The 57,671-nt window shown below is 73.2% G+C and carries 46 protein-coding genes and 2 pseudogenes (1 of these 48 running past the window's edge); 27 read left to right on the top strand and 21 right to left on the bottom strand.

Annotated features, from left to right (window positions below):
* The 5 genes and pseudogenes from ABZ449_RS23735 to ABZ449_RS23755 all read right to left on the bottom strand — a co-directional run.
* Positions 1–283: pseudogene (locus ABZ449_RS23735) on the bottom strand (hypothetical protein); the annotation flags it as partial.
* Positions 280–1,002 carry an RNA polymerase sigma factor SigM gene (gene sigM, locus ABZ449_RS23740; RefSeq protein ID WP_360349379.1) on the bottom strand — a complete coding sequence of 241 codons (723 nt, stop codon included), beginning with the start codon at positions 1,000–1,002 and terminating at the stop codon, positions 280–282. The gene sigM and the pseudogene ABZ449_RS23735, both read right to left, overlap by 4 nt.
* Before the next feature lie 54 nt (positions 1,003–1,056).
* Complete coding sequence (locus tag ABZ449_RS23745; protein ID WP_360349231.1) at positions 1,057–3,042, bottom strand: serine/threonine protein kinase; 1,986 nt, start codon at positions 3,040–3,042, stop codon at positions 1,057–1,059.
* Positions 3,043–3,367: 325 nt separating this feature from the next.
* Positions 3,368–5,851 (bottom strand): murein biosynthesis integral membrane protein MurJ, encoded by a 2,484-nt coding sequence (gene murJ / locus ABZ449_RS23750; protein ID WP_360349234.1) that lies wholly within the window; start codon positions 5,849–5,851, stop codon positions 3,368–3,370.
* Positions 5,852–5,909: 58 nt separating this feature from the next.
* Entirely contained in the window at positions 5,910–8,483 is a 2,574-nt protein-coding gene (locus ABZ449_RS23755; RefSeq protein WP_360349237.1) for a DUF6049 family protein, read from the bottom strand.
* A 362-nt stretch (positions 8,484–8,845) separates the two neighbouring features.
* On the opposite strand from ABZ449_RS23755, the gene ABZ449_RS23760 reads away from it, so the two are divergent.
* Positions 8,846–10,270 (top strand): CCA tRNA nucleotidyltransferase, encoded by a 1,425-nt coding sequence (locus ABZ449_RS23760; RefSeq protein ID WP_360349382.1) that lies wholly within the window; start codon positions 8,846–8,848, stop codon positions 10,268–10,270.
* A gap of 141 nt (positions 10,271–10,411) precedes the next feature.
* Here ABZ449_RS23760 and ABZ449_RS23765 read toward each other — a convergent pair whose 3' ends face one another.
* From ABZ449_RS23765 to ABZ449_RS23785, 5 genes are all read right to left on the bottom strand, one after another.
* Positions 10,412–11,446, bottom strand: a complete 1,035-nt coding sequence (locus ABZ449_RS23765; RefSeq protein WP_360349240.1) for a hypothetical protein — start codon at positions 11,444–11,446, stop codon at positions 10,412–10,414.
* 61 nt (positions 11,447–11,507) lie between these two features.
* Complete coding sequence (locus ABZ449_RS23770) at positions 11,508–12,200, bottom strand: hypothetical protein (protein WP_360349243.1); 693 nt, start codon at positions 12,198–12,200, stop codon at positions 11,508–11,510.
* A gap of 109 nt (positions 12,201–12,309) precedes the next feature.
* Positions 12,310–13,632, bottom strand: a complete 1,323-nt coding sequence (locus ABZ449_RS23775; protein WP_360349246.1) for an MFS transporter — start codon at positions 13,630–13,632, stop codon at positions 12,310–12,312.
* A 206-nt stretch (positions 13,633–13,838) separates the two neighbouring features.
* Positions 13,839–14,921, bottom strand: coding sequence for an inositol-3-phosphate synthase (locus ABZ449_RS23780; protein WP_360349249.1), 1,083 nt, complete (start codon positions 14,919–14,921; stop codon positions 13,839–13,841).
* Between the two features lie 126 nt (positions 14,922–15,047).
* A complete protein-coding gene (locus tag ABZ449_RS23785) occupies positions 15,048–15,746 on the bottom strand; it encodes a helix-turn-helix transcriptional regulator (RefSeq protein WP_360349252.1) in 699 nt (232 codons plus the stop codon).
* Positions 15,747–16,265: 519 nt separating this feature from the next.
* Here ABZ449_RS23785 and ABZ449_RS23790 point away from each other — a divergent pair.
* Positions 16,266–18,740, top strand: coding sequence for a transglycosylase domain-containing protein (locus ABZ449_RS23790; protein WP_360349254.1), 2,475 nt, complete (start codon positions 16,266–16,268; stop codon positions 18,738–18,740).
* Between the two features lie 215 nt (positions 18,741–18,955).
* Entirely contained in the window at positions 18,956–20,533 is a 1,578-nt protein-coding gene (locus tag ABZ449_RS23795; RefSeq protein ID WP_360349257.1) for a glycosyltransferase 87 family protein, read from the top strand.
* Between the two features lies 1 nt (position 20,534).
* On the opposite strand, the gene ABZ449_RS23800 is transcribed toward ABZ449_RS23795, so the two are convergent.
* The 3 genes from ABZ449_RS23800 to ABZ449_RS23810 all read right to left on the bottom strand — a co-directional run bounded on the left by ABZ449_RS23800 (position 20,535) and on the right by ABZ449_RS23810 (position 23,232).
* A complete protein-coding gene (locus ABZ449_RS23800; protein ID WP_360349260.1) occupies positions 20,535–21,569 on the bottom strand; it encodes an alanine racemase in 1,035 nt (344 codons plus the stop codon).
* Positions 21,570–21,582: 13 nt separating this feature from the next.
* Positions 21,583–22,701 (bottom strand): peptidoglycan bridge formation glycyltransferase FemA/FemB family protein, encoded by a 1,119-nt coding sequence (locus tag ABZ449_RS23805; RefSeq protein ID WP_360349262.1) that lies wholly within the window; start codon positions 22,699–22,701, stop codon positions 21,583–21,585.
* Between the two features lie 231 nt (positions 22,702–22,932).
* Complete coding sequence (locus ABZ449_RS23810; RefSeq protein ID WP_360349265.1) at positions 22,933–23,232, bottom strand: hypothetical protein; 300 nt, start codon at positions 23,230–23,232, stop codon at positions 22,933–22,935.
* A gap of 321 nt (positions 23,233–23,553) precedes the next feature.
* Here ABZ449_RS23810 and rpsF point away from each other — a divergent pair, with 321 nt between their 5' ends.
* From rpsF to rplI, 4 genes are all read left to right on the top strand, one after another.
* On the top strand, positions 23,554–23,844 hold the full coding sequence (gene rpsF, locus ABZ449_RS23815) for a 30S ribosomal protein S6 (RefSeq protein WP_188298654.1): 291 nt from the start codon (positions 23,554–23,556) through the stop codon (positions 23,842–23,844).
* Between the two features lie 96 nt (positions 23,845–23,940).
* The gene (locus ABZ449_RS23820) at positions 23,941–24,546 is read left to right on the top strand and encodes a single-stranded DNA-binding protein (RefSeq protein ID WP_360349268.1); all 606 of its coding nucleotides are present in this window, start codon (positions 23,941–23,943) and stop codon (positions 24,544–24,546) included.
* 79 nt (positions 24,547–24,625) lie between these two features.
* Entirely contained in the window at positions 24,626–24,862 is a 237-nt protein-coding gene (gene rpsR / locus ABZ449_RS23825; RefSeq protein WP_030059640.1) for a 30S ribosomal protein S18, read from the top strand.
* 17 nt (positions 24,863–24,879) lie between these two features.
* Complete coding sequence (gene rplI, locus ABZ449_RS23830; protein WP_360349271.1) at positions 24,880–25,329, top strand: 50S ribosomal protein L9; 450 nt, start codon at positions 24,880–24,882, stop codon at positions 25,327–25,329.
* A 141-nt stretch (positions 25,330–25,470) separates the two neighbouring features.
* On the opposite strand, the gene ABZ449_RS23835 is transcribed toward rplI, so the two are convergent.
* The gene (locus ABZ449_RS23835) at positions 25,471–26,811 is read right to left on the bottom strand and encodes an MATE family efflux transporter (protein WP_360349274.1); all 1,341 of its coding nucleotides are present in this window, start codon (positions 26,809–26,811) and stop codon (positions 25,471–25,473) included.
* A gap of 577 nt (positions 26,812–27,388) precedes the next feature.
* Here ABZ449_RS23835 and dnaB point away from each other — a divergent pair.
* Positions 27,389–28,879, top strand: a complete 1,491-nt coding sequence (gene dnaB / locus ABZ449_RS23840; RefSeq protein ID WP_360349385.1) for a replicative DNA helicase — start codon at positions 27,389–27,391, stop codon at positions 28,877–28,879.
* 13 nt (positions 28,880–28,892) lie between these two features.
* Here the strand turns inward: dnaB and manA are convergent, their stop codons facing one another.
* On the bottom strand, positions 28,893–30,149 hold the full coding sequence (gene manA, locus ABZ449_RS23845; RefSeq protein ID WP_360349276.1) for a mannose-6-phosphate isomerase, class I: 1,257 nt from the start codon (positions 30,147–30,149) through the stop codon (positions 28,893–28,895).
* 322 nt (positions 30,150–30,471) lie between these two features.
* Here manA and ABZ449_RS23850 point away from each other — a divergent pair, with 322 nt between their 5' ends.
* Positions 30,472–31,239, top strand: coding sequence for a polyprenol monophosphomannose synthase (locus ABZ449_RS23850; RefSeq protein ID WP_360349279.1), 768 nt, complete (start codon positions 30,472–30,474; stop codon positions 31,237–31,239).
* Between the two features lie 135 nt (positions 31,240–31,374).
* Here ABZ449_RS23850 and ABZ449_RS23855 read toward each other — a convergent pair whose 3' ends face one another.
* Complete coding sequence (locus ABZ449_RS23855) at positions 31,375–31,779, bottom strand: helix-turn-helix domain-containing protein (protein ID WP_360349282.1); 405 nt, start codon at positions 31,777–31,779, stop codon at positions 31,375–31,377.
* Between the two features lie 107 nt (positions 31,780–31,886).
* Between ABZ449_RS23855 and ABZ449_RS23860 the strand changes: the two genes are divergently transcribed.
* The 10 genes and pseudogenes from ABZ449_RS23860 to ABZ449_RS23905 all read left to right on the top strand — a co-directional run bounded on the left by ABZ449_RS23860 (position 31,887) and on the right by ABZ449_RS23905 (position 43,465).
* Entirely contained in the window at positions 31,887–32,534 is a 648-nt protein-coding gene (locus tag ABZ449_RS23860; protein WP_360349285.1) for an NAD(P)H-dependent oxidoreductase, read from the top strand.
* 109 nt (positions 32,535–32,643) lie between these two features.
* Complete coding sequence (locus tag ABZ449_RS23865; RefSeq protein ID WP_360349288.1) at positions 32,644–33,681, top strand: MBL fold metallo-hydrolase; 1,038 nt, start codon at positions 32,644–32,646, stop codon at positions 33,679–33,681.
* Positions 33,682–33,697: 16 nt separating this feature from the next.
* Positions 33,698–34,639, top strand: a pseudogene (locus ABZ449_RS23870) (NTP transferase domain-containing protein).
* The gene (locus tag ABZ449_RS23875; protein ID WP_360349292.1) at positions 34,636–35,844 is read left to right on the top strand and encodes a molybdopterin molybdotransferase MoeA; all 1,209 of its coding nucleotides are present in this window, start codon (positions 34,636–34,638) and stop codon (positions 35,842–35,844) included. Before ABZ449_RS23870 ends, ABZ449_RS23875 begins: the two are co-directional and overlap by 4 nt.
* Positions 35,845–35,896: 52 nt before the next feature.
* Positions 35,897–36,958: an NAD-binding protein gene (locus ABZ449_RS23880; protein WP_360349295.1), complete on the top strand. Its 1,062-nt coding sequence runs from the start codon at positions 35,897–35,899 to the stop codon at positions 36,956–36,958.
* 42 nt (positions 36,959–37,000) lie between these two features.
* Positions 37,001–37,978, top strand: coding sequence for an NAD(P)H-quinone oxidoreductase (locus tag ABZ449_RS23885; RefSeq protein WP_360349297.1), 978 nt, complete (start codon positions 37,001–37,003; stop codon positions 37,976–37,978).
* Between the two features lie 269 nt (positions 37,979–38,247).
* Positions 38,248–38,934 carry a hypothetical protein gene (locus ABZ449_RS23890; protein ID WP_360349300.1) on the top strand — a complete coding sequence of 229 codons (687 nt, stop codon included), beginning with the start codon at positions 38,248–38,250 and terminating at the stop codon, positions 38,932–38,934.
* Positions 38,935–39,179: 245 nt separating this feature from the next.
* Entirely contained in the window at positions 39,180–39,794 is a 615-nt protein-coding gene (locus ABZ449_RS23895; protein WP_360349303.1) for a bacterial proteasome activator family protein, read from the top strand.
* Positions 39,795–40,137: 343 nt separating this feature from the next.
* Positions 40,138–41,640: a protein kinase gene (locus ABZ449_RS23900; RefSeq protein ID WP_360349305.1), complete on the top strand. Its 1,503-nt coding sequence runs from the start codon at positions 40,138–40,140 to the stop codon at positions 41,638–41,640.
* Between the two features lie 112 nt (positions 41,641–41,752).
* Entirely contained in the window at positions 41,753–43,465 is a 1,713-nt protein-coding gene (locus ABZ449_RS23905) for a protein kinase (protein ID WP_360349308.1), read from the top strand.
* A 69-nt stretch (positions 43,466–43,534) separates the two neighbouring features.
* On the opposite strand, the gene ABZ449_RS23910 is transcribed toward ABZ449_RS23905, so the two are convergent.
* Both ABZ449_RS23910 and ABZ449_RS23915 read right to left on the bottom strand, forming a co-directional pair.
* A complete protein-coding gene (locus tag ABZ449_RS23910) occupies positions 43,535–44,635 on the bottom strand; it encodes a phosphotransferase (RefSeq protein ID WP_360349311.1) in 1,101 nt (366 codons plus the stop codon).
* Positions 44,636–44,700: 65 nt separating this feature from the next.
* The gene (locus ABZ449_RS23915; RefSeq protein ID WP_360349313.1) at positions 44,701–45,360 is read right to left on the bottom strand and encodes a response regulator transcription factor; all 660 of its coding nucleotides are present in this window, start codon (positions 45,358–45,360) and stop codon (positions 44,701–44,703) included.
* Positions 45,361–45,786: 426 nt separating this feature from the next.
* Here ABZ449_RS23915 and pdhA point away from each other — a divergent pair, with 426 nt between their 5' ends.
* From pdhA to ABZ449_RS23930, 3 genes are read left to right on the top strand one after another with little or no spacing between them, the layout of a single operon-like run.
* Positions 45,787–46,953, top strand: coding sequence for a pyruvate dehydrogenase (acetyl-transferring) E1 component subunit alpha (pdhA, locus tag ABZ449_RS23920; RefSeq protein WP_360349316.1), 1,167 nt, complete (start codon positions 45,787–45,789; stop codon positions 46,951–46,953).
* Positions 46,950–47,927, top strand: coding sequence for an alpha-ketoacid dehydrogenase subunit beta (locus tag ABZ449_RS23925; RefSeq protein WP_360349388.1), 978 nt, complete (start codon positions 46,950–46,952; stop codon positions 47,925–47,927). The genes pdhA and ABZ449_RS23925 overlap by 4 nt, the downstream gene beginning before the upstream one ends.
* A gap of 15 nt (positions 47,928–47,942) precedes the next feature.
* Positions 47,943–49,424, top strand: a complete 1,482-nt coding sequence (locus tag ABZ449_RS23930) for a dihydrolipoamide acetyltransferase family protein (protein ID WP_360349319.1) — start codon at positions 47,943–47,945, stop codon at positions 49,422–49,424.
* 80 nt (positions 49,425–49,504) lie between these two features.
* Here ABZ449_RS23930 and ABZ449_RS23935 read toward each other — a convergent pair whose 3' ends face one another.
* The gene (locus ABZ449_RS23935; RefSeq protein WP_360349321.1) at positions 49,505–50,503 is read right to left on the bottom strand and encodes an LAETG motif-containing sortase-dependent surface protein; all 999 of its coding nucleotides are present in this window, start codon (positions 50,501–50,503) and stop codon (positions 49,505–49,507) included.
* 364 nt (positions 50,504–50,867) lie between these two features.
* Between ABZ449_RS23935 and ABZ449_RS23940 the strand changes: the two genes are divergently transcribed.
* The gene (locus ABZ449_RS23940; RefSeq protein WP_360349324.1) at positions 50,868–52,100 is read left to right on the top strand and encodes a M64 family metallopeptidase; all 1,233 of its coding nucleotides are present in this window, start codon (positions 50,868–50,870) and stop codon (positions 52,098–52,100) included.
* A gap of 173 nt (positions 52,101–52,273) precedes the next feature.
* On the top strand, positions 52,274–53,527 hold the full coding sequence (locus ABZ449_RS23945; protein WP_360349325.1) for an MFS transporter: 1,254 nt from the start codon (positions 52,274–52,276) through the stop codon (positions 53,525–53,527).
* A 145-nt stretch (positions 53,528–53,672) separates the two neighbouring features.
* Here the strand turns inward: ABZ449_RS23945 and ABZ449_RS23950 are convergent, their stop codons facing one another.
* Entirely contained in the window at positions 53,673–54,494 is an 822-nt protein-coding gene (locus ABZ449_RS23950; protein ID WP_360349328.1) for a maleylpyruvate isomerase family mycothiol-dependent enzyme, read from the bottom strand.
* Between the two features lie 173 nt (positions 54,495–54,667).
* Here ABZ449_RS23950 and ABZ449_RS23955 point away from each other — a divergent pair, with 173 nt between their 5' ends.
* The 3 genes from ABZ449_RS23955 (at position 54,668) to ABZ449_RS23965 (ending at position 57,412) form a co-directional block, all read left to right on the top strand.
* On the top strand, positions 54,668–55,465 hold the full coding sequence (locus tag ABZ449_RS23955) for a carbon-nitrogen family hydrolase (RefSeq protein WP_360349329.1): 798 nt from the start codon (positions 54,668–54,670) through the stop codon (positions 55,463–55,465).
* Positions 55,466–55,611: 146 nt separating this feature from the next.
* A complete protein-coding gene (locus ABZ449_RS23960; protein ID WP_360349332.1) occupies positions 55,612–56,649 on the top strand; it encodes a GntR family transcriptional regulator in 1,038 nt (345 codons plus the stop codon).
* Between the two features lie 115 nt (positions 56,650–56,764).
* Entirely contained in the window at positions 56,765–57,412 is a 648-nt protein-coding gene (locus tag ABZ449_RS23965; protein WP_360349335.1) for a hypothetical protein, read from the top strand.
* A gap of 19 nt (positions 57,413–57,431) precedes the next feature.
* Here the strand turns inward: ABZ449_RS23965 and ABZ449_RS23970 are convergent, their stop codons facing one another.
* Positions 57,432–57,671, bottom strand: partial view of an SLATT domain-containing protein gene (locus ABZ449_RS23970; protein ID WP_360349338.1) — the 3' end only. 546 nt of this gene lie beyond the right edge of the window; only the last 240 of its 786 coding nucleotides appear in the window; its start codon lies off the right edge, out of view; the stop codon is at positions 57,432–57,434.

Below are 57,671 nucleotides of genomic sequence, written 5' to 3' on the forward strand. Positions count from 1 at the left end.
CCTCGCGGTCGCTCCCGGCGGCCTCGGCGGCGGCCGCGGCCAGCGCCGCGTCCAGCCGGGCGGCGACGTCGGCCGGCATCGGCGGGGTCTCCACGTCGCCGAGCAGCGCCTGGACCTCGGCGAGGGCGGCGACGGTCTCCCGGCACTCCGCGCAGCCGTCCAGGTGCCGGCGCAGCGCCCCGACGGTGTCCGGGGCGTCGATCAGACCCTCGGCGAGGTCGGCCAGCTGCTCGACCGGGGGGTGGTCGTCGGCGGGGTCGGGGAAGGAGGGGTGGGCGTTCATCGGGTGCTCGCGTCTCCTTCCAGAACCGTCCGGCCGGTGCTCGGGCCCGTCCCTGTGACGGTGCCGGGGAGCTTCGGGTTCCCCGGGGCGCCCCGGCGCGGCGGGGCCGAGCCGCGGGCGGGCGGTGTTTCACGTGAAACATCCGGCTCGCGCAGGTGCCGGACCAGGGGGAGGAGCCGGGCCCGGCCGCGCGCGCAGCGGCTCTTCACGGTGCCGACCGGAACGCCCAGCAGCTCGGCCGCCTCGGCCACCGGGTAGCCCTGCATGTCGACCAGCACCAGGGCGGCCCGCTGCTCGGCGGGCAGCTCGGCGAGTGCCGCGGTCACCTCGCGGTGCAGCTCGGCCCGGACCACCGGGAAGTCGGCCGGCTCGGCGGTGCCGACCAGGGTGTCCAGCCGCTGGGGGTCGTCGTCGAGCGGGGTGGTGCGGCGGGTGGCGCCGCGCCGGGCGCGGTCCAGGCAGGCGTTCACCACGATCCGGTGCAGCCAGGTGGTGACCGCCGAGCGGCCCTGGAAGCCGGCGGCGGCGCGGAAGGCGGAGACCAGGGCGTCCTGGAGGGCGTCGGCGGCCTCCTCGCGGTCGCCCAGGGTGCGCAGGGCGACCGCCCAGAGCCGGTCGCGGTGGCGGTCCACCAGCAGGCCGAAGGCCGCCGGGTCGCCGGCGACGTGCCGGGCGAGCAGCGCCGCGTCGTCGTCCGTCCGCTCCGCGCCGTCCGTCACTGTCACCCCTCCCTCCCGGCCGCCGGTCCGTCCCGCGTCACCGCGGCCGTCGGATCAGCCGGAGACCTTCACCTCGGCGACGTGGCCGCGGTACTTGCCGTCGGGATCCTTCGTCAGTCCGGTCAGCCAGACCAAGACGTAGCGGGTGGTGACCGGGTTGTCCAGGGTGAAGTCCGCCGCGTTGCCGCTCTTCTTGCCGACCACGGTGTAGTCGGCGAGGGGGGCACGGGTCGGATTGGCCGCGGCCGAGGCGTTCGGCACCCGGAGCTCCGCCGTGTGGCCGCCCCCGGCGAACTGGACGTTCACCGAGCTGACGGGCTGCGGCGAGCCGAGGTCGAGGAGCAGACCGGTGCCCGCCTTGTAGAGGCTGGGGGAGAACTGGTCCTCGTACCACTGGGTGGTCCACTGGGTCTCGATCTTGCCGTCGATGGCGTTGGCCAGGCTGTCCTTGCCCTCGAGGCCCTCGCCCAGCGGGTTGTACGACAGCGCGTCCTTGACGGTGAGCGGCACCGGGTTGTGGGTGCTGGCCTGCGGGCTCGGCGCGGTGCTGGTGGCCGAGGGGAGCGGGGACGCGGTGGCCGGCCCGGTGTGGCGCAGGCTGTCGACGAACTGCCAGGAGGCGACGCCGATCGCCCCCAGCGCGACCGTCCAGGCCGTGGCCTTGACCACCCGGCGCAGCCGCCGCCTGGCGCGCCGGGAGGAGGCCGGGCGGGAGGAGGCGGGCAGCGGGGCGACGGTGGCGTCGGCGACCCGGGTCGGGTTGGGCGCGGTGGGCAGCGCGTGGGTGTTGTGCCGGGGCGGGGCCGGGAAGGCGGGCAGCTCCGGCTCGGGCTGGCGGATCCGGGGCATCTGCGCGATCGCCCGGACCAGCTCCTCCGGCGTGGTGATCGGCTGGGCATGGTGCGGCGGCTGGTCGAACAGGGCCCGCGCGGCGAGCTCGGACAGGCCCTTGTGGACGCCCGCGCGGACCTGGTCCGGCGCGGCGTTCTGGAGCCCCTTGGGCAGGCCCTGGAGGTCGTAGCGGTCCTCCGGGTACGGCCAGCGGTGGGTGAGTGCGGCGAACAGCAGTGCGCCGATCGCCCGGGTGTCCGCCCGCTGGGCTTCCTCGGCGCCCTCGGCGGGCAGCCCGCGCAGGGCGGCGTCCACCGCGATGCCGTTGATCCGGTACTGGCCGCTGTCGGTGCGCAGCACGCAGCGCGGGGTGAGCCGCAGGTGGGCCTGGCCGCGCCGGTGGGCGGCCGCGACGGCGTCGGCGACCTGGCGGACCATCTGGTACGCCTCGTGCGGCTCCATCGGGCCGTTCGCGAGCAGCTTGGCCAGGTCGGAGGAGTGCGGCAGCCACTCCCGGACGACGTAGACCAGCTCGCCCTCGTGGACGGCGTCCAGCACCTGGACGAAGCGCGGGTCGCCGAGCAGGGCGGCGGACTTGGCGGCCGCCACCACCTTGCGGGCCCGCTGGTGGCCGGAGGCCATCAGGTGGACGCCGACGGCCCGGCGCAGCTTCTCGTCGACGGCGCGCCAGCTGCTGAAGGTCTCCGTCTGGGAGATGCACTCCTCCAGCCGGTACCGGTGGCCGATCATGTCGCCGCTGCGGCGCTGCGGGGCGGGGAGGGTGCGCGGGAGGGTGGCGGTGTCGCGCGGGTCGACCGTGGGCTGGGGGTCGGTGGGGCGGCGCGCGGGGCGGGCGGGGTCGGCGGGCTTCTTCCGGGGGGAGCCGGCCGCCAGTTCGGCGCGGAGTTCCTGCACGGAGAGCGGGGCGGTGATCTCCGAGGTCTCCTCACCGGTCGCGGAGCCCGGCTCGGCGACCGGTGCGCCGTCCCCGGGCGCGTCCGCGTCCGCGGTCACGTCCCCGTCCCCGTCCTCGTCGGTGCGCCCGGGGGTGGCGGCAGCGGCGCCGGCGCCCTTGCGGGTGTCAGCGGAGGTGCTGTCGCCGGCGTCCTCCGAGCCCGCGAGCTCGTCGATCGCCGCGGCCAGCGCGGCCTCGTCCGTCGCCGCGTCAGCTGCTGACGTGTCGACGACCGCCTTGGTGCCATCAGCCACCGTGGTCCTGCCTCCCCTTGTGTCGCCCCGGCCTGAGAGAGTCGCTGGAGCCCGAGGGTCGGCGGCCCTGTGCTCCAGGACAATTGTGCCCACTCTTCTCCACCGGGTACGACCGCTGAGACGTCCGCTCGGTTGCACAGGGGTGGAGAGATGTGGTGCAGATCCGACACCTGGTCGCCATCCGGCGGTCGGGCGGACCCGAACCAACCGGTGCCCGAGCACTCGGCCGGACGAGCGGAGGAGCCTCTCGCTCCGGTTGACGCCCGGTCAGGGCGCCCGCTCGTCCGGCCGGTGATCGGACGGTGATCGGACGGTGGTCGGACGGTCAGCGGCCCAGCCGGCCGCGGACCATGCCCAGCATGGCGTTCAGCTCCTCGATCCGCAGGCGCTTCGCGATGAGCACGAAGACCGCCAGCTGGAGTCCGCCGGCCACGACCAGGGCCGCCACGCTGCCCGGCCAGCCGCCGAGCACCTGCTGGACCCCCAGGCTGGCGCCGAGGCCGACCAGGGCGGCCGGGACGCAGGCGGCGGCCAGCCGGCTGTACGTCCGGCCGATCCGCTTGGTGTCCAGTCCGCCGATCCGCTTCTTCAACTTCGGCAGCGCGACCATCACTCCGACGGCGTAGGCGAGGCCGTAGCCGAAGGCGAGGCCGATCACCGTCCACTCGGCGGGCAGCACCAGCCAGCACAGCAGGGCGAAGCCGGCCTGGCAGGCCGCCACCCAGACCGTGTTGGAGAACGGCGTGCGGGTGTCCTCGTAGGCGTAGAAGCCGCGCAGCATCACGTACTGGGCGGAGTACGGGATCAGGCCCAGGGCGAACGCGGAGAGCATCAGACCGACGTTGGTGGCGTCGTTCAGGACGGTGTCGTTGCCGCCGACCGCGTAGATCGCCCGGCCGATCACCGGGCCGAGGGACAGGAACAGGAAGGCCCCCGGGACGACCGCCACCGCGGTGGTCCGCAGACCGTAGGAGATGTCGTCGCGCACCGCGCCGGCGTCCTCGTCGGCCGCCGCCCGGGAGAGCCGGGGAAGCACCGCGCTCATGATCGAGACGGTGATCACGGCCTGCGGGAGCTGCCAGATCAGCAGCGCGTTGGAGAACGCGGCCAGGCCGACGCCGTTGTGGCCGGCCGCCGCCGCGGCGGCGCCCGCCTTGGTGGACAGCTGGGTGATCACCAGGTAGCCGGCCTGGTTGGCGAGCACGAAGAGGAACGTCCACTTGGCCAGCCGGGCGGCCTTGCCCAGGCCGTGGCCGCGCCAGTCGAAGCGGGGCCGGAAGCGGAACTCGGCGGCCCGCAGGTACGGGATCATCGCCAGCGACTGGACGCCCAGACCGATCAGGGTGCCGAGGCCCAGCAGCCGCACGCCCTCCGGGGAGATGCCCTCCGGGGTGACGTGGGTGGTGCCGAATCCGCCGTAGACCCAGATGTAGGCGGAGAAGGTGAAGATCACCACGATGTTGTTCAGGACCGGGGTCCACATCATCGCGCCGAAGCGGCCGCGGGCGTTGAGGATCTGGCCCATCACCACGTGGATGCCCATGAAGAAGATGGTCGGCAGGCAGTAGCGGGCCAGCGCCACCGTGGTGTCGGCGAGCTCCGGGGTGGCCATCATCGGGTGGGCGATCAGCTGCACCAGCACGGGTGCCCCGAGCACGGCCAGGAAGACCACGCCGCCGAGCCCGACCATCACCAGGGTGAGCAGCCGGCTGGCGTACGCGATGCCGCCGTCCTCGTCGTTCTTCATGCTGCGCACCAGCTGCGGCACGAAGACCGCGTTGAGCGCGCCGCCGCCGATCAGGATGTACAGCAGGGTCGGCAGGGTGTTCGCCGCGTTGTACGAGTCACCCATCACGCCGACGCCGATGGCGGCGGTGATCACCATGGTCCGGACGAAGCCGGTGCCGCGGGAGACCAGCGTGCCGGCCGCCATGATCGCGCTGGAGTTCAGCAGGCTGGCGACCTTGCCGCCACCGGCCGGCTTGGCGGGCTCGGCGGGCTCGGCGGCGGGCGCGGCCGCGTGCCGGGCCGCCTGCTCCTCGGTGCGGAGGTCCGCCAGCGGTTCGACCGCCGGGGGCACCGCGACGGCGGCCACCTGCATGGTGGCCTCCTCCTCGGAGAGCGGCGGGTCGAACTCGATCGGCGGCACGAAGTGGTGCTGCCCGCCCGGAGCGCCGCCGTGCTGCGGCTGCCCCGGGTAGCCGACCGGCGGCGGGTACGGCGCGGGGCCGGCCGGCGGGGCGGTCGGCTGGACCGGCTGCGGGGCCGGGGAGGGCTGCGGGACCGGCGGCTGGGCCGCGGCCTGCGCCGGGCGGCCGCCGAACAGGGCGTCCACCCCGACGTACTCGGTGGTCTCGGTGTCCCAGGCGGAGTGCGCCGGGCCCGGCTCCCACTGCGGCCGGGGCTGCTCGACGCCGCCCCAGTGGCCGCCCGCGGGCTGCGCCGGGGCCGGCTCCTGCGGCCAGGCGGCCTGCGCCGGGGCGTCCCAGCCGGGCTGCACCGGCGGCACCGGGGCCGAGAACTGCTCGGTGGCCTGGTACGGGGTCGTCGGCACCGGCGTCGGGTAGCCGCCGCCCTGCGGCGGCAGCTGCGGCGGCACGTCGTACGCGGCGGCCGGCGGCTGGGGCGCGGCGGGCCGACCGGCCCGCAGACCGTACGGGTCCTGGCCGTCCTGCGGGTACCCGTACGCGTCCGCCGCGTACGGGTCCTGGGCGTAGGTGTCGGCCACGTACCAGTCGCCGGACGGCGACTCGGCGCCCGGCCGGCTCTCACCGCGGCCCGGCGGCCGCTCCTCGCTGCGCCCGGTCATGTCACCTCTTCGCTGTCGTGGGGGGAGGCCGGCCCGGCGGTGCGGGGGGTCGGCGGTATCAAGGACCAACCTTCTCATCACTGGCGGCCCGATCCCGGCCATCCGGGCTGCTGCCGCGCGGTGTCTGCGCGGGACCGTCACCCGGGGCGTCGTCCGTCCCGCCCGCCCCGTCCGGTGCCGGGGCCCCGGCGGGATCCGCGGCCGTCCCCGGGGCGGCGTCCTCGGCCGGGCCCCGTGCGGCGTCCTCCGCCGGACCCTGCGCGGTGTCCTCCGCCGGGCTCTGCGCTCCCCCGGTGCCGCCCGCCGCCGGGGCGTCCCCGACCGGCTGGTCGCCGTCCTCGTGCGGCTGCCCGCCGCGCCGCTTGCGCTGGCGCACGAAGCGCAGCGCGGCCAGCAGCAGCAGGACGCCGGCGCCCGCGAAGATGTACAGCACCCCGTTGGTCACCGAGGTCACCTCGACCCTGAACTGCTGCGGCTCGCCGTACGGCCGGGAGTCGGGGCCGGTGGTCCACAGCTGGGCGGTCATCGCGACCGACCCGTTGTTGTGCGCCTCGGCGTTGAAGCGCAGGGTCACGCTCTGCGAGGGCGGGAGGACCAGCTCCTCCTCCTTGCTCACCCGCAGCCGGTTCGGCTGGGCCGAGGTGAGCACCAGCTTCAGGTTGGTGACCGTCTGGGTCAGGTCGTTGCGGACGCTGACCTGGAGCAGACCGGTGTCGCCGGCCAGGGTGACGACGTTCTTCTTCGGCACCTGGACGGCGCCGGTCAGCTCCTTCAGGTACTTCGTGACGCCGGTGCGGTAGGTGCTCCCGGCCGGCGGCAGGCTGCGCCACTCGGTGGACAGCGAGCGGACCATCGCGGCGCTGAACGGGCCGCGCACCCGCTGCGGCAGGGTGAGCACCCGCATCAGGGTGTCCAGGTCGTGCTGGATGTCGTCGGTACGGCTCAGGTCGGCCGCCGGCAGCTCCGAGGCGCGGGCCTGGGTCGGGTAGTCGGTGGGCGCCGGGACGGCGGTGTTGGCCTTCGGGTCGGCCGGGGACTGGGCCACCGCGTCCAGCTTGACCGAGGAGATCCACTTGCCGTCCGCCGTCTGCAGGGCGCCGGCCAGCGCCTTGGCTCCGGCGGCGCTCAGCTCGCGCGGGGGCAGGACCAGCAGTCCGCGCTGGTTCTGCGGCTGCTCGTGGGTGATCGCGAAGGTCTCGGCGAGGAAGCGCTGGGCGGTGTCGGTCTGCGCCTGCGGGCTGCTGAGGTCCCGGTCGAAGAGCGCGGAGACGGTCTCGTCGGCCACCACGGCGCTCTGGCCGCCGCCGATCGGGCGGACCGCGGTCGGGGTGTAGTTGAGCGAGTCCGACTCCGGCATGCTCGCGCCGTTGACCAGCACCAGCCCGCTGCCCGATTGCTGGGCGAGCGAGGCGATCTGCTGGTCGAGGTAGCCCTGGAACGGCCAGGCGACGTCCGAGCGGGTGTCCACCGCGAGCCGTCCCTCGACGGTCAGCCGGCCGGCGGTGGCCGCCTTGCTCAGCGCGGTGGTCATCCCGGCCAGGTCGGAGCCGTTGTGGGCGATCGAGGCGAGGTCCGGGTCCGCGTACGGCAGCGAGACCACCTGGGAGCCCGGCTTGGCGACGGCGGCCCGCAGCTTGTCCAGCCAGGCGACGGCGGCGGCCGAGGCGGGGACCTGGACGGTGTTCTCGTCCTTGGCCGACTTGCCCGACTCCTCGGTGCCCGGCTTCTGCACCCGGTAGGGCTTGGTCATCGCGAGCGCGGCGTCCAGCAGGTCCGGGTCGATCACCCAGGTGAGCCCGTTCAGCTTGGCGCCGGTGTCGACCAGCTCGTACAGCCGGCCGCCCGGGGCGAACTCGGCGGCCAGGCTGTCGTCGCGCAGCACCGACACGGGCTGGTCGTTGCTGTCGGTGGTGGTCTGGGCGGCCAGCACCGGCGCGTGCACCAGCGGCCAGATGGTGGCGACCTTCGTCGGCTGCGCCTCGGCGCCGCCCGGGTTGTACGGCAGGAAGGTCCGAGCGATGCCCAGGGCGCGGTCGCGCGGGTTGTCGGCGGTCCCGCCCCAGGCGTCCACCGCGAGCTCGTACGCGCCGCTCGCGGAGAGCCCGAGGTCGCTCACGGCGACGCTCAGGGTGTACGGCTGGCTCTGCCCCGGGTTCAGCTCCGGCAGGGCGTACTGCGGGCTGTCCAGCTCCACGCCGTCCTTGCCGTCCGGCGTGGAGCGGGCGGCCACGTTGGCCAGGTCGCTGCGCCGGTCCAGCGGCTTGCCGTAGTTCGGCTTGCGGACGGCCGCGTGGGCGCCCTTGACCGCCGACTTGCCGGCGTTGGTGACGCGTCCGGTGATCGTCACGGTGCCACCGGGGGTGGCCACCTGCGGGCTCAGCGTGTCGATGGTCATCACCACCGGGTACTCGGCCGTGGCGGAGGAGTCCCCGGCCGGCCGGACGTTGCCGCCCGCGGGCAGCGCACCGGCCGGGGTGGCCGTGAAGAAGGTCAGGGCGGCCGCGCAGGCGGCGGCCAGGCGCGCACCCGCGCGGCGCGCCCGGCGGGCCGGATGACGCCCCTCGGCGGGGCGCTCGGCCCGTCCAGGCTGTCGGTGCGCCCCCAGGCCCGAGTGCCGTGCCGGCTCACTCACTCGCTTCGCCCTCGCCGTTCTCGATCGTTCGCTGCTGATGCTGTCCGTCCGGCGGTCCGCCCGACGCTCTTCGCTTGACTCGTGGAACTCTTCGCCCGACTCCGTCGCCGCACCGCCGCCGCGGGATTCCGCGGGTGGCGGCGGCGCGCGACACCGCGTCCCCTGTCCGGTGTCCGAGACTCGTCCACCGGCATGGTAACGATGCTGCCTGCGGTGCAGTGTTGCGGGCTGTGGGGTGAGACGCCCAGAACGCGCGGGCGGTTGACCCGCCGGGGCACGTACCCTTGTGAGCCGTGTCCACTGCCAATGAGCCCACCGCGCGCACCGACCGTTCCAGCACCGCCGTCCAGGTCGTACCAGGCCTGAGCGAGGCCCAGACCCTCGGCCTCCAAGAGCTGCTGCGGGTGTCGCCGGTCGCCGACGAGATCGCCCGCCGGTTCCACGCGGCCGGTCACCGGCTGGCGCTGGTCGGCGGGTCCGTCCGGGACGCGCTGCTCGGCCGGCTCGGCAACGACCTGGACTTCACCACCGACGCCCGCCCGCAGCAGGTGCTCAAGCTGGTCAAGGGCTGGGCGGACGCGGTCTGGGACGTCGGCATCGCCTTCGGCACGGTCGGCGCCCGCAAGGACACCCCCGAGGGCTCCTTCCTGATCGAGATCACCACCTACCGCTCCGAGGCGTACGACCGCACCTCGCGCAAGCCCGAGGTCAGCTACGGCGACACCATCGAGGAGGACCTGGTCCGCCGGGACTTCACGGTCAACGCGATGGCCGTCGACCTGCCCGGCCGCGGCTTCGTCGACCCGCACCACGGCCTGGAGGACCTGGAGGCCCGGGTGCTGCGCACCCCCGCCACCCCCGAGGAGTCCTTCTCCGACGACCCGCTGCGGATGATGCGGGCCGCCCGCTTCGCCGCCCAGCTGGACTTCGAACCGGCGCCCGAGGTGGTCGCCGCGATGACCGCGATGGCCGAGCGGATCACCATCGTCTCCGCCGAGCGGGTCCAGGCCGAGCTGAACAAGCTGCTGCTGGCCAAGTACCCGGTGAAGGGCCTGCGGCTGCTGGTCGACACCGGCCTGTGCGGGTACGTGCTGCCCGAGCTGCCCGCGCTGCGGCTGGAGCGGGACGAGCACCACCGGCACAAGGACGTCTACGAGCACTCGCTGACCGTCCTGGAGCAGGCCATCGACCTGGAGCAGGACGGCCCGGACCTCACCCTGCGGCTCGCCGCGCTGCTGCACGACATCGGCAAGCCGCGCACCCGCCGCTTCGAGTCGGACGGCCGGGTCTCCTTCCACCACCACGAGGTGGTCGGCGCCAAGATGACCCGCAAGCGGATGCGGGAGCTCAAGTACTCCAAGGAGCTCACCGAGGAGGTCTCGCGCCTGGTCGAGCTGCACCTGCGCTTCCACGGCTACGGCGGCGGCGAGTGGACCGACTCGGCGGTGCGCCGCTACGTCACCGACGCCGGGCCGCTGCTGGAGCGCCTGCACAAGCTGACCCGCTCCGACTGCACCACCCGCAACAAGAAGAAGGCGGCCGCGCTCTCCCGCACCTACGACGGTCTGGAGACCCGGATCGGTGAGCTGAAGGCGCAGGAGGAGCTGGACGCCGTCCGCCCGGCGCTGGACGGCAACCAGATCATGGAGCTGCTCGGCCTCAAGCCCGGCCCGCAGGTCGGCAAGGCGTACAAGCACATGCTCGAACTCCGGCTGGAGCACGGCCCGTTGGAGCACGACGAGGCGGTCGGGGCGCTGCGGGCCTGGTGGGCCGAGCAGCAGGGCTGAGCAGCGGGGCCGAGCTGAGCCCGGCTCGGGAACCGGTTCCGGGTTCGGGTTCGGGTCCGGCTTCGGGTCCGGGTTCGGTTCCGGAAACGCGAGAGGGGTGGTCCCGGCCTGGCGCCGGGTCCACCCCTCGTCCGTACCGGGCTACTTGAGCTGCTTCAGGCAGAGCACGTAGTCCAGGGCCGGGAGGTTGGGGTGCTTGCTGGTGTACCAGCTGTCCGACTTCGGCTGCTTCTCGCAGACCTTCTCGTCGGAGGTGGCGAGGTACTTGTAGACGATCTTGTACTGCGCCTTGGTGTCGGTACAGGGCACCACGGTGATCTTCGGGTTGGTGTCGGTGGTCTCGCTGGTGCCGTTCGCGTTGCGCAGGCAGTCGCCGGGGTTGGCCGAGTCCACCTTGCTGTCCGAGTCGGTCGGGGTGGCGACCGGCGGGAGCGTCAGCGTCGGGACCGGCAGCGTGAAGGTCGGCGAGGGGATGACCGGGGTCGTGGAGGTCGGCCTCGGCAGCGGCGTGGGCGAGAAGGTCAGCGTGGTGGAGGTCGGCGTCGGGTAGGCGACCGGGTCGTTCTTCTTCGGGCCGAGCACCCCGCTCGCGGCCAGGGCCACGGTGACCGCCAGCGAGACCGGCACCAGCAGCATCGCGAGGTGCGGCCGGCTGGTCAGCGGGACGCCCGGGTTCAGCTGGGGGCCGTGGCTGCCCGGGACGGGCGGCGGCAGCTGCTTGAACTTGTTGTGCGGGCCGAGGTTCAGCAGCAGCGTGATCGGGGTCAGCAGCCAGGACACCAGGCTCCACCAGCCCTGGACCAGCGTCCGGGCCGACATGTCGCGCACCGTCGCCGTTCCGCAGGTGCGGCAGAACGGGCCGGTCATCCGCAGCATCCGGTAGGCGATGATCAGGCCCTGGTGGCCGCGGACGGTGGCGTCCACCGCCGGGTAGCCGCCGCAGAACCGGCAGGTGGTCCCGTCCGTCGGCGCCGGCGGGTACCCGTACCCGTAGCCGCCCGCCGGCGGCTGGGCGCCGTACGGCTGCTCGGGCGGCGGGGCGCCCGGGTAGCCGTAGCCGGGTGGCGGCGGGGGGCTCGGGTAGCCGTACCCGGCCGGCGGCGGTGGGGGCGGGGCGCCGTAGGAGCCGCCGGAGGCGTACGGGTTGCCGTCGCCCGGTGGCGGGCCGTACGGCATCTGGGGCGGAGGCGGAGGCGGAGCGGACAAGGAGGTCCCCCGGGAAGGAGAGCGGAAGAGTTCAGGACTTCTTCACCGGCGGGACGCCGGTGGTGGCGGGCGCCAGCGGGCCGAGGCAGAGCACGTACCGCTTCTTGTTCCAGCGGCGGCCGCTCTTGCCCGAGACCACGCTCGTGGTCTGCGGCGTCTGCTTGCAGCGGGTCATGTCCGTGGTGCCCTCGAACTTCGCGAGGACGCGGTAATTCGCCTTGCTGTCAGTGCACTTGACGATCTCGACATCGCGGGATCCGCTCGCCTTCACGCAGTCGCCGGGCTTGGCGCTGCTGACGCTCGGCCCGGCCACGAAGTAGCCCACGGCCAGCGCCAGGCAGCCGCCGACCACGCCGACGATCCGCAGCTTGGAGCGGATGCCGCGCTTGGCGGCCGGCGCGGGCGGCCCCGCCGGGGCGGGCTGGGGCGGGCCGTAGGGGCCGGCGGGCGGCTGCTGCCCGTACGGTCCGGGGGCCGGCTGTCCGTACGGCTGCTGACCGTAGGGCTGAGCGGGCGGCTGCTGCCCGTACGGCTGCTGGCCGTAGGCGGGCGGCTGTCCGTACCCGGGCGGCGGGCCGTAGCCGGGCGGGGCCGGCGGCGCGGGCTGCCCGTAGCCCGGCGGCGGTCCGTAGGGCGCGGCCGGCGGGGGCACGGGTGCCCCGTACGGCGTCCCGACGGGTGGCCCGACCGGGGCCTGGCCGTACGGATTCGGCGGTGTGCTCATCAGTTCGTCCCCCGAAACAGAGTTCTGTCGATCCGACAGGTTCGAGTACCTTAGCGAGTCCGTCGGACGCCTTCGGCCACGAGCCCCGGAGGTGGCCCAGGAGGCCTGGTCACCGGGGGAGCGGGCTCCGGCGGGCGGCGCGCAGGTAGAGGACCGCCGTCAGTGCGTATACCCCGGCGACCCCCAGCACCACCGCGACCGAGCGGCCGGACAGCGGCAGCACCAGCGCCGTGACCAGGGCGGCGGCCACGAAGGCCACGTTGAACAGCACGTCGTAGATGGCGAAGACCCGGCCGCGGTACTCGTCCTCCACCGACTCCTGCACCACCGTGTCGGCGCAGATCTTGGTGCCCTGGGTGACCACCCCGAGCAGCAGGGCGGCGAGCAGGCAGGGCACCAGCGAGAAACTCAGGCCCAGGGCGGGGACGAAGACCACCGGGGCGACCAGACAGGCCGTCATCCATCCGGCCAGGCCCAGCCGGCGGGTGCACCAGGGGCTGACCAGCGCGGCGACGAAGAACCCGGCGGCGGACAGGCCCACCGCCTGGCCGAGGGTGACCAGCCCGGCCGCGCTGTCGGTCGGGTCGTTGAAGGTGTACCGGGCGAGCATCACCACCACCACGATCAGCACGCCGTAGCAGAACCGGGCCGCGGTGACCGCGGCCAGCGCGTGCACGGCGGGCCGGCAGTCCCGCACCAGGTGGCGCACCGCGGCGGCGAGTTCGAGGGCGGCCCGGACCAGCGCCTGGCCGATCCCCGGGCGGTCCTCGTGCTGCTCCGGGCCGAGCAGGTCGCGGTCCATCCGCCGGGCGGCCAGCGCGGCCGACAGGTAGAGCAGTGCGGCCACCGTGACCAGGGCGGCGTCGGCCGTCGGCCCGGGAGCCATCAGCTGGTGCAGCGCGAAGCCGATGCCCCCGCCCGAGGCGGCGGCGACCGTCCCGAGGGTGGGGGAGAGGGCGTTGGCGGTGACCAGCTGGTCCTGCTCCACCACCCGGGGCAGGGCGGCGGACAGCCCGGCCAGGATGAACCGGTTGAGCGCGGTGACCAGCAGGGCCGAGGCGAAGAACAGCCAGGTCGGCGCCTGCGCCAGCAGCAGCGCGCCGGTGCCCAGGCCCAGCACGAAGCGGGCCAGGTTGCCGAAGTAGAGCACCTGGCGGCGGCGCCAGCGGTCCAGCAGCACGCCGGCGAACGGGCCGATCACCGAGAACGGCAGCAGCATCACGGCCAGCACCGAGGCGATGTCGGCGGGGGAGGACTGCTTCTCCGGGGAGAACACCACGTACGCGGCGAGCGAGACCTGGAAGACGCCGTCCGAGAGCTGGGAGAGCACCCGGGCGGTCAGCAGCCGCCGGAAGTCGCGGCCCTTCAACAGGTCGAGGAGCGTGGCGCGGTGCGCGGACTGGTGGGTGCTGCCGTCATCGGTGATCGCCACCCGCCCAGAGTGCCATGGAACCGGTCACCGTTTCACGTGAAACATCGGCCGCGAAAAAGTGAAGGGTCCACGATCCGTGGACCGTGGACCCTTCCTACGGGCTGCGCGAGCCCCGGGCGGTCAGGCGCTCAGCGCTCCGTGCCCGACAGTCGCGAACCTCGCTGCGCTCAGCGCTCGGTACCCGACAGTCGCGAACCTCGCTGCGCTCAGCGCTCGACCTCGCCGCGGATGAACTTCTCGACGTTCTCGCGGGCCTCGTCGTCGAAGTACTGCACCGGCGGGGACTTCATGAAGTACGAGGAGGCCGACAGGATCGGGCCACCGATGCCGCGGTCCTTGGCGATCTTCGCGGCGCGCACGGCGTCGATGATGACACCGGCGGAGTTCGGGGAGTCCCAGACCTCCAGCTTGTACTCCAGGTTCAGCGGGACGTCGCCGAAGGCCTTGCCCTCCAGGCGGACGTAGGCCCACTTGCGGTCGTCCAGCCAGGCCACGTAGTCCGAGGGGCCGATGTGGACGTTCTTGGAGCCCAGCTCGCGGTCGCGGATCTGCGAGGTGACGGCCTGGGTCTTGGAGATCTTCTTGGACTCCAGGCGCTCGCGCTCGAGCATGTTCTTGAAGTCCATGTTGCCGCCGACGTTCAGCTGCATGGTGCGCTCGAGGATGACACCGCGGTCCTCGAACAGCTTGGCCATCACGCGGTGCGTGATGGTCGCGCCGACCTGGGACTTGATGTCGTCACCGACGATCGGCACGCCGGCCTCGGTGAACTTGTCCGCCCACTCCTTGGTGCCCGCGATGAACACCGGCAGGGCGTTCACGAAGGCGACCTTGGCGTCGATGGCGCACTGGGCGTAGAACTTGGCCGCGTCCTCGGAACCGACGGGCAGGTAGCAGACCAGGACGTCGACCTGCTGGTCCTTGAGGACCTGGACGACGTCGACCGGCGCCTCGTCGGACTCCTCGATGGTCTCCAGGTAGTACTTGCCCAGGCCGTCGAGGGTGTGGCCGCGCTGGACGGTCACGCCGGTCGGCGGCACGTCGCAGATCTTGATGGTGTTGTTCTCGCTGTTGCCGATGGCGTCGGCCAGGTCGAAGCCGACCTTCTTGGCGTCGACGTCGAAGGCGGCGACGAACTCCACGTCACGGACGTGGTAGTCACCGAACTGGACGTGCATCAGGCCGGGGACCTTGCCGGCCGGGTCGGCGTCCTTGTAGTACTCGACACCCTGCACCAGCGACGCGGCGCAGTTGCCCACACCGACGATGGCTACGCGAACCGAACCCATTCCGGTTGCTCCCTGTGATCTCATGAGGCCCGCCGGGGTAGGCGGAACTCGTCCTGCTTCTTCGATGACTGCATGTACGGGCGCGAGGCGCCCGATCCTGCCGCGCGGCACAGGGCTGGCGCGGTGTCAGCGCTCCTGGGCGGAGCGCCCCGGTCGGTCGTACGGCGGCCCGGAGGGGTCCTGGGACCCGGTCTCCTGGCCACGGCCGTCCGAAGTCTTGTGGGGGCCGGCGGTACCGCCGCCGGCGTCGGGGCCGGATCGGCCGGTGCGGTTGGACCGCTCGGTCTCGATCAGCTCGTTGAGCCAGCGGACCTCGCGCTCCACGGACTCCAGTCCGTGCCGCTGGAGTTCGACGGTGTAGTCGTCGAACCGCTCGCGGGCGCGGGCCAGCGAGCTGCGCATGCGCTCCAGCCGCTCCTCCAGCCGGCTGCGGCGTCCTTCCAGGACGCGCATCCGCACGGCCCGGTCGGTCTGGCCGAAGAAGGCGAAGTGCACGCCGAAGTGCTCGTCCTCCCAGGCGTCCGGGCCGGAGTCGGCGAGCAGCTCCTCGAAGCGCTGCTTCCCCTCCGCGGAGAGCCGGTAGACGATCTTGGACCGCTTGCCGTTGAGCGCGGTGGCCGGGACGTACTCGACGTCGGGGTTGTCCTCGACCAGGAAGCCCTGGGCGACCAGGCTCTTCAGGCAGGGGTAGAGCGTCCCGTAGGAGAGCGCCCGGAACGTGCCGAGCAGGATGTTCAGCCGCTTGCGCAGCTCGTAACCGTGCATCGGGGCGTCGTGGAGCAGTCCGAGGACGGCGAACTCCAGCACGCCTGAGCGTCTGCCCATGGCCGTCCTCCTCCTCCCTCTCGGCGTTCCGTCCGGCCGTCGCATCCGGCGGTATTCCGCTTCGATGTATCGGCTCGATATATCGAGAACAGTAAACCCGGCCCTCGGAACGGGCAAGGGGGGCACGCGTGAATGTGATCACAAGCCGACGCGCGGGTGAGCTTGGCAACGGGCGTGTAATGATCTGTTGCCGTTTTGCGGGCATTGGCAACTGATGTCCGATTAGTTGTATTTCCGTGCTGCGTACGCTGTCGCGTGTGCACGAGGACCACCTCCGGGATCAGGGCGGTTTGCGGGCATCGGACGTGAACCCTGCCTTCAGGCTGGAAACGCCTGGCGAGGAGTGGCTGGAAGATGAGCGAACGACGGCGAAGGACGCCCGACCCGGGCGGTGACGGGCAGCAGCCCCCGGGAGGCGGCGGCCGTCGGGGCGGTGGGCCGGGGCCCGATGAGCTGCGCTCGGACGGCGTCGGCCGGGGCCGCCCCTCGGGGGTCAGGGAGACCGCACAGCAACCCCGGATGACCCGTGCGGAGATGCGCAAGGCTGCCCAGAAGAAGGGCAAGGGTGGCGGCGGCCGGCGCGGTGACGCCGCGGCAGCCGCCGCGGCCGCCGGCCCCGGCAAGAAGCGGTTCATCGACTACCCGCGGTTCGGCAAGACCGGCGTCCGGCGCTGGCTGCCGTCCTGGAAGCAGTGGCTGAGCGGCTTCCTGCTGGTCTTCGGCTGCTTCGTGGGCCTGGTGTTCTACCTGTACCAGACCACCAAGGTCCCGGAGCTGAACGACCTGGTGCAGAACCAGAACACGATCTACTACTGGGCCGACAACACGGAGATGACCCGCAAGGGGCAGACCAACCGTCAGATCGTCGACCTCAAGGACATCAGTCCCAATCTCCAGAACGCCGTCATCGCCGCGGAGAACAAGACCTTCAAGACCGACAGCGGCATCGACCCCAAGGGCATGCTCCGCGCGGTCTACAACATGGCCAAGGGGGGTGAGACCCAGGGCGCCTCGACGATCACCCAGCAGTACGTGAAGAACGCCTACCTGAGCCAGGAGCAGACCCTCAGCCGCAAGGTGAAGGAGTTCTTCATCACGCTGAAGATCAACCAGGACAAGGGCAAGGAGGAGATCCTCACCGGCTACCTGAACACCAGCTGGTTCGGCCGCGGTGCGAACGGCGCCCAGGCGGCCGCCCAGGCGTACTACGGGGTGGACGCCAAGGACCTCAACGTCTGCCAGAGCGCCATGCTGGCCGGACTGCTCAAGGGCGCGACGTACTACGACCCCACCAACCCGGCCAACAAGGAGCGGGCGCAGGGCCGGTGGAACTGGATCCTGGACCAGATGGTGGACACCAAGGCCATCACCCCGGACGAGCGCGCCAAGTGCAACGCGTTCCCGGACCCGATCCCGCAGAAGCCCAGCTCCAACATGAACGGTGAGATCAGCTACCTGGTCGACACCGCCAACAAGTACGTGATGGCCACCGACAAGACGATCACTCAGCAGATGATCGACCGGGGCGGCCTGAAGATCTACACCACCTTCGAGAAGGACAAGGTCGACGCCCTGAAGAAGGCCGTCGACGACGTCAAGGCGGAGAACCTCAACCCGCAGAAGCGGCCGGACAACGACACCAACATCCAGTTCGGCTCCGCCAGCATCCGCCCCGGCGACGGCGCGATCGTCGCCCTCTACGGCGGTGACGGCGTGGAGAACGGCCACTTCGACAACAACGCCGACGCCACCGGCGTCCAGGTCGGCTCGACCTTCAAGCCCTTCGTGCTGGCCACCGCGATGCAGGTCGGCGTGCAGACCGCGAAGGACGACAAGGGCAAGCCGAAGCGGATCAACGCCGACAGCCGCTACCTGGCCGACGACATGTCCGAGATCCGCAAGCCGGACGGCTCGCTGGTGATCGGCGACGACGGCAAGCCGTACCGGCAGAAGAACGAGGACTCCGGCAAGCGCGGCTACGTCTCGCTGCGGCAGTCGATGCAGTTCTCGTACAACGTGCCCTTCGTCCAGCTCAACCAGGACGTCGGCGGCCAGAACGTGGCCGACATCGCGGTGCAGATGGGCATCAAGAAGGAGAGCCTCGCCGATCCGAAGACGGCGACCTTCCCGCTCGGCACCTCCACCATCAGCCCGATCCGGATGGCCACCGCCTACGGCACCCTGGCGGCCAGCGGCAAGGAGGCCGAGCCGTACTCGGTCACCAAGGTCGAGGTGAGCGGCGTGGAGCGCCCCGGCTTCGGCAAGAAGGAGCTCAAGGTCGCCCTGGAGCCGGCCGTCGCCGACAACGTCACCGACGTGCTGGTGAACGTGGCCGTGAACGGCACCGGCAAGAAGACGAAGGACCTGGGCCGCCCGGTGGCCGGCAAGACCGGTACCACCGACCAGAACAAGTCGGCCTGGTGGGTCGGCTACACCCCGCAGCTGGTGACCAGCGTGGCGATGTGGCGCGAGGACCCGACCAAGCACGAGCGGCAGTCGCTCAACGGCACCGGCGGCAAGGAGTCCATCCACGGTGGTGACATCCCGACCGACGTCTTCACCCGGTACATGAGGGCCGCGCTGGCCAACGAGAAGAAGATGGACTTCCCGACCCCGCAGCCGGTGGGCACCGAGGTGGACTCCTCCGGTGCGCCGTCCACGGCCACCGCGGCGGCCACGCCGACCACGACCGACACCCCGTCGGCGCCGGTGCAGCCCCAGTCGCAGGCGCCGCAGCCGCCGGTGCAGCCGCAGCCCACCCAGACCTGCGTGCCCGGTGTGGACTGCCCCGGTGACCAGCCGAGCCCGTCGAACAGCAGGAACCCGCACCCGGGCAACAGCTGTCTGCCGCTGGTCGGCTGCCCGACGCAGCCCCCGGGACCGACGGACAGCGCGACGCCGGGCGGCGGCGGCAAGCCGGGCGGGGGCGGCGGCAAGCCGACGCCGAGCAGCACCGGCGGCGGTGGCCAGCAGGGCGTCACGGCCGGGCAGTAGCCCGGGCCCGGCGGAAACCGGAACGGCGGTGGCGGTCCTCCTCGGAGGGCCGCCACCGCCGTTCTCGTCTGCCGTACCGCCGCTTTTCGTCCTGATCGCCGCCGTCTCCGGCACGGCCGTCCCGCTGCGGTCGGCCCTCCGCCCGCCGCGCGGGGACGGGGACCGTTGCGGGGTCCTCCTCGTCCCGGCGGGACCGGTGCGGCAGGATGTCCGGCATGACGTCGAGCGATCGTGACGAAACCGCCGGCCCGGTCGGGTCCGGCGCCGCCGCAGGGCCCCTCCCGGCAGCCGTCGCCACGGCCGCGCCACCGGTCAACACCGTGGTCGTCCCGGCCGACGAGGACCCGGTGGCGGCGGCCGGCAGCGAGGTGTTCGGCGGGCCCCCGGGCCGCCGGGCGCTGCTCGGGGTCTCCTGGTGGATCCCGGCGCGCTTCCTGGCGCTCGCGGTGATCGTGGTGTCGGTGCTCGGCATGGTGCAGAAGCTGCCCTGCTACGAGCAGGCCTGGTTCCAGCCGGGCTCGCCGCAGTACATCCACGCCTGTTACAGCGACGTCCCGCACCTGTTCTCCGGACGCGGCTTCGCGGCCGGGCTGCACCCGTACGTGGACCGCATCCCCGGTTCCTCGGGCGATCTCCAGTACCTCGAGTACCCGGTGCTGACCGGCCTGTTCATGCAGGTCGCGGCCTGGCTGACGCCCGGCGGCGGGAACCAGCAGAGCCAGGAGCAGTGGTTCTGGGCGATCAACGCCGGGATGCTGATGGCCTGCGCGGTGGTCGTCGCGGTGGCGCTCTCGCGCACCCACCGGCGCCGTCCGTGGGACGCGCTGCTGTTCGCGCTCGCCCCGGTCCTGCTGCTCAACGGCACCGTGAACTGGGACCTGCTCGCGGTCGCCCTGGCCGCCGTGGCGATGGCCTGGTGGGCCGGCGCCCGGCCGGGCTGGGCCGGCGTCTTCATCGGCCTGGCCACCGCGGCCAAGCTCTATCCGCTGCTGCTGATCGGCCCGCTGCTGGTGCTCTGCTGGCGGGCCGGGAAGTGGCGCGAGTTCCGGGTGATGCTGGGCGGCGCGGTCGGCGCCTGGCTGGTGGTCAACCTGCCGATCATGCTGGCCAACTGGCGGGGCTGGTCGACCTTCTACGTGTTCAGCAAGCACCGCGGCGAGGACTACGGCTCGTTCTGGCTGATCCTGATGCAGCGCCGCGGCGCCGGACTGGCCTCCCTCGACGTCTACATCGGCGTGCTGATGGTGCTGGGCTGCCTGGCCATAGCGTGGCTCGGCTTCTCGGCCCCGCGCCGGCCGCGCTTCGCCCAGCTGGCCTTCCTGGTGGTCGCGCTGTTCGTGCTGGTCAACAAGGTGTACTCGCCGCAGTACGCGCTCTGGCTGCTGCCGCTCGCGGTGCTGGCCCGGCCGCGCTGGCGGGACTTCCTGATCTGGCAGGCCTGCGAGGTGCTCTACACCCTGGGCATCTGGTCCCACCTGGCCCTGGTCACCGGCACCAAGCAGCACGGGATCGGCGAGGGCTGGTACCACTTCGCGATCGGGCTGCACCTGCTGGGCACGCTCTACCTGGTCGTCCTGGTGGTCCGCGACGTCCTCCACCCGGACCACGACCCGGTCCGCTGGGACGGCAGCGACGACCCCTCCGGCGGGGTGCTGGACCACGCCCCGGACGTGTCCGTGCTGGGCACCGCCCGCCGGCTGCGCGAGGAGGAGACCTACGCCGCGTACGCGCCGGCCGGCCCCGGGCAGTGGCTCGACGAGCGCGAACTGCCGGAGCCGGCCGAGAAGCCGTAGCTCAGCGGTCCACCACGCGGTCGAAGTGCGTGGTGGTGTGCCGGACCTGGAGACCGAGCTCCTCGCCGATCGCCGGGGGCTTGGTCTCCCCGTCCAGGAACAGCAGCGAGACCTGCATGTGCGGCGGCTCGGCGAACCACAGCTGCTTGCCGGCCCAGTGGAACGGCGACTTGGTCTTGTTGACGGTCGCCAGACCGGCCCGGGCGATGCCCTTGGCGCGCGCCCCCATGCTCTGGACGTACTTGGGCGCCTCCAGGCCGATGCCGTGCGCGGTGCCGCCGGCGACCACCAGGATGTGGCCGTCGCCGGGCGCCGGGTGCTGGCGGTAGCCGTAGCGCTCGCCCTTCTGCAGCCGGGTGACGTCCAGGACGGTGGCCCGGACCTCCAGCGCGGCGTGGTCGCCCAGCCAGAGCCGGGTGCCGATCCGCGCCCGGAAGACCGTCTGCGGGTAGCGCTGGGCCAGCTGGTCCATGCCGGCCGCGCCGAGGTGGCTGACGAACACCGTGTGCACCGGGATGCCGGCCGCCCGGGCGGTGTCCACCCAGTACGCGACCTCCTCGACCGGGCTGGAGCCGTCCGGCCGGTCCATCGGCAGGTGCAGCGCCAGGCCCTCGAAGCTCACGCCCTCCAGTTCGGCGGCGACGGTGCGCAGGTCGTCCGCGCTCACGCCGTGCCGGCGCATGGTGGTCATGCACTCCAGCACCACCCGGGCGCCGTGCAGCGCGCGCAGCCCGTCCACGCTGGCCACCGTCCGGATCACCCGGGCGTGCGGCAGCGGCAGCGCCTCCTCGCCGACCCGGTACGGGGTGAGCACCAGCAGCTCGCCGCCGTACCACTCGGCGGCGTCGGCCGCCTCGTACGCGGTACCGACGGCGAGCACCCCGGTGCCCAGCAGCGTCGCCTCCTCGGCCAGCCGGTGGTTGCCCAGGCCGTAGCCGTTCCCCTTGGCGACCGGAACCAGGCCGGGGAACTCGGCGAGGACGGAGCGCTGGTGGGTGCGCCAGCGTTCGGTGTCGAGGTAGAGCGACAGCGTCATCGGGTCAGCCTCCTCAGCGGCGGGACATGTAGAGGTCGAGGGCCTTGTGCAGCAGCTTGTTGAGCGGGAAGTCCCACTCGCCGAGGTACTCGGCCGCCTGGCCGCCGGTGCCGACCTTGAACTGGATCAGACCGAACAAGTGGTCGTCCTCGTCCAGGGTGTCACTGATGCCGCGCAGGTCGTACACCCCGCCGCCGAGGGCGTAGGAGTCGCGCATCATCCGCCACTGGATGGCGTTGGACGGCTTGACGTCGCGCTTGTGGTTGGCCGAGGCGCCGTAGGAGTACCAGACGTGCTCGCCGACCACCAGCATCGTGGTGGCGGCCAGCGGCTCGCCCTCGTGGTAGGCGATGTAGAGCCGCATGCGGTTCGGGTCCTCGGCCACCAGGGCCTTCCACATCCGCTGGAAGTAGGCCAGCGGGCGCGGGGTGAACTTGTCGCGCTCGGCGGTGACCAGGTAGAGCTGGTGGAAGATCGGCAGCTCGTCGTAGCCGCCCTGGACCACCTCGACGCCGTTCTTCTCGGCCTTCTTGATGTTGCGGCGCCAGAGCTGGTTGAAGCCCTTCTGGATGTCGTCCAGCGAGCGGTTGGCCAGCGGCACCTGGAAGACGTAGCGGGGCTGGACGTCGCCGAAGCCCGCGCCGCCGTCCTCGCCCTGGAGCCAGCCGGCCTTGCGCAGCCGGTCGGCCACCTCGAAGGCGCGCGCCTCGTACCAGTCGGCCTCGACGTCGCGCAGCCGCTTGGCCTGCTTGGCGGCGATGGCCTCCTTGATGGTGGGGGCGTTCCAGCGGCGGATGACCACCGGCGGGCCCATCTTCACGGAGAACGCGCCCTGCGACTTGAGGTGCGCCAGCATCGGGGAGAGCCAGCGGTCGAGGTCGCGGTCGAACCAGTCGATGACCGGGCCCTCGGGCAGGTAGGCGAGGTAGCGCTTGAGCTTGGGCAGCTGGCGGTAGAGGACCAGGCCGGCGCCGACGAGCTGGTTGGCGTCGTCGAACCAGCCGATCGACTCGGACCGCCACTCGGCCTTCACGTCACCCCACGACGGCACCTGCATGTGGCTGGCCGAGGCACGGCTCCTGATGAAGGCGAGGTGCTCCTCGCGGGTGATCGTCCTCAGGCGCAGGCTCATTGCTCGGTGCTCCTCGTCGGTCGGGCTGCGGTGGCCCCAGGTTCTCGGGCTGACCTTATCGTCCGGGGCTCGGGGGGCCGTCGTGGTGGGCACGACGGTGCCCCCGCCGGGTACCTGTCTCCTCTGCAGATACGCGACGGGGGCGGCGAGGGTTCCGGGCGGGCCCTGTGGGCTCGGTCCCAGCGGACGCGGACGCGGGTGCGGGTGCGGGGGAGGCGGCGGGGGAGGGGGTCAGCCCCAGAGGCCGCCGCGGGCGATGCCGAGGTAGAAGCCGAGCGCGGCGGCGCCGAGCGAGACCATCAGGACGAAGCGCTCGGCGGTGGTGACCGAGACGAACATGCCCCACAGGCCCGTGACGATGCCGAACAGGCCGGTCCACGAGGTCAGCAGGTGCAGGTTGTGGAAGAACGAGGTGGTGAACGCGATCACGCCCAGCAGGGCGGTGATGCCCACCAGGGTGTTCTCGCGGGGGTGCGGGTGGCCGTCGGTGTTCAGCGTGAGGGCGGGCATGCGGTGGACGGACTGGGCCATGGGTCCCACCTCCTGGCGTGGAGACGAACGGGCAGGGATCCCGTTCCGTCCAGATTGCGGTGCTTGGGGCCCTCTCACAACCCCTATGCGTTTTGTTCGGCCGTCCGGGTGCAGGTAGGCTGTGCCGTCTGCACTGGTGTAGTTGTGCCCCCTTTGCGCCCGCTTCCGGGTGACATCCACTTTCGGGTGGAGCGGGGGCCGACTGTCCGACCCGGCCGCTACGGTGGGCCGGAGTCGTCACTGCTCCGGTGCCGACGCTACGCACAACCCTCCTGCCACGGAGAGACCGTGGCCGCTGAGTCCAAAGGAGGTGGGTTACTCATGCGTCACTACGAGCTGATGGTCATCCTCGACCCCTCGGTCGAGGAGCGCGCTGTCTCCCCCCTGATCGAGAGCTTCCTCGCCGTCGTCCGCAACGCGGGTGGCAAGGTGGAGAAGGTCGACACCTGGGGTCGCCGCCGTCTGGCTTACGAGATCAACAAGCAGTCCGAGGGCATCTACTCGGTCATCGACCTCAAGGCCACGCCTGAGGTCGTCAAGGAGCTCGACCGCCAGCTGGGCCTGAGCGAGTCGGTTCTGCGGACCAAGGTCCTGCGCCCGGACACCCACTGAGCCACCTCTGAGGCCTTCGGGTCTCGGGTAGCTCGCGACCGCTGTTTCACGTGAAACAGCGGTGAACGGACATCTTCCCGAGAGGTCATCACCACCATGGCAGGCGAGACCGTCATCACCCTCGTCGGCAATCTCGTCGACGACCCGGAGCTGCGCTTCACCCCGTCGGGTGCGGCGGTCGCGAAGTTCCGCATCGCGTCCACCCCCCGCACCTTCGACCGTCAGACGAACGAGTGGAAGGACGGCGAGAGCCTCTTCCTCACGTGCAACGTCTGGCGTCAGCCGGCGGAGAACGTGGCCGAGTCGCTGCAGCGCGGCATGCGCGTCATCGTGCAGGGCCGACTGCGCCAGCGGTCTTACGAGACCAAGGAAGGCGAGAAGCGGACGGTCTTCGAGGTCGAGGTCGACGAGGTCGGTCCGAGCCTGCGCTCGGCGACCGCCAAGGTCACCCGGGCCAACCGGTCCGGCGGCCCCGGTGGCGGCTTCGGCGGCCAGCAGGGTGGCGGCCAGGGCGGTGGCGGCTGGGGCGGCGGCGGCGGCCAGCAGGGTGGCGGCAACTGGGGTGGAAACTCCGGTGGCGGCCAGTCCGGCCCCTCCGACGACCCCTGGGCCTCCAGCGCCCCGTCCGGTGGAAACCAGGGCGGCGGCTGGGGTGCCCCGTCCGGTGGTGGCGGCGGTTACTCGGAAGAGCCCCCGTTCTAAGAGCTGACAGATTTCGTGCGGCCCGGCGGTCGGCGTCCCCGGACGCCCGCCGGACCGTGAACCCCAAATGGAGCACACAATGGCGAAGCCGCCTGCTCGCAAGCCGAAGAAGAAGGTTTGCGTCTTCTGCAAGGACAAGGTCAACTACGTTGACTACAAGGACACGAACCTGCTGCGGAAGTACATCTCCGACCGCGGCAAGATCCGTGCCCGTCGGGTGACCGGCAACTGCACCCAGCACCAGCGTGACGTCGCCACGGCCGTGAAGAACAGCCGTGAGATGGCGCTGCTGCCCTACACCAGCACCGCGCGCTAAGAGAGGGTGACCAAGTAATGAAGATCATCCTCACTCACGAGGTGCCGGGTCTCGGCTCCGCCGGCGAGGTCGTCGAGGTCAAGGACGGCTACGGCCGCAACTACCTGGTCCCGCGTGGCTACGCCATCCGCTGGACCAAGGGTGGTCAGAAGGACGTCGACGCCATCCGTCGCGCCCGGAAGATCCACGAGATCCAGACCCTCGAGGCCGCCAACGAGGTCAAGGGTCAGCTCGAGGGCGTCCAGGTCAAGCTGGCCGTCCGCTCGGGCGACGCCGGCCGCCTGTTCGGCTCGGTGACCCAGGCCGACGTCGTCGAGGCCATCAAGGCCGCCGGCGGCCCGGCGGTGGACAAGCGCGCCGTCGCGATCGCCTCGCCGATCAAGACCGTGGGCTCCCACAAGGTCTCGGTCAAGCTGCACTCGGACGTCGTGGCCAACCTCGACGTCGCCGTCGTGGCTGCTGCCTGAGCTCCGTAGCGAAGGCCCGAGGGCCGGACTCCTCCGGGAGTCCGGCCCTCGGTCTTTTCCGGACGGGTTCCGGGCCGCTTCTCGGACGGCTTCCGGGCGGGATCCGGGTCGGACTCCCGCGGGGGCCCGACCCGAAACGTTTCAGCCGCGCACCGCTCCGGTGACCAGCCACTTGCCGCCGCGGGCGCGCCAGGCCAGGAAGCCGGCCCGCAGCAGCATGAACAGGTTCATCGCCCACCAGAGCCCGGCCAGTCCGGTGCCGGTGGCCGGGACGGCCAGGGCCACCGGGACGAACACCGCCAGGGTGGCGAGCCCGGCCCAGGCCAGGTAGGGACCGTCCCCGGCGCCCATCAGCACGCCGTCCAGCACGAAGACCAGGCCGGCCACCGGCTGGGTGAGCGCGAGCAGCAGCAGGGCGGTGTCCAGCTGGGCCCGGACGTCCGGATCGGGCGTGAACAGCGGGACGTACAGCGGGCGGGCGAGCACCACCAGCAGGCCGAGCACCAGCCCGGAGACGATGCCCCACTCGACCATCCGCCGGGTCGCGGCCCGGGCGCCGGGGGCGTCCGAGGCGCCCAGGTAGCGGCCGATGATGGCCTGGCCGGCGATCGCGATGGCGTCCAGCGCGAAGGCCAGGAAGTTGAACAGCGTCATGGTGATCTGGTGGGCGGCCACCTGGTCGTCGCCGAGCCGGGCGGCCACCGCGGTGGCGATCATCAGCACCGCGCGCAGGCTGATCGTCCGGACCAGCAGCGGGCCGCCGGCCCTGGCACCGGCCCGGATGCCCGCCCGGTCCGGCCGCAGCGAGGCCCCTTCCCGGCGGGCGCCGCGGACCACCACGACCAGGTAGGCGGCGGCCATCCCGGTCTGGGCGAGTACGGTGCCCCAGGCCGAACCGGCCACCCCGAGCCCGGCGCCGTACACCAGGCCGGCGTTCAGGCCGATGTTGGCGGCGAAGCCCGCCACGGCCACCACCAGCGGAGTGCGGGTGTCCTGGAGGCCGCGCAGCACCCCGGTGGCGGCCAGCACCATGAGCATCGCCGGGATGCCCAGGGAACTGATCCGCAGGTACGTCACGGCGTGCGGTGCGGCGGTCGCCGAGGCGCCCAGCGCGTCGGCCGCCCAGGGGGCCAGCAGCAGGGTGAGGAGCACCACCGGGACGGCCAGGCCCAGGGCGAGCCAGATGCCGTCGATGCCCTGCTGCACGGCGCCCCGGCGGTCCCCGGCGCCGATCCGGCGGGCGACGGCCGCGGTGGTGGCGTAGGCGAGGAAGACGAACACGCCGGTCGCGGTGGACAGTACGGCGGAGGCGACGCCGACCCCGGCCAGCTGGGGGGTGCCGAGGTGACCGACGATCGCCGAGTCGGCCATCAGGAAGAGCGGTTCGGCGACGAGGGCGCCGAAGGCCGGGACGGCCAGGGCGAGGATCTCCCGGTCGTGCCGGCGTCGCGAGGAGGCCGGGGTCGGCGGCGAAGCGGTCATGGGCTCCAGGCTACTCATCCACAGGTAATGGATGTAAGTGCCTGATGCCCATTACTCGAAATCTTGAGCGGTGCGGTTCGCCCGCTCTGTGCCCACAGCCGTTCGGAGGTGTGTGAAGAATTTCTCATGCACAGGCCCGGGATGAGGTAATCCCAGGTCAACAGGTTGACGGTGGATCGATCGTCCGGTTATCCACAGGGACGTCCACAGGGGTGTCCACAGCTTTGCGGCAGTTCTCCACAGGAGAGGGCCCGCCATCCACACCCCCTGTGGATAACCGCCTTGGCGCAAGGGCGTCCGGCGCTTTAGCGTGGGCCCTCCGCCCGACACTCCCGCCGCCCAGGCGTCCGATTTGTCGGAGCCGTGGCGTACAAAGAGGAGCGGAGCCCGCTCCACCAAGCCACCGGCAAGCCCGCTCCACTTCGCACCACTCGCTGATCGGGGAACACGCGTGACCGGCCCCCAGTACGACGACCACGACGCCCCGCCGCCGGAGGAGGACTGGCCGACCGCCGAGGACCCCTTCCCGGTCGGCGCCTACGACGACGGGCCCTTCCCGGAGGGCCCGGGGGACCGGCTGCCGGTCTCGCGCAGCCGCGGTGAGGGGCGTCAGGGCGGTGGCCGCGACGGCTTCCAGAAGGGTGGCTTCCAGAAGGACGGCTTCCAGAAGGGCGGCAAGGGCGGTCGGCCGGAGGGCGGCTGGCAGCGCCGGGACGAGGGCGACGGCGGTGGCGGGGCGGACGGCTTCGAGCGCGTCCCCCCGCAGGACCTGGACGCCGAGAAGTCCGTCCTCGGCGGCATGCTGCTCTCCAAGGACGCCATCGCCGACGTGGTCGAGGTGCTCAAGCCGGCCGACTACTACCGGCCCGCGCACGAGATGATCCACGGCGCGATCCTCGACCTCTACGCCCGCGGCGAGCCGGCCGACCCGATCACCGTGGCCGGTGAGCTGACCAAGCGCGGCGAGCTCCAGCGCGTCGGCGGCGCCTCCTACCTGCACACCCTGGTCAACTCCGTCCCGACCGCCGCCAACGCCGAGTACTACGCCCAGATCGTCAACGAGCGCGCCGTCCTGCGCCGGCTGGTCGAGGCGGGCACCCGGATCGCCGGCATGGGGTACGCGGCCGAGGGCGACGTGGACGAGATCGTCAACGCCGCCCAGGCGCAGATCTACGCCGTCACCGAGCAGCGCACCAACGAGGACTACGCGCCGCTCGCCGACATCATGGAGGGCGCCCTCGACGAGATCGAGGCGATCGGCTCCCGGCAGGGCCAGATGTCCGGCGTGCCGACCGGCTTCGCCGACTTCGACGCGCTCACCAACGGCCTCCACCCCGGCCAGATGATCGTCATCGCGGCCCGTCCCGCGATGGGCAAGTCCACCCTGGCGCTGGACTTCGCCCGGGCCTGCTCGATCCACAACAAGCTGCCGAGCGTGATCTTCTCGCTCGAAATGGGGCGCAACGAGATCGCCATGCGCCTGCTCTCCGCCGAGGCCCGGGTGGCGCTGCACCACATGCGCTCCGGGAACATGACGGACGACGACTGGACGCGCGTCGCCCGCCGGATGCCCGACGTCAGCGAGGCGCCGCTGTTCATCGACGACTCGCCGAACCTGTCGATGATGGAGATCCGCGCCAAGTGCCGCCGGCTGAAGCAGCGCAACGACATCAAGCTGATCGTCATCGACTACCTCCAGCTGATGCAGTCCGGCGGCTCCCGGCGGGCCGAGAACCGTCAGCAGGAGGTCTCGGACATGTCCCGTAACCTCAAGCTGCTGGCCAAGGAGCTGGAGGTCCCGGTCATCGCGCTGTCCCAGCTGAACCGTGGCCCCGAGCAGCGCACCGACAAGCGGCCGATGGTCTCGGACCTCCGCGAGTCCGGCTCGATCGAGCAGGACGCCGACATGGTCATCCTGCTGCACCGCGAGGACGCGTACGAGAAGGAGTCCCCGCGCGCGGGCGAGGCCGACCTGATCGTCGCCAAGCACCGTAACGGTCCGACCGCGACCATCACCGTGGCCTTCCAGGGCCACTACTCGCGGTTCGTCGACATGACCCGGGACTGAGCCCCGGGCGGGGTCAGACGGTGACGGTGGCGCGGAAGAGCGTGCTGCCGGTGCCGGTGCCGGTGCCGGTGCCGGAGAGGCGGATCGGGGTGCCGGTGGCGGGGAGGAAGGCGGACTGGCCGCGGGCCAGGTCCAGGACGGTGCCGTCGACGGCGGTCAGGCGGGCGCCACCCTCGGTGCAGAGCAGGATCTGCGGGGTGCGGCCGTCGATCTCGCACCCGGCGCCGTCGGTGCCGTCGCCGGTGCCGTCGTCGTCGCCGTCCAGGACGAAGCGGGAGAGCCGGAACTCGTCGATCGGGACGGGGTAGAGCTCCTCGCCCGGGGTGCCCGGGACGGGGGCCGGCTCCAGCACCTCGGGGGCGCCGGCCTCGAAGACCACGACCTCCAGCAGCTCCGGCACGTCGATGTGCTTGGGGGTGAGGCCGGCCCGCAGCACGTTGTCGGAGTTGGCCTGGAGCTCGACGCAGACACCGGACAGGTAGGCGTGCGGCACCCCGGCGCCCAGGTAGAGCGCCTGGCCGGCCCGCAGCCGGACGTGGTTGAGCAGCATGCCGGCGATCACGCCGCGGTCGTCCGGGAAGTCCTTGGCGATCCGCGCGTACGGGGCGTACTCCCCGTCCGGGTCGGTCGTCGCCAGCGCCTCGACGGTCCGCCGGACGGTCTCCCCGTCCAGGGCGAGGGCGGCGGTCAGGGCGCCGCGCAGCGCCGCGGACTCCCCCCCGGCCTTCGGCCGGGAGGTGCCCCCACCGGCGGCCAGCCACCCGATCACGGGGGCGAGCCCGGGCACCGCGAGTCCGGTCAGCAGCCGGGCCGCCCCGGCGGGCCGGCGGAAGCCGCACAGGCCCTCGAAATCGCCCAGCGCGCAGACCATTTCGGGCTTGTGGTTGGCGTCCCGGTAGTTGCGCTCGGGGGCGTCCGGCGGGATCCCGAGGGCGTTCTCGGCGGCGAAGCCGGCCCGGGCCTGGTCGAGGGTGGGGTGGGCCTGGATGGACAGCGGGATGCCCGCGGCCAGGACCTTGAAGAGGAACGGAAGGGTCGGGCCGAACCTGGCCACGCTCGCTGCGCCCAGCTCGCCCTCGGGGTCGGCCGCGATCAGCTCGTCCAGCCGGCGCGGGCCCTCGCCGCGGTCGGCGCGCGACGGGGCGCCGGGGTGGGCGCCCATCCACAGCTCGGCCTGCGGTTCGCCGGTCGGCCGCTGCCCGAGGAGCTCGGGCAGGGCGGTGAGCGACCCCCAGGCGTACGGGCGGACGGTGTTGACGAGCCTGTCCATGCGCGCGGTCCTACTCCTTCGCTGTCTGGCGGCTGTGCCGGATCGCCGGGGCGGGCCCGGCGGTGCGGGCGGTCCGGGCACGGGCAAGGGAATCGACCCTAGCCGAACGGTGTCACCCACGGGGAAACGGCGGGCGTCAGGTGGGAGTGCCACGGTCGGACCGGTGGTTCCCGGCGCGGTAGTAGGATGCCAGGACGCAGTAGCCTCCGCCCTGCGCGCAGTTCGCCACCGGGGTCCTCCCCGGCGGTTGCCGGCGGAGCCGCGTTCCAGAGTGCGGGCGCCGGTGCTCCGAGACACCCGCCATCGGCCGAGAGGTTTGTACGTGACCGTGAACCAGCAGAGTTTTGCTGATCTCGGCAAGGTCCTGGTGATCATCCCGACCTACAACGAGGCGGAGAACGTCGAGCGGATCGTCGGCCGGGTCCGTGCCGCCGTGCCCGAGGCGCACGTGCTGGTCGCCGACGACAACAGCCCCGACGGCACCGGCGAGCTGGCCGACAAGCTGGCCGTCGAGGACGAGCACGTCCACGTCATGCACCGCAAGGGCAAGGAAGGCCTGGGCGCCGCCTACCTCGCGGGCTTCCGCTGGGGCATCGACAACGGCTACGACGTCCTGGTCGAGATGGACGCGGACGGCTCGCACCAGCCCGAGGAGCTGGACCGGCTGCTGGGCGCGCTGCGCGGCGCCGACCTGGTGCTGGGCTCGCGCTGGGTGCCGGGCGGCCGGGTGGTGAACTGGCCGAAGTCGCGGCTGCTGCTCTCGCGCGGCGGCTCGACCTACTCGCGGCTGATGCTGGGCGTGCCGATCCGGGACGTCACCGGCGGCTACCGGGCGTTCCGCAAGGAGACCCTGCTGGGCCTGGGCATGGACGAGGTCGCCTCGGCCGGGTACTGCTTCCAGGTCGACCTGGCCTGGCGCACGGTGAAGGCCGGGTTCAAGGTCGCCGAGGTGCCGATCACCTTCGTCGAGCGCGAGCTCGGCGCGTCCAAGATGAGCCGCAGCATCGTGGTCGAGGCGCTGTGGCGGGTGACCACCTGGGGCGTCACCGACCGGCTGGCCCGGCTGCGCGGCGGTGCCCCGAAGCGCTGACCGACCTCCCCCGACGACACGGCCGAAGGGCCCGTCCACCGGAATCCCGGAATCCCGGAACCGGTGGGCGGGCCCTTCGGCATGTCCGGGGCCGGCGCAGCGGGGCCGGCGCGTCCGGAGGAGGTCCGGGGCCGTTCAGCAGCCGGCGTTCCTGAGCGCGGCCTCCGGCAGGTAGCGGTCGGCCCAGACGGCCAGTTCGGTGAGGGCGGGCTTGAGTGCGACGCCGCCCTCGGTGAGCCGGTAGCTGACCCGCAGCGGCGGGCCGGCGTCGACCTCGCGGACGACCAGCCCGGCCTCGGTCAGCTCGGTCAGCCGGTCGGAGAGCATCCGCTCGCTGATGCCCGGGACGGCGCGGCGCAGCTCGGAGAAGTACGCGGGGCCGCCGTTGTTGAGCACGCCCAGCAGCATGCCCGTCCAGCGCTTGCCGAGCAGGGTGAACACCCGGTTCAGGGCCAGGTCGACGCTGCGGCACGGGCCCGGGGCGCCGCAGGCGTCCGTGGCGGTCGGGACTCCGTCGGTCACTGCCTCGTGCTCGGCCATGGACCAAGCCTACTCGACCTGTCACTAGTAACTGCAGAAAAGTAAGCTGCTACCGTACTTGCAGTTGCAGCGAAAACGGCAGCTACTAATTATCTGGAGGCCTCGCCATGCCCACGCTCCTGCACCTCGACTCCTCCGCCGTCGCCGACGGATCCGTCTCCCGCGAGGTCACCGCCGCCTTCCGGGCCGCCTGGCAGGCCGAGCACCCCGAGGGGACGGTGATCTACCGCGACCTCGCCGCCGATCCGCTCCCGCACCTGGACGTCCACGGCATCACCGCCGGGTTCACCCCCGTCGGGGCCCGCAGCGCCGAGCAGGCCGCCGCCTACGCGCTGCGCGACGAGCTGATGGCCGAGCTGGAGACGGCCGACGCCGTGCTGATCGGCAGCCCGATGTACAACTTCACGGTCCCGTCGTCCCTCAAGGCCTGGCTGGACCAGGTGATCCTGGTCGGCCGCACCGCCGGCGAGGCGCCCTCCGCCAAGGGCACCCCGGTCACCGTGGTCGCCGCCCGCGGCGGCTCGTACGCCCCCGGCGCCCCCCGCGAGCCCTTCGAGTTCGTCACCACCTACCTGGAGAAGGTGCTGACTGGCATGCTCGGGCTGGAGGTCGACTTCATCGTCCCGGAGTTCACCCTGGCGGGCACCGTGCCGGCGATGGCCGACTTCATCCCCAAGGCCGCCGAGTCCAAGGCGCAGGCCCTGGAGCAGGCCGCCCGACGGGGCAAGGAGCAGGCCGTCCGCAGCGCGGTGTGACGTGGAGCGGAGGCGCGCCCCGTCGGGCGCGCCTTCCGCGCATTCGGCCGCCGGTGCTCCCATGCTGTAGGGCGCAGGACATCCGACCGCCGACCAGAGGGAGCAGCCCGTGACGACGTCCCCGCCCGAGGAGAGCGCCGGCGCGGAGCGTGCCCAGGCCGGGCCGGCCCCCTCCGGTGGGCCCGCCGGGGCCACCGGGCCGGCCGCGGGTGCCGAGCCGCCGGAGCCCGGGCAGCCGGCCCGGCCGCTGGAGGTCGCCGTCTTCACCGGCCCCGAGTCGGCCTTCTTCGCCACCTCCACGCTGATCCTCGGCGAGCGGACCGCGATCCTGGTGGACGCCCAGCTGACCCGCAGCGCCGGGCGCGAGCTGGCCGAGTGGGTCGCCGGCAAGGGCAGACGGCTGCTCGCCGTCGTGGTCACCCACCAGCACCCGGACCACTACTTCGGTGCCGAGGAGGTGCTGCGGCTCTTCCCCGACGCCCAGCTGCTGGCCGCCCCCGCGGTGGTCGAGGGCATCCGGCGCACCGTCGCCGCCAAGGTCGCGCAGTGGAAGCCGGTGTACGGCGACGACATCCCGGACCACCCGCTGATCCCCGCCCCGCTGCTGCCGCAGCCGCTGATGCTGGACCGCCAGGTGATCCCCGTGCTGCTGCTCGGCCAGGCCGACTGCGGGGACTCCACGGTCGTCCACGTGCCGAGCATCCGCACGGTGATCGCCGGGGACTTCGTCCACAACGGCACCCACGTCTGGACCGCCGACACCACCCCGGCCCAGCGCACCACCTGGGGGCACAACCTCGGCCGGATCGCCGACCTCGGCGCGGACCGGGTGATCGCCGGCCACCGGGCCCCGGACCAGGGCGACGACGCCGCCCGGGTGCTGGCCTTCACCGGCGAGTACCTCCAGGACTTCGACCGGCTGCTGGCCGAGCACCCGGACGACCCGGAGGCGCTGGTCACGGCGATGAACGAGCGGTACGGGGAACTGACCCTGCCGTCCTTCCTGGAGCTGGGCGCGGCGGCCAACACCGCCCGCGCGGCCGGGGCCGCCGCCACCCCCGGCACGGAGCCGGAGGAGGGGCCGGAGCAGACGGAACGGTCGGAGCAGCCGGAACGGCCCGAGGACGGCGCGACCGCGGCGGAGTAGGGCGGATACTGGCCGCATGACGCCGTACGACGTGATCGTTCCGGCCGGCGGGGCCGCCCGACGCCTCGGCGGGGCCGACAAACCAGGGCTGACGGTGGGCGAGACCACCCTGTTGGACCGGGTGCTCGCCGCCTGCGCGGGCGCCGGTACCGCCGTCGTGGTCGGCCCGGCCCGGCCGACCGCGCTCGGCGGCGTCCACTGGACCAGGGAGCAGCCGCCCGGCGGCGGGCCGGTGGCCGCCGTCGCGGCCGGGCTCGACCTGGTCACCGCGGACATCGTGCTGCTGCTCGCCGCCGACCTGCCCTTCCTGGACCGGCGGACGGTGGAACGGCTGGCCGCCGCCCTCGACGGGGCCGGCCCGTCCGCGGACGCCGCCGTGCTGGTCGACGCAGGCGGCCGCGACCAGCCGCTCGCCGCCGCCTACCGCACCGGCCCGCTGCGCGCCGCGCTGGCCGCCGTCGGCGATCCGGCCGACCAGCCGCTGCGCCGCCTGGTCGGCGGGCTGGCCCGGCTGCGGGTCGCCGACACCGACGACGTCGCCTACGACTGCGACACCTGGGAGGACCTGGAGCAGGCCCGGGAGCGCGACCGGAGCTGACCCTCACCGGTCCCGCCACCGGCGTGTGAGCGAAACGACGCGCCCCGAACACGGGGCGAACACCTCGGCGAACCACTGATCGGGCAGCATGGGCGCATGGAGCGCACGCTGGATGACTGGATCGCCGAGGTCAAGGCCGACCTGGGCATCGACCTGGACGTCGACGTCCGTGGTCTGCTCGACACGGCCCGGGTGGTCGCGCACGGAGTGGACCGGCCGGCCGCGCCGCTGACCGCCTTCCTGATCGGCTACGCGGCCGCCCAGCGGGGCGGCGGGGCCGAGGCCGTCGCGGAGGCGGCCCGGCGGACCGAGGCCCTCGTCGAGGGCTGGGGCGCCGCCGACCGTCCGGGCGAGCCGTGAACGCGGTCGGACAGACCACCGTGGCCGCACCGTCCACCGGCCCCGGCGTGCTGAGCTGGCCCCGGGCCCGCGAGACCGCGCGCCGGGCCGGACGGCAGCCGCTGCCCGGGGTCCCGGTCCCGCTGGCCGAGGCGCTCGGCCGCACCCTCGCCGAGCCGCTCGGCGCGCTGACCGACCTGCCCGCCTTCGACACCTCCGCGATGGACGGCTGGGCGGTCGCCGGTCCCGGCCCGTGGCGGGTCACCGGCCGGGTGCTGGCCGGACGGACCGAACCGGCCCCGCTGGCCGACGGCACCGCGGTGGAGATCGCCACCGGCGCCCAACTCCCGCCCGGCGCCACCGCCGTACTGCGCCGCGAGCACGGGCGGACGGACGGCGCGCTGCTGCACGACCGCGGCCCGCAGCCGCTGACCACCGGTCAGGACGTCCGCCCGCGCGGCCAGGAGTGCCGCCACGGCGAGGAGTTGCTGCCGTCCGGCGTCCCGGTCGGGCCGGCCGTGCTCGGCCTGGCCGCCGCCAGCGGCCATGACCGGCTGTCGGTCCACCGCCGCCCGGAGGTCCAACTGCTGGTCCTGGGCGATGAGTTGCTCACCGCCGGGGTGCCCGGGCCGGGCCTGGTCCGGGACGCGCTCGGGCCGCTGCTGCCGCCCTGGCTGCGGGCCGCCGGCGCGGATCCGGCCGAAGTCGGGTACGTCCGGGACGACTTCGGGCTGCTCCGGGACGCGCTGCGGCACTCCACCGCCGACCTCGTGGTCACCACCGGCGGAACGGCCGCCGGGCCGGTCGACTTCCTGCACCGGGCGCTCGCCGACGTCGGCGGCCGGCTGTTGGTGGACGGCGTCGCCGTCCGGCCCGGCCACCCCATGCTGCTGGCCGAACTCCCGGGCGGGCGCCACCTGGTGGGCCTGCCGGGCAACCCGCTGGCCGCCGTCGCCGGGATGGTCACCCTCGTCCTGCCGCTGCTGCACGCCCGCAGCGGCCGCACCGTCGGCGCCCCCGCCCTCGCCCCGGCCGCGGCGGCCCTGCCCGGGCACCGGACGGACACCCGGCTCCAGCCGGTCCGGCGGACCGCCGAGGGCGTCCTGCCGCTGGCCTTCGACGGGCCGGCGATGCTGCGCGGGCTGGCCCGGGCCGAGGCGCTGGCCGTGGTGCCGCCCGGCGGACTGGCGGCGGGGGAGCCGGCCGAACTCCTGGAGGTGCCGTGAGCGAGCGGAGCGAGGGAACGATCGAGAGCCGCGCGTTCGGCGAGGTGGGCGCATGAGCCGGATCCGACGCAACCTGGCACCGGGGACGGAGCCGTGGGCGGACGCCGGGATCGTGCTGCCCGCCCGGAGGGCCGCGCCCGCCGTCCGGCAGGTCGGCTCCCGGCTGCTGCTGGCGCTCGCCGTCCTGGTCGCCACCTCGTTCATCGTCTACCTCGACCGGGCCGGCTACCACGACAACGCCGGTGGCGAGCTCAGCTTCCTGGACGCGGCGTACTACGCCACGGTGACGCTCTCCACCACCGGGTACGGCGACATCACCCCGTTCAGCGACAGCGCCCGGCTCACCAACATCTTCGTGATCACCCCGCTGCGCGTGGTGTTCCTGATCATCCTGGTCGGCACCACCCTGGAGGTGCTCACCGAACGGACCCGCCTGCAATGGCGGTTGAACCGCTGGAGGTCCACCGTGCGCGAGCACACCGTCGTCATCGGCTACGGGACGAAGGGCCGCAGCGCCGTCGACACCCTGCTCGGACAGGGGGTGAAGAAGGAGGAGATCGTCGTCGTCGACCCGCAGCGCAAGGTGATCGACCACGCCGCCCAGCACGGCCTGGTCGGGGTGGTCGGCGACGCCACCCGCACCGACACCCTGGTGCGCGCCGGGCTGCCCACCGCCGCGCGGGTGGTGGTCGCGCCGGAGCGGGACGACACCGCCGTGCTGATCACGCTGACGGCCCGGCAGCTGAACAAGGCCGCCACCGTGGTCGCCGCCGTCCGGGAGGACGAGAACGCGCCGCTGCTGCGGCAGAGCGGCGCCGACGTCGTGGTGACCAGCTCCAGTTCGGCCGGCCGGCTGCTCGGGCTGTCGATGCTCAGCCCGCACGCCGGGGCGGTGATGGAGGACCTGCTGACGTACGGCAACGGGCTGGACGTGGTGGAGCGGCCGGTCACCCGGGCCGAGGCCGGGCACAGCCCGCGCGAGTGCGCGGACCTGGTGGTCGCGGTGGTCCGGGGCCGACGGGTGCTCAACTACACCGAGCCGGAGGCCGCCGTGCTCCAGCTCACCGACCGGGTGATCGTCATCAAGTCCAGCGAAGTCGCGCAGCCCGGCTGAGCCGCGGCGTGGAACCGCCGAGGGCCGCAGTAGGTTCGGGACATGCATGCGATGACGATTCCCGAACCCGGTGGTCCCGAGGCACTGGTCTGGGCCGAGGTGCCCGACCCGGTGCCCGCCGAGGGCGAGGTCCTGGTCGAGGTGGCGGCCACCGCCGTCAACCGCGCCGACCTGCTCCAGCGGCAGGGCTTCTACAACCCGCCGCCCGGCGCCTCGCCCTACCCGGGGCTGGAGTGCGCCGGGCGGATCGTCGCGCTCGGGCCCGGGGTGGCCGGCTGGGCGGTCGGCGACGAGGTGTGCGCGCTGCTGGCCGGCGGCGGCTACGCCCAGCGGGTCGCGGTGCCGACCGGGCAGCTGCTGCCGCTGCCCGCGGGGCTGTCCGTCGAGCAGGCCGCGGCGCTGCCCGAGGTCGCCTGCACGGTGTGGTCCAACGTCTTCCTCACCGCGCACCTGCGGCCCGGCGAGACGGTGCTGCTGCACGGTGGCGCGAGCGGGATCGGGACCATGGCGATCCAGCTGGCCAAGGCGATCGGCGCGCGGGTCGCGGTCACCGCGGGCAGCTCGGAGAAGCTGGCGCGGTGCGCCGAGCTGGGCGCGGACATCCTGATCGACTACCGCGAGCAGGACTTCGTCGAGGCGCTCCGCGAAGCCACCGACGGGGCCGGGGCGGACGTGATCCTGGACATCATGGGGGCCGGGTACCTCCAGCGGAACGTGGACGCGCTGGCGGTCAACGGGCGGCTGGTGATCATCGGACTCCAGGGCGGGGTGAAGGGCGAGCTCGACCTCAACGCGCTGCTGCGCAAGCGCGGCGCGGTGATCGCCACCAACCTGCGCGGGCGGCCGTTGGCGGAGAAGGCGGCGATCGTGGCGGCGGTGCGGGAGCACGTGTGGCCGCTGGTCGAGTCCGGTGTGGTGAAGCCGGTGGTGGACCGGGTGCTGCCGCTGGCCGACGTGGCCGAGGCGCACCGGGTGCTGGAGCGCGGGGAGCAGGTCGGAAAGGTCGTGCTGCGGGCCTGAGAAGGGGCGGGGTCCCGGCGGCGGCCCGGTGGTGGGGGACGGCGGAAGGGTGAGAAATTGCCCGAAATGCCGTAGCGGTCGGCGCGTGCGACTCTGGTCCGGAGCAGTCCCGCCGCCGATCCCGCCCCCGGGCGCCGTCGGCCGTCGGAAGGACTCCGACCGTGGCCGCATCACCGCACGCATCCCTCGGGCCGCTGCCCGTGGCGCCGCACCACCGTCGTACTTCCCGCCGTTGCCCGGGCCGTGCCCAGCGGTTGTTGGCGGCGGTCGTGCTGGGGCTCACGCTCCCGTTGGCCGCCGCCTCGGCGGCGGTGGCGCTGCCCTCGTCGGCGACGCTGCCCTCGCTGGAGGCCGCTCCCTCGCTGGAGGCCGCTCCCGCGCCGGAGGCGGCGGCGAGCGCCGGACAGGGCGACGAACCGGGCACCTCCGGGCCGGCGGCCTCGCTCCGGCGGCGTCCGGCGCCGCGCCCGCATCCGGACGGTGACGTCCCGTGGGCCCACCGGCACCACCCGGCCTCGCTGCCCGAGCGGTCCGAGCGGTCCGACGCCGGCGTGGAGCGGGCCCCCGAGCAGAAGCCCGGGCAGGCGCCGGACCGGACCGCGGACCAGGCCGTCGAGCAGGTGCCGGAGGAAGCCCCCGACCAGGCCGTCGAGCAGGGCCCGGAGCAGGGCGTGGAGGCCGGGCTGTCGCAGGCCGACGGGGAGGCAGCGGACGGCGAGGCCCCGGGCGATGCGGCCGTCCCGGCCCCGGACGCCCCGGACGCCCCGGACGCCGCGGACACCGCGGACACCGCCATGGCGGCCGCAGGACAGCCGGTCGCGGCCGTCGCCGCCGTGCCCGCGATCTTCCCCACCCACTGGCAGGACGCCTCCACGACCCAGCTGCCGCTGGGCGTCGGCCTGGGACTGATCGGCTGCGGCCTGGGTCTGGTCGGCCTGCGGCTGCGCAAGGGCTGAGGCCCGCGCGATCCCGCGGCGCGCCCGGTGCGGGGCCGGGATTCCGGCGGGTGCGGGGCGGCGCCCCGGCGCGGGCGGGGCCGGGGCGCGGTCGGCGGGCGGTTCGCTGGCGGGCCGCGGGAACTGAGTATCCGTACGGATTCCCGCGCAGCGGCCGGGGGCGTACCGTCGTCATGGGTGGCGCAGGACGGCGGGACGACCGGGGGCTTCCGCCCGACCAACCCCAGTGAGAGAGAATGTTGTTCATGACGAATCCGATGAACGAGCGCCCGTCGCAGGAGCCCTTCCGGGCCGCCGGCGGGCAGTCGCAGGACGGCCAGAAGGTGCTGATCGTCGGACCGGACGGGCTGCCCGTGGGCCAGGGGTTCGCCGGCGCGGCCGGAGGCGGGGACGACGAGGGCGACGTGCCGCGTGAGCTCCCGGTGACCGAGATGGTCGAGCAGCCCGCCAAGGTCATGCGCATCGGCAGCATGATCAAGCAGCTGCTGGAGGAGGTCCGGGCGGCGCCCCTCGACGAGGCGAGCCGGGTTCGGCTGAAGGACATCCACGCGAGCTCGATCAAGGAGCTCGAACTGGGACTGGCCCCGGAGCTGGTCGCCGAGCTGGAGCGGCTGTCGCTGCCCTTCACCGACGACACCATCCCGACCGAGGCCGAGCTGCGGATCGCCCAGGCCCAGTTGGTCGGCTGGCTGGAGGGCCTGTTCCACGGCATCCAGACCGCCCTGTTCGCGCAGCAGATGGCGGCGCGGGCCCAGCTGGAGCAGATGCGCCGGGCCCTGCCGCCCGGTCTGCACGGCGGCGAGTCGGACGAGGACGAGCCGGGCGCGGGCCGCGGCATCCGCTCCGGCCCCTACCTGTAGCCGCACCCGGCGGGTACCCACCGGTGCCCGCCGGAAGGTGCGTCCGGTCCGTCCGGTCCGCCCGGTCCGCCACCGGACCACCGCCGGACCACCGCCGGACCGGACGTACCGCGACGATCCTCGCCGGCCCGGGGCCATCGGGACCCGGGCCGGCGGCGCGGGGCCCGTCCCGGCCCTGAACCGATCACCGTCGTCGCGAGCCGATACCCTGGCCCCTGTCGCCGGCCGGTGGAACCGCCGCGGCAGGGGCCCGCCAGGCCCGCGGGCCGGGCGCATCACGCACGGACGAGACCGAACGTCAGGCGGCGGCGAGCACGGCCGCGCCGAGGGGGAGCAGAGGACCATGAGCGAGCACGGCAACGCGGCGGTCGAGGGCTTCTCCCTGGGCAACGGCCGCTATGTGCTGCAGCGGCTGCTGGGCGAGGGCGGCATGGCCTCCGTGCACCTCGCCCACGACCGGGTGCTGGACCGGCAGGTCGCGCTGAAGAGCATGCACAGCGAGCTGGGCCGGGACGACTCGTTCAAGGAGCGGTTCCGCCGCGAGGCCCAGGCCGTGGCCCGGCTGGAGCACCCCAACATCGTCACGGTGTACGACAGCGGCGAGGACGTCGCCGCGGACGGCTCCAGCACGCCGTACATCGTCATGCAGCTGATCGACGGCCAGGGCCTGCGCGAGGCGATCAACGAGGCGATCAGCCAGTACGGCGCGATGCCGGCCGAGGAGGCCCTGAGGGTCACCGTCGGCGTGCTGAACGCGCTGGAGGCCTCGCACGACATGGGCCTGGTGCACCGCGACATCAAGCCCGGCAACGTCATGTTCGACCGCAAGGGCAACGTCAAGGTCATGGACTTCGGCATCGCCCGTGCGCTGGAATCCGGCGTCACGTCGATGACCCAGACCGGCATGGTGGTCGGCACCCCGCAGTACCTCTCGCCCGAGCAGGCGCTCGGCAAGCCGGTGGACGCCCGCTCCGACCTGTACTCGGTCGGCGTGATGCTCTTCGAGATGGTCACCGGGCAGCTGGTCTTCGACGGCGACTCGGCGTTCTCGATCGCCTACAAGCACGTCCAGGAGGAGCCGCCGGCCCCCTCCACCCTCAACCGCTCGATCACCCCCGAGGTGGACGCCTTCGTCGCCCAGGCGCTGCGCAAGGACCCGGCGCACCGGTTCCAGAGCGCGGCGGCGATGCGGGACGAGGCGGAGCGGCTGATCGAGGCCGCCAAGGGCGGCGGCAACGGGCAGCGGCTGCAGGCCAGCACCCCGCTGGTGATCAACGAGGGTCCGCGCTCGGTGCACGCCGCCCCGCAGGCGCCGCACAACCCGCAGGCCCCGCACAACCCGCAGGCCCCGCACAACCCGCAGGCGCCGCACAACCCGCAGACGCCCCCGCCGCAGTACCTCCAGCAGGGCGCGCCGCAGCAGTACCGGACCCCGCCGCCGGCGTACCCGACGCCGCAGCCGCAGACCCCGCACCCCTTCCCGCAGCAGTACCAGACCCCGCCGCCGGCCTTCCAGCCGCCGCGGCCGCAGGCCCCGCACACCCCGCACCCGCAGTACCTCCAGCCGGGGGTGCCGCAGGCGCACACCCCGCCGCCGCAGCCGATGCCGGTGCCGCAGCCGATGCCGCCGTACCAGCAGCCGAAGGCGCCCACCAGTGGCGGCGGCTGCTCGACGGCCGTGGTCGTGATCGGGATCATCGTCGGCGTGCTGGTGCTCGCGGGCATCATCATCGCCATCGTGGTCAACAAGGCCGACGAGAAGACCGGCGGCAAGTACAGCCACGGGCAGCGTCCCGCCGACGTGCTGGTCGTCGACCTCCCCGCCGATCGGAATGGCCTGCTCTGACGGGTTCCGGCCGGTTCGGGGGTGCCGCGTCCGTCCGCCGGAAGCGGTAGCGTTCGGGGATACGTAAGCGACAGGGCACCGCGATCCGAGCGAACGCCCGGGGCGAGGAGCGATGGCACAGACGCAGCAGCCGGACGACGACGCGGGTGTCCGAGCGGTCGGCCGGACCGGCGGAACCCCGAGGATTCCCGAGCCCGGCGGCGAGGCCCCGACCTCGGCGCTGCCGCCGTTCGGCGGCCCGCAGACGCCGGGCCGCGGCACCTCCGTGCCGCTGAGCACCGTCGGTGACGGCCGCTACCGGCTGACCCACCGGCTCGGCCGCGGTGGCATGGCCGAGGTGTTCGCCGCCGAGGACGTGCGGCTCGGCCGCACCGTCGCGGTCAAGCTGCTGCGCGGCGAGCTGGCCCAGGACGACGTCGCCCGGCTGCGCTTCACCCGCGAGGCACACGCCGTCGCGGCGCTCAACCACCACTCGATCGTCTCGGTCTATGACACCGGCGAGGAGTACGCCGGGGACGAGTCCACGCCGTACATCGTGATGGAGCTGGTCGAGGGCCGCACCGTGCGCGAGCTGCTGGCGGACGAGGAGGCGCCGCCGGTCGACCAGGCGCTGATCATCATCGCCGGGGTGCTGGAGGCGCTCGCCTACAGCCACCGCAACGGCATCGTCCACCGCGACATCAAGCCCGCCAACGTGATCATCACCAACACCGGCGCGGTCAAGGTGATGGACTTCGGCATCGCCCGGGCGCTGACCGGCGGGGCGAGCACGATGACCCAGACCGGCATGGTCATGGGCACCCCGCAGTACCTCTCGCCCGAGCAGGCGCTCGGCAAGCCGGTCGACCACCGCTCGGACCTGTACGCGGCCGGCTGCATGCTCTACGAACTGCTCACGCTGCGCCCGCCGTTCACCGGTGACACCCCGCTCTCGGTGGTCTACCAGCACGTCCAGGACCCGCCGGTTCCGCCCTCGCAGGCCAACGGCCGGGTGCCGGTCGGGCTCGACCCGCTGGTGCTGCGCTCGCTCGCCAAGAACCCGGACGACCGCTTCCAGGACGCCGACGAGTTCCGCGCCCACGTGCAGCACGCGCTGCGCGAGATGCACGGCGCGGGCGGGCCCGGCTGGGCCGGTGCGACCGCCGGCGACACCGGCGCGACCCAGGTGCTCCGGCCGGACCAGGCCGCGGCCACCGCGGCCTTCGGCGCGGTGCGCCCCGGCGACCAGACCTCCGTGCTGCCGTACCCGACGGGCGGCCCGCACACCCCCTCCTCGCCCTACCCGGCGGTCGGCGGCCCGTACGGCGGCGAGGTCGCGGGCGGGGACGACGACGGCGGCCGGCGGCGCGGGCCGTGGGCCTGGGTGGCCGGGGCGATCGCCGTGCTGGTCGCGGCCAGCGCGGGCATCGCCTTCGCGCTCAGCGGCCACGACAAGGTCGACCCGACGGTGTCCCCGTCGCAGCCCCCGGCGGTCACCAGCAGCGACACTCCCGTGCCGTCCCAGAGCGGTCTGACGCCGCCTCCCACCTCGGCCTCCAGCAGCAAGAAGCCGCAGCAGCCGACCGACCCCAACAGCGGCGGCTACAACACCGGGAACTCCGGCAACAACATGTCGCCGTCGCCGAGTACGGGCAGGCACTCGTCGACCCCGACGGCGACCGGATCCCCGAGCCACACCCAGACGTCCAGCTCGTCGGCGCCCTCGACGGGCGGCGCGACGCCCGGTGGCGGGGGCGGCAACACGCAGGCGCCCAACCCTCTGCCGACCAAGACGGTCCCGCAGACGCCCCCGCCGGCCACGCAGCCCGCGGGGGGCGGGAACTGACCGGAGGGGAAACCGGCGGACGGGCCGACCGGCTTCGGTCGGCCCGTCCGCCGTGGTCGGTCGGCCCGGTCAGTTGACGAAGGCGTCCAGGACCTGCTCGTACTCCTGGCACCACCACGCCAGCTGTCCCGCGGAGGCGGGGTAGAGCTGGTCGGCCCGCTGGTCGGCCCGCTGGTAGCGCCACTGCAGCATCCAGAAGTCGTTCAGCCGCTCCCACCAGACCCGGTGGACGGCGGCGGCGAGGTGTTCGGCGGTGGCCGCGCCGGAGGCCCGGTAGGCCTGGGAGTAGCGGCGGACCCGGACCAGGTCGAGGACGCCGGACGAGCGGTCGTTGAAGAGCAGCGTGGCGGCCCGGACGGCCTCCTCCGCGCGTGGCTGCGGGCCGAGCTTGTCCCAGTCCAGGACGGCCGCCACCCGGCCGCCCAGCGGGCCGTCGTCGTACAGCAGGTTGAGGCCGTGGAAGTCTCCGTGGGTCCAGCCGGTGGGTGGCGCGGACGCCGGGTCGGGGCGGCGGTGGGCGTGCTCGGCGAGCAGTTCCAGCCGTTCCGTGAGCCGTTCCACCACCAGGGCGTCCAGCTCCCCGGCCGGGTGGTGCTCGCGGGCGCGGCGCCGCAGGTCGCGGGCGAGGACGGCGCTGTCGACGGCGTCGGCGCTCTGGTAGCCGGAGGGTTGGTCGAGGGGGGCGCAGACGTCGTCGAGCGCGCCGTGCAGACGGCCGAGCAGCGCGCCGAGCGCGTCGCACCGCGATGGTTCGAGCTCGTCGCCGTGCCGGTGCCGGCCCTCGACCCAGGGGAACAGCGCGAACAGCCGGCCGCCCCACGAGGCCACCGTGCCGGACCGTTCGGCGCAGGCCAGCGGGGGTGCGACGGGCAGTCCGAGGGTGTTCAGGGCGGCCATCGCGCGGTGGTGGGCGACGATCTTCGCACGGCCGGCGGTGGCGGAGTCGACGTAGCACTTCAGGAAGTACGGACCGGCCTCGGTGGTGACCAGGTACCCCCGGTTCAGCAGGCCCTCGGCGACCGGTTCGGCGGACAGCAGCCGCCCTGTCCGGTAGCGGGCCAGTACCTCGGCGAGCGCGCCCAGTGGGACGGGTGGGCTGAGGGTCCCCATCGGCGGTGCGGAGAGGTCGGGGCGGGCCGGTGCGCAGGCGAGGGTCTGGCTGAAAGTCACGTGGAGAGGTTAGGGCCCCTTTGCGGGGGCCCTTGACAAACCGTCAGTTCTGTGAAGCCGTCCGGTCAGTACTGGTGGTCGGCCTGGTGCCGCGCCACGAAGGCGGCCGCCTGGGTGCGCCGCTCCATGCCCATCTTGGCGAGCAGACTCGAGACGTAGTTCTTCACCGTCTTCTCGGCCAGGTGCAACTCGTTGCCGATCTGACGATTTGTCATACCTTCGCCGATCAGATCGAGGATTCGCCGCTCCTGCCTGGTGAGCTGGGCGAGCCGTTCGTCCTCCTTCTCGCCGCCGTCGCGCAGCCGGGCGAGCACCCTGCTGGTGGCGACCGGGTCGAGCAGCGAGCGGCCGGCCGCGACGTCCCGGACGGCGGTGATCAGGTCGGTGCCGCGGATCGCCTTCAGCACGTAGCCGGAGGCGCCGGCCATGATCGAGTCGAACAGCGCCTCGTCGTCCGAGAACGAGGTCAGCATCAGGCACTTGATCTCCGGCAGCTTGGACCGGATCTCGCGGCAGACCTCGACCCCGTTGCCGTCCGGCAGCCGGACGTCGAGCACCGCCACGTCCGGGTGGACCGCCGGGATCCGGGTGAGCGCCTCGGCGGCCGTGCCGGCCTCGCCGACCACCTCGATGTCGTCCTCGACCGAGAGCAGATCGTGCACGCCCCGCCGGACGACCTCGTGATCGTCGAGCAGGAATACCCTGATTTGTCCGTTATCAGTCACGTCCAAAGCCTCCCATAACACCGTACGAAAGACCTATCACCCGGACCCCGCTACCGACGCGATCCGGCCAGGTCCGTCCGAAACCGATACCGAGAACCCCCTTACGCACGGGCTTCCGCCCGGATAACGTGCGCTGGTGTCCTGAAGGCGCTCGAATTGAGAGCTGCGTCACGCCGACCGTCACCCCCACCCTTCCGACGGCGAGCCGAACGCGGCACCCTCGGGGTTGTAGGCCCTGAACAAGTAGGACGTCCTAGCGCAAGCGCGTCGAGGGCGGACGCTGGGTAACGTTCTCGTGAGGGACGCCGTCGGAACAGGATCACCACCTGCCCCGCAGTGGGAGCGCACACCCACGCGCGCCCCGCGAGGCGGTGACCGGACCGGTCACCGGCGACCCCGGGCGGCCGGACAGACCGAGGAGTGAACGTGACCGTCAAAAGCACGGCGAGGGCTCGCAAGAAGGCGGCCCCCGGCGTCCCTGACACCCTCCGCGCCAAGGGCAAGGCGAGCAAGGACGCCGCCCAGCCGGAACTCGTCCAGCTGCTCACGCCGGAAGGCGAGCGGGTCGAGCACCCGGACTACCCCCTCACCACCACTCCCGAGGAGCTGCGCGCCCTCTACCGCGACCTGGTGCTGGTGCGCCGGTTCGACGGCGAGGCCACCGCGCTCCAGCGCCAGGGCGAGCTGGGCCTGTGGGCCTCGCTGCTCGGCCAGGAGGCCGCCCAGGTCGGCTCCGGCCGTGCCATGCGCCCCGGCGACTACGCCTTCCCCACCTACCGTGAGCACGGCGTCGCCTGGTGCCGCGACGTCGACCCGCTGAACCTGCTCGGCATGTTCCGCGGCGTGAACCACGGCGGGTGGGACCCGAACGAGAAGAACTTCCACCTGTACACCATCGTGATCGGCGCGCAGGCCCTGCACGCCACCGGTTACGCGATGGGCATCAGCAAGGACGGCGCCGACGACGCGGTGATCGCGTACTTCGGCGACGGCGCCTCCAGCCAGGGCGACGTCAACGAGGCCTTCACCTTCGCCTCGGTCTACAACTCGCCGGTGGTCTTCTTCTGCCAGAACAACCAGTGGGCGATCTCCGAGCCCACCACCACCCAGACCAGGATCCCGCTGTACCGCCGCGCCTCCGGCTTCGGCTTCCCGGGCGTCCGGGTCGACGGCAACGACGTGCTGGCCTGCCTGGCGGTCACCCGCTGGGCGCTCGACCACGCCCGCAGCGGCAACGGCCCGGTGCTGATCGAGGCCTTCACCTACCGGATGGGTGCCCACACCACGTCCGACGACCCCACCCGCTACCGGCACGCCGAGGAGACCGAGGCCTGGAAGGCCAAGGACCCGATCACCCGGCTCCGCGCCCACCTGGAGCAGGAGGGTCTGGCCGACGAGGAGTTCTTCGCCGCGGTCGACGCCGAGAGCGAGCAGCTGGGTCTGCGGGTGCGCGAGGGCGTGCGCGGCATGCCGGACCCGGACCCGACCCTGATCTTCGACCACGTGTACAGCGAACCGCACGCGCTGGTCGATGAGGAACGGGCCGAGTACGTCGAGTACGCGGCCTCCTTCGAGGCGGGGGAGAACCACTGATGGCCGGTCAGCTGAGCATCGCGAAGGCGCTGAACGGAGCGCTGCGCAAGTCGCTGGAGAACGACCCGAAGACCGTCCTGATGGGCGAGGACATCGGCAAGCTCGGCGGCGTCTTCCGGATCACCGACGGCCTCCAGAAGGACTTCGGCGAGGACCGGGTGATCGACACCCCGCTCGCCGAGTCCGGCATTATGGGCACCGCGATCGGTCTGGCGCTGCGCGGCTACCGCCCCGTCGTGGAGATCCAGTTCGACGGCTTCGTCTACCCCGCCTTCGACCAGATCGTCTCCCAGCTGGCCAAGATGCACGCCCGCGCGCTGGGCCACGTCAAGCTGCCGGTCACCGTGCGCATCCCCTACGCGGGTGGCATCGGCGCGGTCGAGCACCACAGCGAGTCGCACGAGGCGTACTTCGCGCACACCGCCGGTCTGCGCGTGGTCACCCCGTCCAGCGCGCACGACGCGCACTGGATGCTGCGGCAGTCGATCGAGTCCGACGACCCGGTCATCTTCCTGGAGCCCAAGCGCCGTTACTGGGACAAGGGCGAGGTCGGCGACGCCGCGGACCTCGGCCTGCACGACGCCCGGATCGTCCGGCCCGGCACCGACGCGACGCTGATCGCGTACGGCCCGATGGTCAAGCTCTGCCTGGAGGCCGCCGCGGCCGCCGAGGAGGACGGCCGCCGGCTGGAGGTCGTCGACCTGCGCTCGCTCTCCCCGGTGGACTTCGCCGCCCTGGAGGAGTCGGTCAAGCGCACCGGTCGGGCCGTCGTGGTGCACGAGGCACCGGTCTTCATGGGCATGGGCGCCGAGCTGGCCGCCCGGCTCACCGAGAAGTGCTTCTACCACCTGGAGGCGCCGGTCCTGCGGGTCGGCGGCTACCACGCGCCGTACCCGCCGTCCCGGGTCGAGGAGGCCTTCCTGCCCGACTTGGACCGCGTGCTCGACGCCGTCGACCGCGCGTTCGCGTACTGATCCGGGGGAGCGAAGATGACCACCGAAGTTCGCTCGCTCCGCGAGTTCAAGATGCCCGACGTGGGCGAGGGCCTCACCGAGGCCGAGATCCTCAGCTGGTACGTCAAGCCCGGTGACACCGTCACCGACGGGCAGGTCGTCTGCGAGGTGGAGACCGCCAAGGCGGCCGTGGAGCTGCCCATCCCGTTCAACGGGGTGGTCGAGAAGCTGCACTTCCCCGAGGGTGCGACGGTCGACGTCGGCACCGTGATCATCTCGGTCGCGGTCGCCGGGGAGGCGGGGGCCGCGGCTCCGGCCGCCCCCGCCGAGGCTCCGGCCGCCCAGGCCCCGGCTCCGGCACCGGCTTCCGCTCCGGCTCCGGCCGAGGAGGCGGAGCCCGAGCGGCGCGAGGTGCTGGTCGGGTACGGCCCGCGCACCGGCACCGCCCAGCGCCGGGCGCGGCGGACGACCACCACCAAGGTCGTCGCGGCCACGCCGGCTCCGGCGGCCGCCGCGGCCCCGGTCGTCGCTCCGGCGCCCGCGGCTCCTGCCCCGGTGGCCGAAGGGCCGGGCGGGGAGCGTCCGTTGGCCAAGCCGCCAGTGCGCAAGCTGGCCAAGGATCTCGGCGTCGACCTGCGGGCCGTCACGGCGACGGGCCGGGACGGCGTGATCACCCGCGAGGACGTGCACGCCCACGCCGCCGCTCAGGCCGCTCCGGCGGCCCCGCCCGTTCAGGCTGTCCAGGCCGCTCCGGCGGCGGAGGTGGCCGGGACGGCCGTGGCCGCTCCGGCCGCGCAGCTGCCCGTGCCCGCCGCGGGTGACGTCCGGGTGCCGATCAAGGGCGTCCGCAAGGCGACCGCGCAGGCGATGGTGGCCTCGGCCTTCACCGCCCCGCACGTCACCGAGTTCGTGCAGGTCGACGTGACCCGCACGATGAAGTTCGTCCGCCGCCTCAAGGAGAGCGGGGAGCTGGGCCGGGACGTCCGGGTCAGTCCGCTGCTGATCGTCGCGAAGGCGCTGCTCACCGCGATCAAGCGGCACCCGGAGATCAACGCGCAGTGGGACGAGGCGGCCCAGGAGATCGTCCTCAAGGGCCAGGTGAACCTCGGCATCGCCGCGGCCACCCCGCGCGGCCTGATCGTCCCGAACATCAAGGACGCCGGGTCCAGGACCCTCGCCGGGCTGGCCACCTCGCTCGGCGAGCTGGTCGAGACCGCCCGTCAGGGCAAGACCTCGCCGGCCGACATGCAGGGCGGGACGGTCACCATCACCAACGTCGGCGTCTTCGGCGTCGACACCGGCACCCCGATCCTCAACCCGGGCGAGGCCGCCATCCTGGCCTTCGGCGCGGTCCGGGAACTGCCGTGGGTGCACAAGGGCAAGGTGGTCCCGCGCCAGGTGACCACGCTGGCGCTCTCCTTCGACCACCGCCTGGTGGACGGGGAGCTGGGCTCCAAGGTGCTGGCCGACGTGGCCGCGCTGCTGGAGCGCCCCAAGCGCCTGATCACCTGGGGCTGACGACCGGGCAGGACCGAAGAAGGGGCCCTCCTCCGCACCGCCGTGCGGGGGAGGGCCCCTTCGGTGTGACCGCCCGTCGACTAGCGCTGGGGACGGAGTCGACGGACGGCGATCAGGACGCCCGCTCCGAGGGCGAGGAACAGGGCGGAGCCGGCGGCGAGGAAGGCGTTGGTGGAGGAGGAGCCGGTCTGGGCGAGCTCCGGGGTGCCGGCGGGCGCGGTGGTGGCCGGCGTGGTGGCCTTCGGGGTCGCGGGGGCGGCCGGGGCCGACGGGGCGGTGTCCTTGGTCCGGTCGACGGCGGGCTCGGCGGCCTTGGTGGGGGCGGCCTTGGTGGGGGCGGCCTTGGTGGGTGCGGCCTTGGTGGGGGTGGGCTTGGGCTTGGCCGGGGTGGTCGATCCGGTGGTCCCGGCGGTCCGCACCACGCGGTAGGTGTGGTCCTCCCCGCCGGTGGCCCCGAAACCGGGAGCGCTGGCGACGGCGCCGATCTGGATCTCGGTCAGGTCCTTGGGAGCCTTCGCGGAGAGCCCGACCCGGAACATGAAGTTGGCGGCCCGGCCGTTCTCCAGCCGCGCGGTGGTGGTGGCGGGGGAGGCCAGGGTGAAGAGCGTCGGGTCGCAGCCGCGGCGCAGGCCGACCGGCTTCCATCCGTTGGCGGTGGCGACCTCGACGGTGAGGTCCTCGGCCCGGAGGGCGGCGGCGGGGCCCTTCTCCGGGTGGCTCGCCATCGGGTTGTACAGCGAGAGCATCGCCGAGACGTTCTGGTACGGGGCGCCGGTGAAGTTGGTGACGCCGACGCCGATCTCGACCTTGGCGCCGCCCGCGGTGATGCTCTGGCCGTCCGGCGTCATGTGGAAGCCGGCGGTGAAGGAGCCCTCGTGCTGGGCCGGGGCGGACGGCTTCGCGGGGGCGGCGATGGTGGCGGCACCCTCGGAAGCGTCGCCGCAGGCCCAGGCGGTGTCGGTGGCGAGGAACTGGACGCCGCCGGCGAGGACGGTGGTGGCGGCGAGGACGGCGACGCGGCGGCGGCCGGAGAGCGAGCGGTCGTTCTTCGCAAAGTGGTTGATAACGGACATGCGCATGATGTGAGTCCCCAGGGTGATGGTGCTGATCGTGTGATGGGTGAAGACGACCGGCCCCGCTCCTCGTGAGCGGAAGCGCCCCCCGGCTCCGCCGGTCTCGCTCTCCGTGCCTTCATCCGTATAGACGCGCGTCCCCGCAGGGGGTTGCAGACGGGTTCGGAAAATTTTTCGGGACTCTCCGGCGGGCCTCTGAGGCCCGCCCAGGTGATGGTTGGTATGACCTGAATGATCCGAAATATGAGGATCGTTCGGCCAGGTCGGTGACTTTTTCGCGGCCGGACAGGGGAGCCCCGGCCGCCCGGGTACGTCTCCGCTCCACCGCCCGGGCGACGCCGGGTGACCGGCCCCCGGAGGACGCACCCGTATGCCGCCTGGCAACCCTGGCCGTCTCGTCCGGAGTCTGGCCGCACTCGTCCTGGTGTCCGCCGCCGCCCTCCCGGGCGCCCTGGAACTGGCCGGCCCCTCGCCGTTCGGCGCGATCGGACCGGGGGCGCCGGCCGACCGCGCGGTTCCGCCGCACGCGGCCCTCCAGGCCGACCGGCGGATATCCGCGGCCGCCCCGACGGTCGACATACGACGCACCGGGGACCCGGCCAACCGCATCACCCTGGTGCTGCTCGGCGACGGCTACACGGCCGGCGAGCAGGAGCTGTTCCGGCAGCAGGCCGACCGGGCCTGGCACGCGCTGATGGACATCGAGCCGTTCCGCACCTACCAGGGCTTCTTCAACATCAGACGGGTCGAGGTGGTCTCCCCGGTCTCCGGGATCGCCGAGTCCGAGAGCCGCGGCCGCAGGCCCGCCACCCCGCTCGGCATGCACTTCTGGTGCGAGGGCACCGCCCGGCTGCTCTGCGCCGACGAGTCCGCCACCGCCCGGTACGCGGGGGACGGCGCCGGGCCGCAGTACCTGATCGCGCTGGCCAACTCCACCGAGTACGGCGGCGCCGGCGGCACCGGGGTGACCACGCTGGCGGGCGGCAGCACGGACGCCGGGCGGATCATCCAGCACGAGATCGGGCACACCGTGGGGGACCTCGGTGACGAGTACGACAGCGCCCCCGACGACGCCGACTACCCGAACCTCGCCACCGTGAACGCCGACGACATGCGCCGGAAGCAGACCAAGTGGTGGCGCTGGCTGGGCGCCGAGTCCCCGGACGGGGCCGGCGTGATCGGGGCGTACCGCAGCGCCAACGGCCTCTACCGGCCCACCCCGGACTCGGTGATGCGCACCCTGGGCAGCGCGTACAACCTCCCCTCGCGCGAGGCGATCATCGAGGAGCTGTACCGGAAGGTCCGGCCGACCGACGCCCCGGTGCCGGCCCCCGGCGAGGTGTCCGGGCGGCCCCGGCTCGACGTCCGGCCGCTGCCGCTCACCGGCGCGCGGCAGCTGACGGTGGAGTGGAAGGTGGACGGCGTCCCCGTGGTGCCGCAGTCCGGCGACGGCTCCTGGCTGGACACCGCCCGGCTGGGCCTGGCCCCGGGCCGGACGGCCACCGTGACGGCGACCGTGCGGGACACCACCGACTGGGTGCGGGACGAGGCCTTCCGGGAGCGCTACATGACCCGCTCGGTGTCCTGGACGCTGACCGGCTGAGGACCCGGCCCTGCGTCGCACCCCCGGGTCCGGGCGTCCCATCATGGGATGACTAGTCTGGTCGGACTATGACCGTGGAGCCCGCTCGTTCAGCCCCGTCCCCGTCCGTCCCGGCTCCCCGGCCCACCGTCGAACCCCCGGGCGCACCCGTGTCCGCGTCCGCGCCTGTACCGGTGTCTGCGCCGCCCGGTGGCCGGGCGGCCTGGCTCGCCTGGTCCATCGGCGTCAGCGTCTACGTCCTGGCCGTCATCCACCGCACCAGCCTGGGCGTGGCGGGGCTGGACGCCGCCGACCGCTTCGGCATCGGCGCCTCGGCGCTCTCCACCTTCTCGATCCTCCAGGTGCTGGTGTACGCGGCCATGCAGATCCCGGTCGGCCTGCTGGTCGACCGGTTCGGTCCGCGCCGGGTGCTGCTGTCCGGCGTCGTGCTGCTGAGCGCCGGCCAGCTGGCCTTCGCGTTCAGCTCCGACTTCGGCCCCGCGCTGGCCTCCCGCGCGGTGCTCGGCTGCGGCGACGCGATGACCTTCATCAGCGTGCTGCGGATCGCCGCCCGGTGGTTCCCGGCGGCCCGGAACCCGTTCGTGGCCCAGCTGACCGGCCTGGCCGGGATGGGCGGCAACCTGGTCACCACCGTGGTGCTCGCCCAGGCCCTGCACAGCGAGGGCTGGACACCCACCTTCACCGCGATCGCGCTGCTGGGCGTGGCGGTGTTCGCGCTGGTCGCGCTCTTCCTCCGGGACGCGCCCCACCAGGAGGCCGCGGCCCGGCCCGGGGCGGTCGGGCCGCGGCCCAAGGTCGGCCGGCAGGTCCTCGCCTGCTGGCGGGAGCCGGGCACCAGGCTCGGGCTCTGGATCCACTTCACCACCCAGTTCCCCGGCAACGCGTTCGGCCTGCTCTGGGGCCTGCCCTACCTGGTGCAGGCACAGGGCATGTCCCGCGCCGCGGCCGGCGGGCTGCTGACCCTACTGGTGCTCAGCAACATGAGCTTCGGGTTCCTGTTCGGCCGAGTGCTCTCCCGCACCGCCCGGGCCAGGATGCCGATCGTGCTCACCGTCATCGCCGCCACCGCGCTCGGCTGGGCGCTGGTGCTCGCCTGGCCCGGCGGACACCCGCCGTTGTGGCTGTTGGTCGGGATCGTCCTGGTGATGGGCAGCAACGGCCCGGCCTCGCTGGTCGGCCTGGACTACGCGCGCGCCCGCAACCCCGTGGAGCGGCTCGGCACCGCCTCCGGGATCGTCAACATGGGCGGCTTCATCGGCACGATGATCACGCTGTTCGGCATCGGCGTGCTGCTGGACGCGCTGACGCAGGAAGGCACCGACGGCTACCCGGCCGATGCTTTCCGCTGGGCGTTCTGCTGGCAGTACGTCCCGCTGGCGGTGGGGACGGTCATGATCCTGCGGCTGCGCCGGAGGCTCACCGCGTAGGGGCTCCGACCTGCGGAAACGTCGCGACTGTCACTTTTGGTGACAGTTGCAGGGTGGCTGGTGCCGGATTGACGTGCGGAGGCACAGGTGGCACCGACCCGGCGCGCGGCGGTACGCGTACGCCGGGTCGTGTGCGCCTGAGGCGTCAGATGGGGACCGAGAAGTTGGCCAGCACCCGCTCGGCCAGCTCCCGGTCGCCCTCGATCGAGACCGGGCCGGGCCGGCCGCGGCCGCAGGCGAGCCGCAGGAAGGTCTCCCAGTCCATGGTGAGCTGGACGTCGGGGGCCAGGCTGATCGACTCGTCCACGGTGCAGCGGCCGGTGGCGTCGACCCGGACGGTGCGCAGGAACTCCACCTGCCCGGTGACGTCCAGCACCAGGGCCGTCCCGGCCGGGACCCCGGCCTTGTCGGCGACGGCCTCGGGCAGCAGCTCCAGCAGGAGGTCCCGGGCGATCAGGGCGGCCGGGGCGTCCAGGTTGCCCGGGGCCTCCAGGGCCCGGCGCAGGTCCTGCTCGTGCACCCAGACGTCGAAGGCCCGCATCCGCAGCAGCTCGTGGTACGGGACGTCCCTGGCCAGCGGCCCGGCGGGCCGGCGCACCGGCTCCTCCGGCGTCTGCTTGGCGTTCCGCAGCGCCCGGGAGCGGCGGATGATCGTGTACTCCAGCTCGCTGGTCATCTCCAGGGCGGTGTGGCAGCGGCGCTTGTCGACCGGCAGTTCGACGTAGCGGGCGAACTCGGTGGTGACGTGACGGAGGTCACGCGGCAGCGAGTGGATCGGTCGCGGGTCGCCGAGCAGGTCGGACTCGACCGCGATCACGTGCGAGACGACGTCACGGACGGACCAGCCGGGGCACTCGGTGGCCCGGTTCCACGAGCCCTCGGGAAGGGGGGCGACCAGCTCCGATATGGACTCGATGGTCTGGGTCCACGCATCGGTGTAAGCCTGCACGGTCTGGTTGTCCGTCACGGGAATCTCCGGCCCTCCGTCAGCTTCCTTGCCGCCTGCGCCCCGCTGTCGCGGCCGACCGGGATGGTCCGGCTTCCGGGCGCGCACGCTAACCGCACGTTACGCTGCCGGGAGACAGCTGGGCAGCGCTTTCGGGTGACGATCGTAGGTCTCTTGCCGTGGACGGTGGTACTGTGCGCGCTTCATTGATCCAACTCGCGGTCTCCGACGAGGAGCCGCCCGCCGAGCGGAGGGCTCGGGCCGCGGCCCTGGTGCGGGCGCAGCAGGGCGCCGATCTGGTGGTGCTCCCGGAGCTGTGGCCGCTCGGCGGCTTCGCCTACGACCTCTGGTCGGACGGCGCGGAGACGCTGGACGGGCCGACCTCGGACGCGATGGCGGCCGCCGCGCGGGCCGCCGGGGTCTGGCTGCACGCCGGTTCGGTCGTCGAACGCGATCCGGACGGGCCGATCTACAACACCTCGCTGCTGTTCTCCCCGGACGGCGAGCTGGTGCACACCTACCGCAAGATCCACCGCTTCGGCTTCGACAGCGGCGAGGCGGTGGTGATGGGCGCCGGGCAGGAGATCGTCACCGCGCCCACCGACTTCGCCACGCTGGGCCTGGCCACCTGCTACGACCTGCGCTTCCCGGAGCTGTTCCGGGCGCTGCTGGACGCCGGGGCGCAGCTGCTGGTGGTGCCGGCGGCCTGGCCCGCCCGGCGGCGCGAGCACTGGACGCTGCTGGCCCGGGCCCGGGCGGTGGAGGAGCAGGCCTTCGTGCTGGCCTGCAACACCGCCGGGACGCACGCCGGGGTCGAGCAGGCCGGGCACAGCATCGTGGTGGACCCGTGGGGCCGGGTGCTGGCCGAGGCGGGGGCGGACGAGGAGGTGCTGACGGTCGAGTTCGATCCGGCCGAGGTGGGCAAGGCGCGCGCGGAGTTCCCGGTGCTGCGGGACCGCCTGCTGGGGATTCCGGCGCCGGTCCAGCGCTGAGCGGGGGCGGGCGGGGCGCCGTGGGCGGCGTTCCGGAGGGTTGGTTCGTACCTGGGCCGGTCGGGTTTGAGAAGATGAGCACTCGTCGTGTTCCCCGCCGGCCCGGACGAGGGCCCGCACAGTAGGCCGCCCAGGAGGTCGCGCCCATGCCTGACGACGGCGCAGGCGACACCCCCCGTCCCGTCATCCACCGCAACAGCCTGCGCGAGCAGATCGCCGGCGCGCTGCGCGAGGAGATGATGGCCGGCCGTCTCGCGGCCGGCCGCAACTTCACCGTCAAGGAGATCGCCGAGCTGTACGGCGTCTCCGCGACCCCGGCCCGCGAGGCGCTGGTCGACCTCGGCGCGCAGGGCCTGCTGCGGGCCGAGCACCACCGCGGCTTCACCGTGCCCGAGCTGGGGTGGGACGACTTCCTGGAGATCTTCGAGTCCCGGGTGCTGATCACCGACAGCTTCCACCGCCAGTACACCACCCGCCGGGCACTGCCCGACCTCAGCCGGCTGCCCTCGCTGCACCGCCGGGCCGACGCGGCGGTGCGGGCCGCCCGGGCCGGGAACCTGGACGTGATGGTGGGCTGCGACCGCCGCTTCTGGCAGGAGGTCGGCGCGCTGCTCGGCAACCGCCGGATGGCCGAGTACCTGGACTGGCTGCGGGTGCAGTCCTGGATGTTCGCCGCGCGCTACCTGCGGGAGCTGCCGACGCTGGGCGGGGTCTGCTGGGAACGCCACCGGGACCTGGTCGAGGCGATCGAGGCCCGGGACTCGGTCGGCGCGCACCGGATCATCTGCGAGTACAACCTGTACACCGTCCGGCTGCTGGCCGGGCTGGCCGGGCAACCACTGGAGTCGGTGACCGTCCTGGAACTGCTCACCGCGTACGCCGGGGAGGAGCCGCCGCCGGTGCCGGTCGAGCCGCCGCCCGCGCCGCCCGCGCCGCCGGCCCCGCCGGAGCCGGCCGCCGCGCCCGACGCCGAGCCGGCCGACGAGCCCGGCGCGGCCCGCACCGGGCGGAGCCCGCGCAGCGCCGAGGTGGGCCGGGAACTCGGCCGTGAGCTGGGACTGGGCCTCGGCCTGGTGCCGCAGCCGCGCGCGACGCCGTACGGCCGGTTCGGCCGACGGCTGCCCGAACCGCCCTCCGAGCCCCCGCGGGGACGGTCCGATCCGCACGCCGCGCCGGGCCGGTAGGGTGGGCGGTCATCGGACCGGGCGCCTGGTGAAAGGGCCGTCCGGGTACCGACCCCACCCCGTCGTCGCCCCGTCTCCGCGGGCGATCCCCGCCTCCGGAGAGGAACTGCCGGCCATGGCCTGCGACCTCTGGCTCGTCCCGCTGGTGGACGTGCTGAGCCACAGCCCCGACAACCCCTTCCGGGACGACCTCGTGCGCTACAACGCGGTGCTGGCCTCGCGCGGGCTGCCCGAGGTGCCGGTCTACCGGTTCGTCCCGGGCATCAGCGGTGCGGTCGAGTCGGTAGCCGCCTTCGACTACGACTCGCTGCACTTCCTGCGCCGCGCCTACCTGTTGGGCCTCACCGGCCTGGACATCACCCCCGTCGACGCGCTCGGCGGCGACTACGAGCAGCTGCTGGAGATGTTCGAGAGCAGCGCCGAACAGTCGCACCTGGTCTGGCACTTCGACCACGCCGGCGCGTACGTGCCGGTGGAGTTCGCGGCGCCGCTGGTGGACGACGAGCTGCTCGCCTCCGGCGGTCCGCTCGGCTCCAGCCACGGGCTGCTGCGCGAACTCCAGGCCGTCGCACCGGCGCTGGGCATCGACCCGCTCAACCCGCCGGACCCGACCCGCCCGCTCGGTCCGACCGGTCTGGAGCAGCCGTTCGGGCCGCCGATCGACGACGTCCACCCCTTCGCCCGGGAGCGGCACGCCTGGTCGGGCCTGTACGCGGCGGCGACCAGGAGCGTCACCCAGGGCTCGATGATCGTCTTCGCCTGACCCCGCCGCCTTCGCGCGTCTATCGCAGCGGCCCCTCCGGCGGTCGCTGGCGCGGCATGGTGGGCCGGGTGCCCGGCGGCGGCAGCATCCGCACCTGGGCGCCCACCCCGGGCTCGCTGCGCCCGCCCCAGGCCCCGCCGGACTGGGTGGGCAGCTGGGTCATCGAGGCGCGGAACTCCAGCATCCACTCCGAGGTCTCGGAGCGGACCATGTCCGAGACGTCCTCGCAGAACCGGCGCAGCACGCCCAGGCAGCGCTC

Origin of the sequence: Kitasatospora sp. NPDC005856 (assembly GCF_040629945.1) — a bacterium.
In the GTDB taxonomy this organism is placed as follows: domain Bacteria; phylum Actinomycetota; class Actinomycetes; order Streptomycetales; family Streptomycetaceae; genus Kitasatospora.

What these genes read in the sequence shown, in the direction of transcription:
- ABZ449_RS23895 (WP_360349303.1), top strand. Translation starts at nt 39,180, where the DNA reads ATGACGAATCCGATGAACGAGCGCCCGTCGCAGGAGCCCTTCCGGGCC.
- ABZ449_RS23965 (WP_360349335.1), top strand. Translation starts at nt 56,765, where the DNA reads ATGGCCTGCGACCTCTGGCTCGTCCCGCTGGTGGACGTGCTGAGCCAC.
- rpsF (WP_188298654.1), top strand. Translation starts at nt 23,554, where the DNA reads ATGCGTCACTACGAGCTGATGGTCATCCTCGACCCCTCGGTCGAGGAG.
- ABZ449_RS23935 (WP_360349321.1), bottom strand. Translation starts at nt 50,503, where the DNA reads ATGCGCATGTCCGTTATCAACCACTTTGCGAAGAACGACCGCTCGCTC.
- ABZ449_RS23930 (WP_360349319.1), top strand. Translation starts at nt 47,943, where the DNA reads ATGACCACCGAAGTTCGCTCGCTCCGCGAGTTCAAGATGCCCGACGTG.
- ABZ449_RS23900 (WP_360349305.1), top strand. Translation starts at nt 40,138, where the DNA reads ATGAGCGAGCACGGCAACGCGGCGGTCGAGGGCTTCTCCCTGGGCAAC.
- ABZ449_RS23880 (WP_360349295.1), top strand. Translation starts at nt 35,897, where the DNA reads ATGAGCCGGATCCGACGCAACCTGGCACCGGGGACGGAGCCGTGGGCG.
- ABZ449_RS23810 (WP_360349265.1), bottom strand. Translation starts at nt 23,232, where the DNA reads ATGGCCCAGTCCGTCCACCGCATGCCCGCCCTCACGCTGAACACCGAC.
- ABZ449_RS23785 (WP_360349252.1), bottom strand. Translation starts at nt 15,746, where the DNA reads ATGGGCAGACGCTCAGGCGTGCTGGAGTTCGCCGTCCTCGGACTGCTC.
- ABZ449_RS23800 (WP_360349260.1), bottom strand. Translation starts at nt 21,569, where the DNA reads ATGACGCTGTCGCTCTACCTCGACACCGAACGCTGGCGCACCCACCAG.
- ABZ449_RS23860 (WP_360349285.1), top strand. Translation starts at nt 31,887, where the DNA reads ATGCCCACGCTCCTGCACCTCGACTCCTCCGCCGTCGCCGACGGATCC.
- ABZ449_RS23805 (WP_360349262.1), bottom strand. Translation starts at nt 22,701, where the DNA reads ATGAGCCTGCGCCTGAGGACGATCACCCGCGAGGAGCACCTCGCCTTC.
- ABZ449_RS23940 (WP_360349324.1), top strand. Translation starts at nt 50,868, where the DNA reads ATGCCGCCTGGCAACCCTGGCCGTCTCGTCCGGAGTCTGGCCGCACTC.
- rpsR (WP_030059640.1), top strand. Translation starts at nt 24,626, where the DNA reads ATGGCGAAGCCGCCTGCTCGCAAGCCGAAGAAGAAGGTTTGCGTCTTC.
- ABZ449_RS23780 (WP_360349249.1), bottom strand. Translation starts at nt 14,921, where the DNA reads ATGGGTTCGGTTCGCGTAGCCATCGTCGGTGTGGGCAACTGCGCCGCG.
- ABZ449_RS23770 (WP_360349243.1), bottom strand. Translation starts at nt 12,200, where the DNA reads ATGAGCACACCGCCGAATCCGTACGGCCAGGCCCCGGTCGGGCCACCC.
- ABZ449_RS23905 (WP_360349308.1), top strand. Translation starts at nt 41,753, where the DNA reads ATGGCACAGACGCAGCAGCCGGACGACGACGCGGGTGTCCGAGCGGTC.
- ABZ449_RS23855 (WP_360349282.1), bottom strand. Translation starts at nt 31,779, where the DNA reads ATGGCCGAGCACGAGGCAGTGACCGACGGAGTCCCGACCGCCACGGAC.
- ABZ449_RS23820 (WP_360349268.1), top strand. Translation starts at nt 23,941, where the DNA reads ATGGCAGGCGAGACCGTCATCACCCTCGTCGGCAATCTCGTCGACGAC.
- ABZ449_RS23795 (WP_360349257.1), top strand. Translation starts at nt 18,956, where the DNA reads ATGACGTCGAGCGATCGTGACGAAACCGCCGGCCCGGTCGGGTCCGGC.
- murJ (WP_360349234.1), bottom strand. Translation starts at nt 5,851, where the DNA reads ATGACCGGGCGCAGCGAGGAGCGGCCGCCGGGCCGCGGTGAGAGCCGG.
- ABZ449_RS23885 (WP_360349297.1), top strand. Translation starts at nt 37,001, where the DNA reads ATGCATGCGATGACGATTCCCGAACCCGGTGGTCCCGAGGCACTGGTC.
- ABZ449_RS23835 (WP_360349274.1), bottom strand. Translation starts at nt 26,811, where the DNA reads ATGACCGCTTCGCCGCCGACCCCGGCCTCCTCGCGACGCCGGCACGAC.
- rplI (WP_360349271.1), top strand. Translation starts at nt 24,880, where the DNA reads ATGAAGATCATCCTCACTCACGAGGTGCCGGGTCTCGGCTCCGCCGGC.
- manA (WP_360349276.1), bottom strand. Translation starts at nt 30,149, where the DNA reads ATGGACAGGCTCGTCAACACCGTCCGCCCGTACGCCTGGGGGTCGCTC.
- ABZ449_RS23960 (WP_360349332.1), top strand. Translation starts at nt 55,612, where the DNA reads ATGCCTGACGACGGCGCAGGCGACACCCCCCGTCCCGTCATCCACCGC.
- ABZ449_RS23790 (WP_360349254.1), top strand. Translation starts at nt 16,266, where the DNA reads ATGACCCGTGCGGAGATGCGCAAGGCTGCCCAGAAGAAGGGCAAGGGT.
- ABZ449_RS23765 (WP_360349240.1), bottom strand. Translation starts at nt 11,446, where the DNA reads ATGCCGTACGGCCCGCCACCGGGCGACGGCAACCCGTACGCCTCCGGC.